We start from the raw sequence: 55,752 nt of genomic DNA on the forward strand, positions 1-55,752 counted from the left end.
GGCACTGGATGCCGGGCTGGTCAGCCGAGTGGTGTCGGCCGATGCACTGCTGCATGAAACCCGCTTGCTGGCAGAGCGCATCGCGGCGCGATCCGGTCCGGCGTTGCGCTTCACGAAGAAGCTGCTGCGCGAGTCGCCCAATCAAGGCCTGGAGACCTTGCTGGCGATGTCGGCGGCCTACCAGAGCATCTTGCACAAGACGCCCGAGCATCGCGCGGCGGTCGAGGCCTTCGAAGCGCGGCGCAAGGCCAGGAGCGCAGCGCGCCGAGGAAACGCCGATGAGTAACAAGCGTACCTCGAGCGCGATTGGAACTGGGACTCATGGCGAACCGAATCGCCGATTGGAGAAAAAACATGAAGATTGCAATCATCGGACTCGGTGAAGTGGGTCGCTGCTACGCCAAGGCGCTTCACGCTGGCGGCTACGAACTGAACTTGTGCGATGCCCGGCCAGCCCCTGCAGCCATTGCGCTGGGCACCGCATGGGACCTGCCGGTGCAGACATCCGTCGGCGACTGGCTGGCGGACTGCGATTGGGTGCTTTCTTGCGTGACGGGGGCACATGCACTGGGGGTCGTCGAGCAGTGCCTCGCCCACGGACGCCCTGGGACGACGATCTGCGACATGACCACGGCCAGCCCCGACGCGAAGCGTACGGCGGCCCGACAGGCGCAGGGCCGATCGTTCCGCTACCTCGACGTGGCGATCATGGGCGCCATCTCGCTGAGCCTGGAGAAGACGCCGCTTCTGGCGTCTGGGGAGGGAGCGACGGAGTTTGCCGAACTGCTGGCCAGGGCGAATGGCAAAGTCCGCGTGATCGACGGCGGTTCCGCCGGCGACGCCATCGCGTTGAAGATCCTGCGCAGCGTCTTCACCAAGGGCATGGAGGCGCTGAGTGTCGAGCTGCTGATGGCTGCCGAGGCTCAAGGCGTCCGCGAAAAGCTTTACGCGCAATTGCGCGACATCGACGAGACACCCTTGCGCACTTTCATCGACATGCTCGTGCGCACGCACGTCATCCATGCACGCCGCCGAGCGCACGAGGTCCAGGACGCAGCCGCCGAACTGGCCAGGCACGGACAGCCGTCGGTCGTACTCCCTGGCGTTCAGCAGCGATTCGCCCAAACGATCCAGGGGCTGGAGCACCAAGGTCCTGTACAAGCCGAGCCGACCATCGACGAGGCGCTCGAGTGGCTGCTGCGGCAGCCCGCACGCGCCTAGCTACCATACCAATGGCACGCGGGCAGGCACTCAGGCACAGGGACCTTGCCGTAGATCACTAGAAGGACAACGGCAAGATGCGGATCGAACCCCAAACATTGGATTGGCTGGCGCGAACCCCCGGGCTCGTGGAAGAGCTCTTCGACGGACTCCCCAATGTCCTCTTCTATATCAAGGATACCGAGGGACGCTATCTATGGGTCAACAAGACGTTGATTGAACGCAGCGGCCTTGGCGGGGTGTCGGACGTCATCGGCAAGACAGCGGATCAGCTATTCCCCGTGACCGGCTCCAGCACCCTGGCCCAGGACATCGATGTGATTCGTACGGGGCACCCGATCCGCGAGCTGCTGCGGCTCTACCGGACGTACAAAGGGGAGCGCTACTGGTGTCTGAGTTCGAAGTTTCCACTGCTCGACGGTGCGACGCGGGTGGCCGGTCTCGCGGGCCTGTCGCGCGATCTTCCCCGCCCCAACGAACGGCATCGCAGTTACCACCGCCTGGCCAAGTTCCTGGACTACATCGACCAGCGGCTCGACCAGCCGGTGAGGATCGCCGATGCCGCGGAACATGCCTCCGTGTCGATCGACACATTGGGCCGCCTGGTGTTCGAGGTCTTCCACATCACTCCAAAGCAACTGCTGATGAAAAAGCGCATCGACAAGGCGTGCCAGCTGCTCGATGAAACCAGTCTGTCGATCACCGATATCTCCGGTGCGTGCGGCTATTCGGACCACAGCGCTTTCACTCGGCAGTTCCGCGTGGCGACGCTGATGACGCCCGCCCAGTTCCGCCTCTCGCTCTCGCATCGGGTGAATTCCAAAGAATTGCGCGGGTAATCGCATCGAAGCGATCCATGCAGGATTCCGCAAGAACACACGATGAAGCCATCTATCCCTGCACGCCGCAACATCACAAAATTTGCTCGCATGCCTTCCGAAAGATCGAACCCATGAACATCCTGATCGTCTTTGCCCACCCCGAGGCGGCCTCCTTCAGCGGCGCCTTGAAAGACGTTGCGATCGAGACCCTGCAGCGGCAGGGCCACGAGGTGGCGGTGAGCGACCTGTACAGGATGGGCTGGAACCCCGCGCTGGGGCCGGACGACTTCATGGGCGAACGCAAGAACCCGGACTACCTGGATCTCTCTCGCGAGCAGGAGCACGCGTTTGCGACCGACAGCCAGCACGCGGAAGTAAAGGCCGAACAGGCGAAGGTTGCTGCGGCCGACCTCGTGCTCTTTCACTTTCCCGTCTGGTGGTTCTCGATGCCGGCCATGCTCAAGGGTTGGGTGGATCGCGTATTCAGCCGCGGTTTTGCCTACTCAGCGGGCCGCAAGTACGAGTCGGGGCATTTCAAGGGCAAGCGGGCCATGCTGTGCATCACCACTGGCACCGCATCGACGCTGTACGAGCCCAACGGCATCGACGGTGACCTGCACCATGTGCTCTGGCCCATCCACAACGGGACGCTGGCGTACACCGGCTTCACGGTCCTGCCGCCCTTCGCCGCATGGATGCCTGCCCGTGTATCGGATGAGGAACGCCAAGCCTACCTCGCCGCCTACCGTGAAAGGCTGAACGATCTGGAACGCACCGAACCCCTTTTCTTCCATCCCTGGAGCGACTACGACGAAACCCAGCGCCTCAAACCAGGCGTCCCTGCTCGCTCCGGCGTGCAGTGGAACCCGCGCGCCGACCAGACGTTCGAGCAGTCTGCCGAGGACTTCGCAAGGCGCACTGCAGCAGTCAACGCGCCCTTGCGCACTTGAGGAGTACACCGTGTCTGTCGCCAAAGAGAGCCCGTTCCGCGTCCTGCACCATGTTTGCGTCGTCGTGAAGGATCTCGACGCAGCCGTGGCCTGCCATGAATCGCTCGGAGTCGGCCCCTGGAGCGAATTCCCGTCGCTCGAGATCTTCCGGAACGAGCTCGACGTACCGGACGTGGACGCCTTCATGCAGCTGCGCTATAGGTTTTGCAATCTCGACAACGTCCAGATCCAGCTGTGCCAGCCCGGCGAAGGTGGCAGCCCACAGCGCATCTTCCTGGAGACGCACGGTGAAGGGGTGTTCCACCTGGGCTTCACCGTCCCGGACCTCGATGCCGCAGAAGCAAACGTGAAGAAGCTGGGCCTGGATCCGTGGATGCGGGGCCGCATGGAGGACCGCAGCGGATTCACCTACTTCGCTACCCGCGAGCAAGGAGCCGGTGTCACCCTGGAGATACGCGCCAACAAGCGCGTTTGATCGCCTCGGCAGTCGTGGGGGCCCTAGAGTCTCTCGTTCTCTTTGAGTACACCGGCATTGCGCAGTGCGGCGTCCAGCCATTTGGCCGCCGTGTTGCCTTTCTTGATGGCCTCGATGCGCGCGGCTTCGTCGGCGACCTTCTGCACTGCGGCCTGAAGAAGCACCTCCACTCTCTCCCGCTCGACGATCACTACGCCATCGGCGTCAGCGACAACGAGATCGCCGGGACGAACCGTCACACCGCCCGCCGAGACCGGATGCCCGATCCGCCCCGAGGCCAGCTTCGTCGGACCGTTGGGATTGGTGCCGACCGAAAAGACGGGAAAGTCCATCTCGTCGATCTCGGCGCTGTCGCGCACCGCGCCATCGATCACGACGCCGGCGATGCCGACCTGGCGGCAGGCATTCATCATGATCGTGCCCATCAGCGCGGCGCTCCTGTCCCCCTTGCCATCGATCACCAGCACGTCACCAGGCTTGGCCAGTGCAATGGCCGCGTGGATCATCAGGTTGTCGCCCGGCCGCACTTCGACCGTGAGCGCGCTGCCGGCCAGCTTCATCCGATGGCGCAGGGCCTGGATGCGGCCGTGCAACGCACCGCGGCGGCCCGCGACGTCGGCAAGGATGGCCGGCTGGAAGGCCGAGGCCTGCCGGACCAGATCGGGAGAGACGCGCTCGAAGTCGCGAATGATGTCGGGTAGCTGGTTCATCGTCTGTCTCTTTCCTATTCGGCCTTGACGTCGGCGTCTTTCACCACGCGGCCCCACTTGCGTTTGTCCGCAACCAGGAAGGCGCGGAACTGCTCGGGGGTGCTTCCCACGGGCTCCAGGCCGTCAGCGGCAAGCCGCTTGGCGATCTCGGGCAGCGCGAGCACCTTGGCAACTTCGCGCTGGATGCGCTCGACCACGGCCGGCGGCGTATTCTTCGCCGCGCAGATTCCCGCCCAGGTCACGGGCTCGAAGTCAGGCACGCCGGCCTCCGTCACGGTCGGAATGTCGGGGAAGGCGGCCAGCCGGCGTGGGCTGGCCACCGCCAGCGCACGCAGCTTGCCGGCGCGTGCGTACTGCATCGAGCTCACGGGCTGGTCGAAGATCATCGAGACCTGGCCCGCAATGAGGTCGGTCATGGCCTGGCCCGTGCCCTTGTAGGCCACGTGAACGATATCGATGCCCGCACGGCTCTTCAGCATCTCGCCCGCAAGATGCCCACCCGTGGCCGTGCCCGATGAGGCGAAGTTGATCTCGCCCGGCTTCTGTTTGGCGTAGGCGACCAGTTCCTTGACGCTTTTCACCGGAAGGGCCGCATTGACCATCAGCATGTAGGGTGCGTAGATGACCTGCGTGACCGGCACGATGTCCTTCTCGGAATCGAACGGCATGCTCTTCAGGACATGCGGCTGGATCGACAGGGTTCCGGTGGTGCACATCAGCAACGTGTGCCCGTCCGCAGGCGCGCCGAGCATGGCCGACGCAGCGATGTTGCCGCCGGCGCCGGGGCGGTTTTCGATCAGCACCTGCTGGCCGAGGCCTTCCGCCAGTTTCGGCGCGATCAGGCGTGCGACGACGTCGTTGGAGCCGCCGGGCGAGAAGCCGACGAGGATCTTCACGGGTTTCGATGGAAAGGCATCCGGACCCTGCGCCCGGGCAACGCCAAGGGAGACGGAGCCCACGGCAAGGGCCGGCAGCAGCTTCAGAAAGGATCGGAGTTTCATAGTTGTTCCTGGTTGATGGCTTGGCCCGTGAGTTCGTCGCGCGCCCGCGCAATGCGGCGGCAACCCTCCAGCAGTTCGTCGGTGCCGGCGGCAAACGAGAGGCGAAAATGCGTCGGCACACCGTAGGCGCTGCCCTGCAGCGCGGCCAGGTTCTGGGCGTCGAGCAGGTGCATCACCCAGTCGTCGGAGGTCTCGATCGCAACGCCCTGCTGCGTGCGAAGACCGAACAGCGCGCTGCACGAAGCGAACGCGTAGAACGCGCCATCAGGCACGGCGCAATGGATGCCTTCGATGGCGTTGAGCGCCGCAACCATCGTGTCGCGCCGTTGCGCGTACTCGCGCCGGTTCGTGGCAATGGAATCTTGCGGACCCGTGAGCGCCGCGACGGCCGCCGCCTGGGCGATGGAGTTCGGCCCCGAGGTGCTCTGCGACTGAAGCTTGACCATCGCCTTGATGAGCGCCGACGGCCCCGCGCCGTAGCCGATGCGCCAACCCGTCATGGCGTAGGCCTTGGAAACGCCGTTCACCGTCAGCGTGCGGTCCTTGAGGTCGGGAGCCACCTGCGCCATGGTGGCGAAACCGGCGTCGCCATAGATGAGGTGCTCGTAGATGTCATCGGTGAGTATCCAGACATGCGGATGGCGGCGCAGCACCTCGGCCAGCGCCTGCAACTCAGCCCGCGTATAGGTTGCACCGCTCGGGTTGTTCGGTGAATTCAGCATCAGCCAGCGCGTCCTGCCAGTGATGGCGCGTTCCAGGTCCTCGGGCTGGAGCTTGAAGCCCATGGCCGCCGGGCAGTCGACGCAGACCGGAACGCCGCCGGCGAGCAACGCGATGTCGGGGTAGGACACCCAGTACGGCGCGGGCACGATCACCTCGTCGCCCGCCGCGACCGTGCACATGAGCGCGTTGAAGATCACCTGCTTGGCCCCGGTGCCGACGATGATTTCGTTCGATGCATAGGCCAGCTGGTTCTCGCCCAGGAACTTGCCGGCGATGGCCGCCTTCAGCGCCGGCGTGCCGCCCACGTCCGTGTAGCGGGTCTGGCCCGCCGACATGGCGCGGATGGCCGCTTCCTTGACGTGTGCGGGCGTCTCGAAGTCGGGCTCGCCGGCGGTCAGGCTGAGGATGTCCCGGCCAGTCGCGCGCAGCTCGCGCGCCCTCTGGCCCGCCATGGAACTGGGGGACGGTTTGATTCGGTTCAGGCGTGGTGCAATGTGAAGCATGCACGCAGTATCGAAGTCTGCTTGCCGCGGGACAAACGAGAAATCGGCGGAGCACGCCATTCCTTTTTTTCCTGGGCGCCCATCGATGTACATTCCGCCGGATGAACTTCACCTTCAAGCAGCTGGAGGCCTTTCTCTTCAGCGCCAGGCTCCAGAGCTTCAGCGCCGCGGCGGTGAAGCTGCACACCACGCAATCGGCGATCTCCAAGCGCCTGGCGGAACTGGAAGAGTCGTTGGGCGGGCTCCTGCTGCATCGCACCTCGCACGGCCTCGAGCTGACCCAGGTCGGCCGCGAATTGCTGCCGCTTGCGGAAGAGGCCCAGCGCCTCTGGCAGCGCATCGCGCACGACATCAGCGTGGACAAGACGCTGCGCGGTACCTTCCGCGTCGGCGTGACGGAGCTCATCGCGATGACCTGGCTCACGCGCCTGATCCAGCTGCTGCAGAAGCTGCATCCCCAAGTGACGATCGAGCCCGTGGTGGACGCGGGCCTCACGCTCTTCGAGCGCCTCGAAGCCAACAAGATCGACCTGTCCGTCATGCCCGGAACCTTCTGGGGCCAAGCCTTCGAATCGATCAAGGTCACCCAGGTCGATCAGGTCTGGGTCGCGAGCCCGCGGCTGCCGATTCCCGCCCGCGCGCTGAAGCCGCACGAGTTTGCCGATTACCCGGTGATCGAGCAGCCCGCGGGCGCCTCGAAGAACAGGTTCTACGAAGCCTGGCGCGCGGAACACGGCTTTCGCTTCGGCAAGGTCATGCTGACGAACAGTACGACCGTCCTGCGCGAACTGACCATCAGCGGCTTCGGCCTGAGCCAGCAGGCGCTCGACTATGTGCGGCCAGACATCCGGAGCGGCCTGCTGCGCGTGGTCAAGAGCGATCCCATGCCCCCGCCGCTGGTCTACAGCGCGGTGTACCGGCGGGACAATGCCAGCCCCGCGCTGGCGCGCATCGTCGAGCTGGCGGTCAAGACCTGCGATTTCACCCTGCGGGCGAGCCAGCACGACGTAGCCCCGGCACGCGCCCCGCAGCGACGGCGAGCCGTGACAAAGTCCAGGAAATCCGCGGGGCAAACCCGCAGATAACTGCTGCTGGTTGTTTGACCTGGAGTGATCCCATCGACCGAGACGGCGCACAATCCGGAACGTGGAACTTCACCAACTGCGCTCTTTCCTGGCCGTTGCCCGCACCGGCCAGCTGGTCCGGGCGTCCGAGCAATTGCATCTGACTCAATCGGCCTTGTCCAAGCAGATCAAGAACTTCGAGGACGAGCTGGGGGTTCTGCTTTTCGATCGGACGCCCGCCGGCATGGTGCTTAACAGTGCCGGACGCCGCCTGCTGCCGCTGGCCGCGCAAACGGTCGAATCGGCGCAGGAGATGGCTGCGATTGCCGCTTCGATACGGGGCGCAGTGTCGGGCGCGTTGCGGCTCGGCACCATCATCGACCCTGAATCGATCCGGCTCGGTCCGCTGCTCGCGGCGCTGCTGGAGTTTTCGCCGCATGTGGACGTCTCGCTCTTCCACGGCATCTCGGGGGGCGTGCTTCAGTTGCTCAAAGAGAAGCAGGTCGACGCATGCTTCTATCTGGGCACGCTGAAAGACACGGAGGTCTCGGTCAAGCAGCTGGGGCTTGAGCACTACGTGGTGGTGGGGCCCGCGGCATGGAAGGCACGTCTGGAGAACGCCAACTGGGCCGAACTCGCGGCCATGCCCTGGATGGCCACGCCGCGCGGCAGTTCGCAGCACGGGCTGGTCGACCAGATGTTCGCCGAACGCGGCCTTGTCTACCGCACCGTGGTCGAGGTGGATCAGGAGGCATCGATGGTCGAGCTGATCCAGACCGGCGTGGCGCTCGGGCTGATGCGCGAGCGCATCGCCTTGCCTGCGCTGCAATCGGGCCAGGCCGTGGTCTGGCCCGGCGCACGCCTGCCCTGCCCCCTCTCATTGCTGCACCTGCGCGCCAATGAAGACACGGCAATGCTGCAAGCCTTGCTTGCCGCCGCCCAGGCCGTGTGGCCGGCGGACGCGGACGCGCCGCTGTGACGCTCTGACGCGTTGACGCCCGGGCCCAGGCCCGGTTTTCCCTGGGCAAAGGGCTGCTAGGGGTTTACACCAGGGCCGGCCTTCGTCCGGCTCGCAAGTGCCTGTCGCGCAAGGCTATTCCGTGCAGGCGCATCGCGCTTGCCGAGATGTCAATCGGCTTTTGCGCACCCTTTTCCTAGACTCCCGGCAGACCGAAAACAGGTCGATTCGCCAATCAGGCGAGCGGTGCATCCGACGGCCGCCAACAGCCAACCGGAGACCCGAATGCCCCACACGACGACGTCCGGCGAGACGCTCGAAAAGAGCGCAACGGCCGCGGCCACTGCCGCCGGCCGGGCCTGAACGACGCACCCGTGTCCCTTCACCAGCTGGAATAAGCACCATGAGCACTCCCACCCCGGCCGACACGCGGCTCCTGATGCGCCGCATGTTCGACGCTGCCATCGCCGCTGCGCAACCCGCGCTCTGCCTGGCGCAACATCTGCCGCCTCGCCCGCGCGGGCGCACCATCGTGATCGGCGCAGGCAAGGCTTCGGCGGCCATGGCACGCGCGCTGGAAGACCACTGGAGCGGCCCGCTCGAAGGGCTGGTCGTCACGCGCTACGGCCATGCCGTGCCGTGCCGGCGCATCGAGATCGTGGAGGCCGCGCACCCCGTGCCCGACGAAGCCGGCCTGCGGGCGACCGCGCGCATCCTCGAAATGGTGCAGGGCCTCACAGCCGACGACCTCGTGATCGCACTGATCTCCGGCGGCGGCTCCTCGCTGCTGGTGGCACCCGGCGCGGGGCTCACGCTGGCCGACAAGCAGGCCGTGAACACCGCCCTGCTGGCATGCGGCGCCAGCATTTCCGAGATGAACTGCGTGCGCCGCCACCTCTCGGCGGCCAAGGGCGGCCGGCTCGCCGCGGCCTGCCATCCGGCGCAGGTCGTCACGCTGATGATCGCGGACGTGCCGGGCAACTCGCCCATCAATATCGCCTCGGGCCCGACCGTGGCCGACCCGACGACCTGCGCCGATGCGCTGGCGATCATCGAGCGCTATCGCATCGACGTGCCGCCCGCCGTGCTCGCGCTGTTGCACAGCCCGGGCGGTGAGAGTGTCAAGCCGGGCGACCCGCGACTGGAGGGCCACACGATGCGCATCGTCACCGCGCCGCAGGTAGCGCTCGAGGCCGCGGCCGGCGTGGCGCGCGCCGCCGGCTACGTGCCGTACATCCTGGGCGACAGCATCGAGAGCGAAGCGCGCGAACTCGGCAAGACCTTCGCCGGCATCGCCCAGCAGGTCGCATCGCTCGGCCAGCCATTCCAGACGCCCTGCGTGCTGCTGTCCGGCGGCGAGACGACCGTGTCGATCAAGGGCCGGGGCCGGGGCGGACGCAACGTCGAATTCCTGCTGGCCCTGGGCGTCGCGCTCGACGGACTGTCCCACGTGCACGCCATCGCCGGCGACACCGATGGCGTCGACGGCATGGAAGAAATCGCCGGCGCCCTGCTGGGCCCCGACACCCTGGCTCGCGCGTGGGCGCAAGGCATCAACCCGCGCCAGCGGCTGGACGACAACGACGGCCACGGCTTCTTCCAGGCACTGGGCGACTCGGTCGTGACCGGCCCCACCCTCACCAACGTGAACGACTTCCGGGCCATCGTCATCGACCGGCCCACTGCACCTTCCCACGGAAACCGATAAATGAAACGCTCCTGCAACGCCAAGATCATCGCCACGCTCGGCCCGGCAAGCGCCGACCGCGCCACCATCGAGGCGCTGGTGCGCGCCGGCGCCGACGTGTTCCGGCTCAACTTCAGCCACGGCACGCATGCCGACCACAGGCACAGGCTCGAGCTGATCCGCTCGATCGAAACCGACCTGGGCCGCCCGCTGGGCGTGCTGCTCGACCTGCAGGGCCCGAAGCTGCGTGTGGGCACGTTCGCCGGCGGCCCGGTGAAGCTGGTCGAGGGCGCGCCCTTTCGCCTGGACCTCGATCGCGACAAGCCGGGCGATGCAACGCGCGCGCCCTTGCCCCATCCCGAGATCTTCGCAGCGCTCAAGCCAGGTGCCGAACTGCTGCTCGACGACGGGCGCCTTCGGCTCAAGGTCGAGAAATCGGGCCAGGACTTTGCAGAGACCACCGTGGTCAACGGCGGCATGCTGTCGGACCGCAAGGGCGTGAACGTGCCGGGCGTGGTGCTGCCGCTGTCGGCGATGACCGAGAAGGACCGCGCCGACCTGGACTTCGGCCTCTCGCTGGGCATCGACTGGATCGCGCTGTCGTTCGTGCAGCGCCCAGAGGACATCGTCGAGGCCAAGGCCATCGTGCAGGGCCGCGCGGGCATCGTCGCCAAGCTGGAAAAGCCGGCCGCCATCGAGGCGCTGGATGCCATCCTGGCCGAGACGGATGCAGTCATGGTCGCGCGCGGCGACCTGGGCGTGGAGATGCCGGCCGAGCAGGTGCCCGCGATCCAGAAGCGCATCGTGCGCGAATGCCGGCGGCGCGGCCTGCCGGTGATCGTCGCCACGCAGATGCTCGAGTCGATGGTGAGCGCGCCGGTGCCCACGCGCGCCGAAGCCTCGGACGTGGCCACCGCCATCTACGACGGCGCCGATGCGGTGATGCTGTCGGCCGAATCGGCCTCGGGCCGCTTCCCGGTCGAGGCGGTCGCGATGATGCACCGGATCATTGCCCAGACCGAGGCCGATCCGCACTACCGCAGCGCCATCGACGCCTCGCACACGCCACCCTCGGCGAACATCGCCGACGCGATCGGCTGGGCCGCGCGTTCGGTGGCCGGGCTGCTCGACGTCGCGGCGATGGTTGCGTACACCAGCTCGGGATCGTCGGCGCTGCGCATGGCGCGCGAACGGCCGCGCGCCAACATCATCGGCATGACGCCGCGCCGTGCCACGGCACGCCGGCTCGCGCTGGCCTGGGGCGTGAACCCGGTGCTGTGCCACGACGTGATGAACGTCACCGAGATGACCGAGCTGGCCGTGGCCACGGCATCGAAGCTGGGCTTCGCCAGGGCGGGCGAAACCATCGTGATCGCCGCCGGCATGCCCTTCGGCGCCCCCGGCACCACCAACCTGCTGCGCATCGCGCAGGTCGACTGAGCGCCTTCCCATTCATTCTGAACAAAGCAACATGACTGCCATCATCGATATCCGCGGACTCGAGATCATCGACTCGCGCGGCAGCCCGACAGTCGCGGCCACCGTCACGCTCGAAGGCGGTGCCAGCGGCTACGCGGCCGCGCCTCCGGCGCATCGCGTGCGCGGCTCGGATGCGTGCGGCCCAGTCCGAGGCTCGATGTCTGTTTGAGACTACAGGTCGAAGGCATCGCCGACCGTATGGTCCGACGGACTTCACTCCGTGCCTTGCGCTCCCATGATGATTTCTTCCCGTCGAATCTTGTTCCGCAACGCGGCCTGTCTTGCTGTCAGCGCCACCGGCGCCACGTCGTGGCTTGCCCATGCGGGAGCGAAAAGCGACCCGAAGAACCGGTCCGGCGCGTCGGGCCCCGCTGCGCTCGACAGGCTCAATGCAGCCGATGAAACGCCGGTGCTTGCCCAAGGCTCGCACGGGGCCGCGGTCATGCGGGCGCAGATCCTGCTCGATCGCGCCTGGTTCTCGCCCGGCGAGATCGACGGCGGTTTCGGCGCCAACATGCGCCGCGTGGTGAAGGCCTACCAGCAGTCGAATGGTCTTGCGCAGAGCGGCAAGGTCGATGCTGCGACGTGGACCTCGCTGAAGGCCGACACTGCGCCACTGTTCGCCCTCTATGCAATCACCGAGAAGGACGCAGCGGGTCCGTTTGCGGCAACGCCGAGGGCAATGGCCGATCGCGCCAAGATGAAGACGTCGGGCTACGAGAACCTGAAGGAAGCGCTCTCGGAGAAGCACCACATGTCTCCCAAGGCCTTGCTCGCCCTGAATGCCGGTGCCAGATTCGAGGCGCGTGAGGAAATCGTGGTCGTCAACATCACGAGCACGGCAGATGCCAGTGTCGTCAAGGCCGCTGCGTCGATCGAGATCGACAAGAGCGATCACATGCTGTTCGTGCTCGACGGGTCGGGCAAGCCGCTGGCCGGCTTTCCCATCAGCATCGGCGGGCCTCTGGACCCGCTGCCCTTGGGCCGGATGAAAATCATCAACGAAGTGAAGGACCCCACCTTCACCTACGATCCGGCGATCCTGAAGAAAGCGCCGGCCGGCGCGGCGAAGGTCGATGTCGCAGCAGGTCCGAACAACCCGATCGGCAACGTCTGGATGGGGCTGTCGAAGCCGCACTGGGGCATCCACGGCACCCCGGCGCCTGAACGCGTGGGGACTGCGACGACCAACGGCTGCATCCACCTGACCAACTGGGACGCGGCACGCCTGTCGCAGCTGGCAAAAGCGGGCTTCGCGGTCGAGGTGAAAGCCTGAAGGAAGAGACGTGCCGATGCACGTGTCGCGAAGGCGAATGGCGATGGCTGTGGCTTGCCTCGCCGTGCCGGGCTGGGCGATGGCAGAGGCTTGCGGCGACAGTGCCTGGCCAGCGGCACTCGCCGCCCGCGCGCTGCAGTTTCCAGTCGACGGCATCCGGCCCGAAACCGTCCGCGACACGTTCCTGGACGGCCGCCTCGGCCGCCGCCATGAGGCGCTCGACATCATGGCCCCGCGCGGGACGCCCGTGCGCGCCGTGGAGGACGGCAAGCTGGTCAAGCTGTTCGAAAGCAAGCCTGGCGGACTCACCGTCTATCAATTCGACCCGGCAGGCCAACTGGCCTACTACTACGCGCACCTGGACCGCTATGCGGAAGGCCTGCATGAAGGCATGCAGCTGCGGGGTGGCGACGTGATCGGCTATGTCGGCACGACCGGCAACGCCCCGCCCGACGCGCCACACTTGCATTTCGCGGTCTTCGTGCTCGGTCCGGAAAGGCAATGGTGGAAGGGCGAAGCGCTGAACCCGTACTGCGCCTGGCGCCCTGCCCGATGACAAGGCAGGCATTGCATCAAGATGAAGCTCAAGCTCATTGTGTGGACGTTCGTCCTGACGTGCGCGGCAGCGGTGACCGCGCTGAACTTCACTGGCGGCGAGAAGAAGCTCGAGGAACAGGTTCGCCGCGAATACGGGCTCCATGAGGCCCAGTACCAGCGTGCACTCGGCGTGCTCCTCGGCCCGCCGATCACCGAGGGCAACCGCCTCGAAGCGTTCCAGAACGGCGACCGGATCTTTCCGCCGATGCTCGCAGCCATTCGCGGCGCGCAGCACACCATCACTTTCGAGACCTACATCTATTGGTCCGGCGACATCGGCAAGGCCTTCGCCGACGCGCTGGCCGAGCGTGCGCGCGCCGGCGTCAAGGTCCATGTGCTGCTCGACTGGGTCGGGAGCGCGAAGGTCGACGAAGCCTTCGTGAACGAGATGGAGGCCGCGGGCGTCCAGGTCCGCAAGTTCCACAAGCCGCGGTGGTATGACCTCGCAAAGCTGAACAACAGGACGCACCGCAAGCTGTTGGTGGTCGATGGGCGCATCGGCTTCACCGGCGGGGTGGGTATCGCTCCGGCGTGGACGGGTGACGCGCAGGACGCGGAACACTGGCGCGACTCCCACTACCGGGCCGAGGGCCCCGTCGTGGCGCAGATGCAGGGCGTGTTCATGGACAACTGGATCAAGGCGACCGGCGACGTGCTGCATGGCGAGCGCTACTTCCCGGCGCTGCCTGCGGTGGGGCGGCAGCGTGCCCAGGTGTTCAGCAGTTCGCCATCCGGCGGCAGCGAGAGCATGCACCTCATGTACCTGCTTTCCATCGCCGCGGCCACGCGGTCGATCGACCTGTCGAGCGCCTACTTCGTGCCCGACGAGCTCACGGTGCGCGCGCTCGTCGCCGCCATGCGGCGCGGTGTGCGGCTGCGGATCATCACGCCCGGACCGATCATCGACTCGCAGACCGTGCGCAGCGCCTCCCGCGCGGGCTGGGACCCGCTGCTCGAGGCCGGCGCCGAGATCAGCGAATACCAGCCCACCATGTTCCATTGCAAGGTATTCACGGTAGACGGCTTGCTGGTGTCGGTGGGCTCCACCAACTTCGACAACCGCTCGTTCCGGCTGAACGACGAGGCGAACCTCAACGTCTACGACGCGGAGTTCGCGGCCGCGCAGACGGTGCAGTTCGAAGCGGACCTGAAACGGGCCAGGCGCGTAACACTGGAAGCCTGGCGCGATCGGCCGTGGACGGAGAAAGCGCAGGAACACCTGGCCGCATTGCTGTCTTCGCAGCTCTAGGCTGCCGGCGGCCGGAGCGTCTTCGGCTACGCGGCCCGCTGCGCGGCAACGGCGCGGGGAAATTCCAGTTCGAAGCTCGTTTTGGCCGCCGAGCTCACGCACCGCACCTGGCCGCCATGGGCAACGACGATCTGTTGCACGATGAAGAGCCCAAGCCCGAGATTCGTGTGGCTGCCGGAGGTGTCGGCCATGGAACCTCGCTGAAGGGCCTTGAACAGCTTGGGAATCTCGGCGGAGGGAATCTCGGGGCCCGTATTCGCCACTTTCAACGAGACGGCGGCAACGCCACCCGTCAGTGTCACCGAGACAGGCCCCGCGTCGCCGTAGGTGGCCGCGTTGTTGACCAGGTTGCCGAGCGCTTCGCGCACCGCCGAGGCATCGAACAGGCCCTCCGTATCGCTCTCGGCCGAAAAATCGATGCGGGCGTCGGGCAGTGCTGCGCGCAACAGCTCGACCTCCGCGGCACATTGCTCGCCCAGGTTGGTGAGCTCCCGATGGATCTTCATGCCGCCACCGAGCGCGGACCGGTTGTACTGCAGCAGGGTGTCCAGGAGCGACGCCATGCGGCGGCCACTGCGTATCAGCACGCCCACCTCGGACAATGGCGATTCCTTGGTCTTTCTCGAGATGAGCTCCGCGGTGAGCAGGATGGCGTTCAACGGCCCGCGCAGGTCATGTCCCAGCACGCCCAGGAATACGTTCCTGAGCTGGTCGGTTTCCTCGGAGAAGAACTCCACGGACTCCGCCACGGCCTGGTCGATGGCTTCGTTGAACCGGATGAGATCGACCACGGGAATCGCGAGGGGCTCGTTCTCTGCCCACAGCCTCAGCACACCCGCCCGAAGGGCCCGGTACTCGGCGACGAGCTGGGTCATCTGGAGCCCGCTTCTCGCGCGTTGACGCCCATGCGTCTGGGCCGCCGAATCCACCGTGCTTGAAAGGATCACCCCCTGGCCCAGCGACTTGGCGTGCGCTTCGTTGGAAGACTGGCTGTGCGCCAGGTCGAGCACAATCGCTTCGAGGATCTTCGGAATGTGGTCCTGGAGGGTCAGCTCCGATTCATGCGCAAGGGGCGCGAGTGTCCGCGCGTAGCGCGCTGCCTCGGCGACGATCGTCTCGCTATGGATGTTGATGAACTCAGCCAGACGCATAGGTGCCTTTGAAGCAGTGACAAAGTAGACGACCGAATTCAGTTCGCCCCGGAGTATGCGCTGATCAGGGGTATTTGTTCACATGGGCGCGCGACAGTTCGGCGGCCGGCGGCTGGAGCGCAGCCATCGTTCATGGCAGGTGTTAGGATGCCGGCTCCGGGAAAACAGCCTCCCGGCATGCAAATCAAGACGGTGTCCCGTCCAAGCGCTGGTGACCCTCAACGGAGCATTCCGTGGACACCGCCTTGCCTGACGCACCTTGCGCACCTCCCGCGCCTCTTCCCCAGCCGGTTTCCTTCGGCGATGCCTTTCGCTTCTGGCTCAAGCTCGGCTTCATCAGCTTTGGCGGGCCCGCCGGCCAGATCGCGATCATGCATGCCGAGCTGGTCGAGCGCCGGCGCTGGATCAGCGAGAAGCGGTTCCTGCATGCGCTGAACTTCTGCATGCTGCTGCCCGGACCCGAGGCGCAGCAGCTCGCCACCTACATCGGCTGGCTCATGCACCGCACGCGCGGCGGCATCGTGGCCGGTGCGCTGTTCGTCCTGCCCTCCCTGTTCATCCTGGTCGCGCTGTCCTGGATCTACCTGCGCTTCGGCAACCTGCCGGTGGTGGCGGGCATCTTCTACGGCATCAAGCCGGCGGTCACCGCGCTGGTGGTGCACGCAGCCCATCGCATCGGCAGCCGCGCACTGAAGAACCGGTGGATGTGGGGCATTGCCGCGGCCGCCTTCGTCGCCATCTTCGCGTTCGGCGCGCCGTTCCCGGCGATCGTGCTGGCGGCCGGACTGATCGGCCATTTCGGCGCGCGATGGGCGCCGGGCGTGTTCGCACTCGGTGGCGGCCACGGCAAGGCCGGGCAAAGCCATGGCCCTGCGCTCATCGACGACGACACCCCCACTCCGGCGCACGCGCGTTTCTCGCGATGGCACCTGGCCAAGGTTCTGGCGGTCGGCCTGGGCCTGTGGTTGCTGGCGATGGCCTTTCTCATCGCCACGCAGGGGCTGCACGGCACGCTCACGCAGATGGGTTGGTTCTTCACCAAGGCAGCACTGCTGACCTTCGGCGGTGCCTACGCGGTGCTGCCCTATGTGTACCAGGGCGCAGTCGAGCAATACCAATGGCTCTCCGGCGCGCAGATGATCGATGGGCTCGCGCTCGGCGAGACCACGCCGGGACCGCTGATCATGGTGGTGGCTTTCGTCGGCTTTGTCGGAGGATGGCTGAAGCAGGTGCTGGGACCCGACTCGCTGTTCCTCGCGGGGGCCCTGGCCGCCGCGGTCGTCACCTTCTTCACCTTCCTGCCGTCGTTCATCTTCATCCTGGCCGGCGGGCCCGCCATCGAGGCGACCCACGGGAAGCTCGGCTTCACGGCGCCGCTGTCGGCCATCACCGCGGCCGTGGTGGGCGTGATCCTCAACCTCGCGCTGTTCTTCGCCTACCACGTGCTCTGGCCGCAGGGCTTCGGCGGCCGCTTCGATGCGGTCTCGGCGGTGATCGCGCTGGCCGCGGCGGTCGCGTTGTTCCGCTTCAAGGCGGGCGTGATGCCGGTGCTCGGTGCCTGCGCGGCCATCGGGTTGGCAGTCAGCGTGTCGTTTCCCAAATTTCAATGAAGGAGTCACCATGGACGTTCGAATTCAGCCCTTGCCCTTCGATCCCGCCGCGCTGCCCGGCCTGTCGGAAAGGCTGCTTGTCAGCCACTACCAGAACAACTACGGCGGCGCGGTGAAACGCCTCAACGCCATCCGGGCACAGCTCGCGGCAACGCCCCCTGCATCCACGCCGGGGTTCCAGCTCAACGGCCTCAAGCGCGAGGAACTGATCGCAAACAATTCGATGCTGCTGCACGAGCTGTACTTCGCCTCGCTCGGCGGCCACGGCGAACCGATGGATCCGCCCATGGCCCTCGCGCTCGCGGCCAGCTTCGGCAGTGTCGACCGGTGGCGCGAAGAGTTCACGGCCATGGGCAAGGCGCTGGGCGGAGGGTCGGGCTGGGTGCTCTTGAGCTTCCAGCCGCGCGAAGGCACGCTCGTCAATCAATGGGCGGCAGACCACACCCATGCGCTGGCGGGCGCAACGCCCCTCCTGGCGCTGGACATGTACGAGCACGCCTACCACCTGGACCACGGCGCTGCAGCCGGTGCCTATGTCGATGCCTTCATGGACAACATCCGCTGGAAGCAGGTGTACGCGCGCTACCAGCAGGCGGTCCATGCGGCCAGCGAGCCCTTCGGCGCCACGCAGGACGAGATCGCCGGTTCGCTGCTGCTCGACGTGCGCCGCGCCGGCGTGTTCGAGCAGGCGACCGCCCTGCTCCCGGGCGCGCGCTGGTTCGATCCGGCCGGAGTCGGCAGCTGGGCCGCCGAGCTCCCTCCGGACCGCGACGTGGTGGTCTATTGCGTCTATGGGCACGAGGTCGGCCGCACCACCGCCATGCGGCTGCGCGCGGCCGGGCTGAATGCCCGCTATCTGCTCGGCGGCATCGACGCCTGGCAAGCCGCGGGCCGGCCGCTCGAGGCCAAGCCCGCGGGGGAAAAAGCCTCCGCCTGAACGAAGCCGCCAGGAGCGCAGCCGCCGGGCACCGCCACAATGGGTGTGCCGGTGGTGGGCATCGGGCACGTGGGGTGCCCGTGGACGGCCTGAATGCCCATACACGGCGCAGGCCTCCGGCGAGGATCGCTTTTCGCATATCGAAGCACGTTTTCGTTATTTAACGGCGGGCGCATCGCTGACTAGCATTCGACCTCTTCCAACCGGTCATGACAGGTCAGCCGCAATGTCCACCGCCAGGGCTCTCGAGCCGATCGCTTTTTCTCCCGTCCCGCTCTACACCCAGGTGCGCGAAGCGCTGCGCGAGCGGATCCTCGACGGCAGCTACGCTCCGCATGCGCAACTGCCTTCGGAAAGCGAAATGGTCGCGCTGTTCAAGGTCAGCCGCATCACGGTGCGGCAAGCGCTCAGCGACCTGCAGCGCGAGAACCTGATCTTCAAGATCCCGGGCAAGGGCACGTTCGTTGCAAAGCCCAAGGCGTTCCAGCACCTGGGGCAGCTCGAAGGCTTTGCCGAAGCGATGGTGCGCATGGGCTACGAGATCCGCAACCAGGTCACGAGCCACAAGACCGTGCCCGCCTCGCCGCGCGTGGCGCAGCAGCTGGGGCTCGCGGAGGGCGTGCCGGTGGCGCAGATCAAGCGCGTGCGGCACCTCAACCGCGCGCCGGTGTCGTACGAAGTGACCTACCTGCCCCACGCCATCGGCGAGCGGCTTCGCCAGGCGGACCTGGCCGGGCGCGACATCTTCCTGATCCTGGAGAACGACCACGGCATCGCCCTCGGCCACGCCGACCTGCAGATCGACGCGATGCTCGCGGACGAGGTCCTTTCACGCGCACTCGAGGTGCCCGAAGGCACCGCCGTGCTGCGCGTGGAACGCCTCACGCACACCGCCGATGGCGCGCCGCTGGATTTCGAGGACCTCTATTTCCGCGGCGATGCGTTCCAGCACCGGCTTCGCATCGCCCGCGCCAACCCGACGCCGAAGGCTCATCCATGAACATCATCACCCGCACCGTCGACGTGCTGGTCATCGGCGGCGGCACGGCCGGCCCGATGGCCGCAGTGAAGGCGAAGGAAGCGAATCCGAAGCTCGAAGTCCTGCTGCTGGAGAAGGCCAACGTCAAGCGCAGCGGCGCCATCTCGATGGGGATGGACGGCCTGAACAACGCGGTGGTGCCCGGCTTCGCCACGCCCGAGCAGTACGTCAAGGAGATCACCACCGCCAACGACGGCATCGTCAACCAGAAGACGGTGATGGCCTATGCGCGCAACAGCTATTCGATGATCGAGGAGCTGGACCGGTGGGGTGTCAAGTTCGAGAAGGACGAGACCGGCGAGTACGCGATGCGCAAGGTGCACCACATGGGCACCTACGTGCTGCCGATGCCCGAGGGCCACAACATCAAGAACGTGCTGTACCGGCGCCTGAAGCGCACCCGCGTGGAGATGTCGCAGCGCCTGGTGGTGACGCGCCTCATCACCGCGGCCGACGGCAGCATCGCGGGCGCCATGGCCTTCGACTGCCGCACGGCCGAGTTCCATGTGATCCGCGCCAAGGCCGTGGTGCTGGCCACCGGCGCGGCCGGACGACTGGGCCTGCCGGCTTCCGGCTACCTCTTCGGCACCTACGAGAACCCCACCAACGCCGGTGACGGCTACAGCATGGCCTACCACGCGGGCGCGGAGCTCTCGGGCATCGAGTGCTTCCAGGTCAACCCGCTGATCAAGGACTACAACGGGCCCGCCTGCGCCTATGTCACAGGTCCCTTCGGCGGCCACACCACCAACAACAAGGGCGAGCGCTTCATCGAGTGCGACTACTGGAGCGGCCAGATGATGATGGAGTTCTACAACGAGCTCCAGGGCGGCAATGGCCCGGTCTTCCTCAAGCTGAACCACCTGGCCGAGGAGACCATCGCCACCATCGAGCAGATCCTGCACACCAACGAACGCCCGAGCCGCGGCCGCTTCCACGCCGGGCGCGGCACCGACTACCGCGACCAGATGGTGGAGATGCACATCTCCGAGATCGGGCTGTGCAGCGGCCATTCGGCCTCGGGCGTGTGGGTCGACGAGCACGCGCGCACGACGGTGCCGGGCCTGCATGCCGCGGGCGACCTGGCCTGCGTGCCGCACAACTACATGCTCGGGGCTTTCGTCTATGGCCGCCTCGCGGGCGAAAGTGCGGCCCGGCATTGCGCCGAAACCGCGCTGCCCGCGCTCGACGAGGAACAGGTGGCGCGCGAGCTCGCCCGCGTCAGCGCACCACTGCTGCGCACCGGCGGCCTGCCGCCCGCGCAGGTCGAATACAAGCTGCGCCGCATGGTCAACGACTACCTGCAGCCGCCCAAGGTCACGCGCAAGATGGAGATCGGCCTCTCGCGCTTCGAGCAGATCCATGAAGACCTCGAGCAGCTTGCCGCGCCGGGCCCGCACGAACTGATGCGCGCGATGGAAGTGCACGCCATTCGCGACTGTGCCGAGATGGCCGCACGCGCCTCGCTCTACCGCACCGAAAGCCGCTGGGGCCTCTACCACCACCGCGTGGACTTTCCCGAGCGCAACGACCGCGACTGGTTCTGCCACACGCAGCTGCAGAAGCAAGGCGATGCGATGGTGAGCTTCAAGCGCCCCGTCGATCTGTACATCGTGCCGCTCGATGCGCACGAGATGTCGGCCTACCAGCACCTGCGCGTACCCGCCGAGGCGCGCGAGCCGGTCGCGGCATGACGCCTTCCCTCCGCAAAACAAAGAGAACCCCCATGCCCCTCGCCTTCAACCCCACCAGCGTGCCCGTGCGCGTGGACGAGGACAAGTGCATCGCCCACAAGGGCTGCACCGTCTGCGTGGATGTCTGCCCGCTCGACGTGCTCGCCATCGACCTCAGCAAGGGCAAGGCCTACATGAAGTTCGACGAATGCTGGTATTGCATGCCTTGCGAGAAGGACTGCCCCACCGGCGCGGTCACCGTGGACATCCCCTACCTGCTGCGCTGAGCCGCGGCCGTTTCATTTCAATCCGGAGCATCACGATGAAGAACCAGAGAATCCCGAGCCGCACCCTGCCGTTGTGGGGCGCTGCCTTCGGCTTGTTGTTGGCATGGCCCGCTGCACAGGCCGAGACCATCCGCGTCGCCATCGGCACGCAGGACACCACCATCAACTGCGCCACCGGCGGTCTCTTGATCCGCGAGTTGAAGCTGCTTGAAAAGTACCTGCCGCGCACGGGCAAGTACAAGGACGCGCAGTACCAGATCGAGTGGAAGAACTTCACCTCTGGCGCACCGCTCACCAACGAGATGGTCGCGGGCAAGCTCGACCTCGGCTCGATGGCCGATTTCCCGGGCAGCTTCAACGGCGCGGCATTCCAGAAGGCGGGCCGCAAGAGCATCTTCATCACCGTGCTCTCGGGCAGCACCACCGGCAGCGGCAACGGCATCGTCGTGCCGAAGGATTCGAAGGTGCAGTCGCTTGCCGAGCTCAAGGGCAAGACCATCTCGGTGCCCTTCGCGTCCACTTCGCACGGCATGCTGCTGCGTGCCGTGCAGGCGCAGGGCTGGGACCCGCTGAAGGATGTGAACATCACGACGCAGGCACCCGAGGTGGCCGGCCCTGCGCTGCAGGCCGGCAAGGTCGAGGCGCATGCGGACTTCGTGCCCTTTGCAGAGCTGTTTCCGTACCGCGGTTTCGCGCGCAAGATCTACGATGGCTCGCAGGCGAATGCGCCCACCTTCCACGGCAGCCTGGTCGACGAAGACTATGCGAAGAAGTACCCCGAGGTCGTTGCGGCCTACCTGCGCGCAGCGCTGGAGGCCGACCGCCTCGTGGCCGCGGAGCCTGAAAAGTACAGCGAGCTGATCGCCAAGGTCACGGGCATCGAGGCGGAGGTCAACTACCTGTTCCACGGTCCGCTCGGCCTGCAGACGCGCGACCTGAGCTGGAAGCCCGAGTACCGGCAGGCGGTGAAGACATCGCTCGACACGCTGCGCCTCTTGAAGCGAACCGACAACGACATCGACGCCAATGCCTTCGTGCAGGACGGCTACATCCGCACCGCCTTCAAGGAGGCCGGCGTGGACTACGACAGGCAGCTGAAGAACTATGCCCGCGCCCCGCTGGTGGCCAAGGACGCCGCCACCGGCAAGCCGATCACCGACGTGAGCCGGGTGGCCCAGGTCTGGGTGGCCGGCGAACCGCTGGTGCGGCACTATGCCTCGCCCGAGAACGCCTTCGGCGACCTGCAGAAGCTGGAAAGGTCCGGCAGGAAAGCGCGCGTGGTCTATGCGCAGGACCGCAACAGCGGCAACAAGCTGCTGGCCGCCGACGCGTGGTTCGTGCTCGGTGCCAAGGGCGAAGTCGATGCCTTCCTGCTCAAGGACCAGGCCGAAGGCTGGGCCCAGAAGCATGGCGGCAAGGTGGCGGACTTCGCGGGCGTGCGCGCCGCGCTGGCCGGTTGAGGCCTTTGCTGTTCGCGAGATTCACGATGCCCGGCTTCTTCGACGGCAACCTGCGGCGCGCGGCCTGGCGCATCGCCGCGCTGCTGGTGTGCGTGCTGGCGTGGCACCTTGCCACGCGCGGGCGCGTGAACCTCGGCCTCGTCACTTTCCAGAACGTGCCGGCGCCGCGCGAAGTGGCCGAGTCGGCCTGGGCCCTGCTGCAATCGCCGCTGGTGCTGCAGCACCTGGGCGCGAGCCTGCGCCGCGTGTTCATCGGCTTCGGGTTGGCGGCCATCGCCGGCGTAGTGCTCGGCCTTGCGATCGGCCGCGCCCGCTGGGCCGAGGACACGCTGCTGCCGCCGCTCGAAGTGCTGCGCCCGATTCCGGCCGTGGCGTGGATACCGCTGGCCATCCTGATGTTTCCGTCCTCGGAGGCGTCGATGGTGTTCATCACCTTCGTCGGTGCGCTGTTTCCGGTGCTGCTGAACACCGTGCACGGCGTCGAGGCTGTCGATGCACGCCTCGTCGCGTCGGCGCGCAGCCTCGGCGCCGGCCGCATCGCGGTTTTCCGCGAGGTGATCCTTCCCGGCGCGCTGCCGAGCGTGGTCACGGGGCTGGCCATCGGCATGGGCACCGCATGGTTCTGCCTGGTCACGGCCGAGATGATCTCGGGCCAGTTCGGCATCGGCTACTACACGTGGATGTCGTACACGATCCAGAACTACGCCGACATCGTGGTCGGCATGCTTTTCATCGGGGTGCTCGGCATGGGCAGCAGCGCACTCGTGCGGCGGATCGGACAGGCGCTGATGCCCTGGCGTGCCGTGCAGGAGAAAAGAAAATGAAGGCCGACGTGCAAACCGGGCGCATCGCCATCGACGGCGTGCGCGTGCGCCTTGGCCATGGCGCCCAGGCCTTCGATGCGGTGCAGGCCATCACGCTGCATGTGGAGCCCGGCGAGTTCGTCTGCCTGCTCGGCCCATCGGGCTGCGGCAAGTCGACGCTGCTGGGCGCGCTTGCCGGTCACCTGGCGCCGGCAGCCGGCACCATCCGCGTGGACGGCGAGCCGGTGCGCGGCCCGCATCCGGACCGGGGCCTGGTGTTCCAGCACCACACGCTCTTTCCGTGGAAGAAGGTGCTCGACAACGTCGCCTTCGGCCTGAAGATGCAAGGCGTGGGCCGCCGCGAGCGCCACGCCCGCGCGCACGACATGCTGCGCCTCGTCGGCCTCGATGACTTTGCGGGCTTCTATCCGTCGCAGCTCTCGGGCGGCATGCAGCAGCGCGCGGAGATTGCACGGGTGCTCATCAACCATCCGCGCGTGATGCTGATGGACGAGCCCTTCGGCGCGCTCGATGCGCAGACCCGCCTCATGATGCAGCGCCAGCTGCTCGACGCATGGGCGCGCGTGCGCACCACCATCGTCTTCATCACGCACGACATCGACGAGGCGCTGTTCCTGGGCGACCGCGTGCTCGTGATGGGGCCGCGGCCGGGCCGGATCGTGGCCGAGTTCGAGCTTGAGTTCGAGCGGCCACGCGATCCTTCGCTGGTCACGTCGTCCGAGTTCACAGCGCTCAAGCGGCGCTGCCTGCAGCTGTTGCATCCGCATGCGGGCGCCGGCGCACCGCTGGAACGCCTCACGCCGCTCGGCGCGCCCGCCGCGGCGCAGCTGCGCTTCGCCATCTGAAAGAAAAATGAACCCCGCTCTCCTCGACGATCCCGAACTGCAGGCCATTGCCACGCGACTGGAGTCGCCCGACGCCGAAGTGCGCCGCATGGCGGTAATGGACCTTGGCGACCTGGCCGACGAAGCGCACACGCCGCTGCTGGTCGCCGCTTTGCGCGACCACGCGCCGGCGGTGCGCGCTGCCGCGGCATTGGCGCTCGAAACCATGGAGAACCAGGTGGCCGTCGAAGGCTTGGCCCAGGTTCTCGACGACGCCGATGCGCAGGTGCGCGAGGCCGCCGCCCACAGCCTGGCCGAGCTGAAGGAACCGGCCTCGGCCGCCTGGCTGCTGCCGTTTGCAGGCACCGGAGCCGTCCGGGTTCGCGCCGCCGTGCTGCGCGCCTTGCGTGAGTTGCGGGTGCCTGCCAGTGCCGCCCCTGCATTGGTGGTGCTGCAGGAGCCCCTGTCCGCGCAGGACGGCGCCGAGGCCGTCGCGTTGCGCCGCGAAGCCATCGGCGTGCTCGGCTATCTGAAGCACGCGCCCGCGCTTCCTGCGCTCGCCCGCCTCGCTGCTTCCGATCCGGTGGACGAGCTGCGCCGGGCGGCTGTCGGCGCGCTGGCGTTTGCCATCGGCAACGCCGATGCGAGAGCCGCATTGGAGACCGCGCTGTGCGACGCGAGCTGGCAGGTGCGGGAAGAAGCCGCGACCGCACTCGGCAAGCTGCAGCAGCCCGCCGCGTCGGCCGCACTGCTCGCGGCGTTGGACGATCCGTACTGGCAGGTGCGCCTGCGCGCGGCACGCAGCCTGGGCCGGCTGCGCAGTGCCGCAAGCGTCACGGCGCTGATCGCGGTGCTGGGCCACGGCATCAACAACCTGCGCAAGGAGGCGGCACTCGCATTGGGCGAAATCGGCGATGCCGCGGCGCTGCCGGCGCTCGAAGTCACCGCCGCGGATCCCGACCCGGAAGTGCGCAAATCGGCCCGGCTCGCCATGGCGCAGATCGGCGCGGCAGCACATGGCGCCTGAGTCCATCGTCGATCACTCCGCGCGCGCTGCGCTGGAGTTCTGCTGGCCGGACGGCGTGCGGCATCTCGCGGCGTACGGATTGCTGCGATCGAGTTGCCCTTGCGCCGACTGCAAGGCCGGGCGCGCGAGCATCGCAGGCAGCCCCGCTGCCGAAGCAGCAAAGCTCGCATCCGTCGGCCTCACGGACATCCAGCCCGTCGGCGCCTACGGCGTGCAGTTCGTGTTCAGCGATGGCCACGACCGCGGAATCTTTCCCTGGCGGTTCCTGAGGGAGCTGCTGGACAGGAAGGCCCGGCGGCTCGCAAGCGCCGCGCTCAATCCGCCTTGAAGCCCGTCGCGGCGACCACCTTGCCCCAGCTCGCCGTGTCCGCGGCAATCACGCGGGCGAACTCCTGCGACGTGGTGCCCGTGACGCTGAAGCCCGCGTCCTCCAGTTTCGCCTTGCCTTCGGCCGACTGCACGGCCTTGCGGATGTCGCTCTCGAGCCGTGCGACGATGTCGGGCGGTGTGCGGGCCGGCGCGACGACGCCGAACCACGAATTGAAGGCCAGCCGGGGGAAGCCTTGCTCTCGGAAGGTCGGCACGTCGGGCAGGCTGGCGCTGCGCGCGTCGCCGCTGGAGGCCAGCGCCAGAAGCTTGCCCGCCTTCACGTTGGCCGCCGAGAGGCCGACGCTCGCGAAGGCGCCCGACACGTCGCCGCTGAACAGGCCGCCCAACGCATCGCCGGTGGTCTTGTAGTGCACCGGCTCGGGCTTGATGCCGATGGCATCCCCGAAGAGAAAAGCGCCGAAGTGCCCCGGCGTGCCGGCACCAAAGGTGCCCATGAACAAGCCCTTTTGCCCTCGGCTCCAGGCCACGAACTGGGCCACGTCGCGCGCCGGTACCTTGGCGGGGTTGACCACCAGCATGAAGCTGGAGGTGACCACCTGGCTCACGGGCACGAAGTCCTTCTTCGGATCGTAGGGCAGCTTGCTGTAGCTGCTGGGCGCGATGGCCAGCTGGCCGGTCTCGCCGAGCATGAGCGTGTAGCCGTCGGGCTGCGCGCGGGCCACTTCGGAGGCGGCGATCAACCCGCCGGCGCCCGGCTTGTTGTCGACGATGACACCCATGTTCCCCCACCCTTCGGAGAGCTTCTGGGCCAGCAGGCGCGCCACGATGTCCGGGCCGCTGCCGGCCGGAAACCCGACGACGAGGCGCACCGGCCGCTGGGGGTAGGCGGAGCCCGCCTGGGCGAGCGCCTGGGAGGCCCAGGTCATGCCCCCGAGTCCGATCAGCGTGGTGGCGGCGATGAGCGCGCGGCGGCGCGCACCCGTGGCAAGGTCGGTGGGCATTCAGGTCTCCTGTCGGTGTTTGAAACGGGGTGCGGGCCGCGGCCCTGGCTCACTGCAGCGCGAAGAAGCGCATGACGACTTGCGACGGGTGGCGCACGCCCACGCCGACGAACAGGCGCTCGGTGATCCAGCGCAGCGGCTGGCTGTGCGTCTCGAACGCGGGCGCGCAGCGGAAATAGACCTGCGCCGGGTCCGCGGGCTCGCCGCGCAGCAGCTGGGCCATCACCTCGGCAGGCGCGGTGCGCATCGCGCGGTTGCGCACGTAGATGCGGTCGCCGGTGTCGGTCTCCAGGCCGTAGCGGGCGTCGAGTTCCGAGACCGTGTCGCTCGCGATGCGCTGGAAGTCGGCGCCGCCCGGCAGCACGCGCCCCGTCCAGCCTTCGCCCCTGGCATGGCCGCCCAGGATGGGCACCACGCGGCGCAGTCCCTGGGCGCCGTCGCCCAGCACCAGCGGCTCGCCGACGTCGACCGAGACATCGGCAAACCAGGTCAGCCGCGGTGCGGCCAGCGGATCGTCTTGCGGGAGGGTGGAAGCCATGCCCTAGCGTAAGTCCGGTGGCGGCGCGATGCTGTCATCCTGGAAGATGACGGGATTCCCCCATTGACCCATGCGCACCTGGATTCCCGATCTGCCTGCCCAGCCTGTCGGCGTGCCGTTGTTGCAGTGCCTGCCAATGGTGGTGCCCGCAATGGGCGAGCCGGCGTTCGGCGCGTGCCTCCTGGAAGCCATGGCATCCGCGCTGCCGGTGGGATCGTTCTCGGTCTACCGCACGGGTTCGCGGCCGGCCATCTTCCTGAGCGGCAGCCGGGGCATGCCCGACACCACACGCGACTGCTGGCGCGCCTACCTCTCGGGCCCGATCCGCAGCGACCGCACCTTGCGCGAAGCGAGCGCGCCCCGATTGCCCCAATTGCGCGTGTGCCACATCACCGCGCCCGAGGTGCCTCCGGAGCATCGTGCCAAGGTGTACGAAGCCCATGGCGTGGTGGAGCGCGTGTCGGTGGTCGAGGAAGAAGCTGCTGCCGGCGACGACGACGGCGACGCGCTCTTTGCAGTCAATTTCTATCGGCACACCCATCAGCGTCCCCTCAGCGATGCGCAGCTGGCCGACTTTGGCGTGGCCGGGCGCCTGCTCATGGCGCTGATGCGCAAGCACATCGCCCTCGCCCGCGCGGATGCAGCCGACGAACCCGCAGCGCGGCTGCTCGCCCGTTGCCCGGCGCTGACGGCGCAGGAGCTCAACGTGTGCCTGCGCCTGCTGCGCGGCATGACGCAGGAGGGCATTGCCGCGGACATGGGCCTTGCTCTGCCCACCGTCAAGACCTACCGCAACCGGGCTTTCGGCAGGCTGGGGATTCACTTTCGCAGCGAACTGTTCGCGCTCATGCTGGCGCAGCGCGGCGTCGGCAGCGCGACGCCGGCCCTCAAGGACGGTCGGGCCTGATGTCAGGTGCGGGGGTCGGGGAGACACCCTGTGCCTGGGCGGCGCTCGATTGCGCCGCCATCGCGGCCTGGAAGCCCGGCCGCGCCTGCAGGCGATTCCAGTACGCAGTCACCGAGGGCGTGAAGCGCTCCGCCAGGCCCAGGTGCTGGGCCAGCAGCAACGCATAGCCGACCGACACGTCCGCCGCGGTGAAGCGTCCCGCACACAGGTACTCGCGCCCGGCGAGCAGCGGCTCCAGCGTCCGCAGGCGCGCGAGGAACCACTTGGCATAGTCGTCGGCGACCTGTGGCTGCTTGCGCTCGCCCGACTCGAAGTGCGCGTACCGCAGCACGAGCGTCTGCGGAAAGGTCAGGGTCGCCTCGCCGAAATGGAGGTAGTTGAGGTACGGCCCGAAGTCCGGCTCGTCGCGGCCAACATCGAGCCGGCCTGCCGAGAATCGCGCGGCCAGGTACTGGCAGATCGCGGCCGATTCGGTCATCCGCATCGCGCCGTCCGTCAGCATCGGCACCGTGCCGAGCGGGTTCAGCTCGAGGTACGTTCGCGACAGCACGCGCGGCGGAAACGGCAGCATCGCGAGCTCGTAGGAAAGCCCGATCTCCTCGAGCAGCCAGAGAGGCCGGAACGAGCGTGCGCTGACGCAGTGGTGCAAGGTGATCATGTTTCAGAGACTCCGGCGTCGCGGCGAGCAAGCGCTCATCCTGGCGCGACGAGCGACGATTCTCTCCCGCGCCGCCGTTCAGGATGCGCCGAACCCGAGACTCTTTCGAAGGCTTGCATCGACCGGCCCGGCGGGCATGATGGGCATCAGTGCGCAGGCGGGGCCGCGTTGCCGGGCCCGATGCGGAACCAGATCGCGTACATCGCCGGCAGGAACACCAGCGTCAGGATCGTCCCGGCGAAGGTGCCGCCGATCAGCGTGTATGCCAGTGCGCCCCAGAACACCGAATGCGTGAGCGGTATGAACGCGAGGACCGCCGCGAGTGCCGTGAGGATCACGGGGCGGGCACGCTGCACGGTCGCCTCGACGACCGCATGGAACGGGTAGAGCCCCTCCTGCTGGTTGTGGTGGATCTGCCCGAGCAGGATCAGCGTGTTGCGCATCAGGATGCCCGACAGCGCAATGAGTCCCACGAGGGCATTGATGCCGAAGGGCTGCTGGAACAGCAGCAGGGTCGGCACGACGCCGATCAGCCCCAGCGGGCTCGTGAGAAACACCATGATCATCGCGGACATCGAGCGCACCTGGAAGATGATGATGAGCAGCGTGATTGCCAGCATGATCGGGAAGAGCGGCAGCATGGCCGCGGTCGCCTTCTCCGATTCCTCGATGGAGCCGGCCTCGACGATCCGGTAGCCGGCCGGAAGGGCCTGCATCAGCGGCTGCAGTTGCGCGGTGATCGCGGTCGAAACATCGGGCGGCTGCAGCCCCTCGGCGATGTCGCCCTGCACGGTGATGGTGGGCATGCGGTCGCGACGCCGGATGACCGGTTCTTCCATGCGCACCTCGACCTTGCCGACCTGCGACAGCGGAATGCGCTGGCCGCCGGCGCCGGCAAGCGTGAAGTCCGCGAGCTTCGCCGGATCGAGCCGCGTGCCGCCGGCCGACCGCGCCACCACCTGCACGGTGCGGATGTCCTCGCGCACGGCGGCCACCGGCACGCCGCTCAAGAGAAACTGCAGTTGCTGCGCCACCGCGCTGGAGCTCAGCCCCACGGCCTGCAGGCGGTCCTGTTCCAGCGTGAAGTGCAGCGTGGGCGTGCGGGTGCCCCAGTCGGTGTTGACGGTGCGCATCATCGAGCTGGCATCCATCACGCGCCGCACCTGGTCGGCGATCCTGCGCAGCTCGGACGGGTCGGGTCCGGCGACACGGTAGGCCACGGGGAACGGCGAGTACGGCCCGAACACGAGCTGCGTGACACGCACCCGCGCCTCGGATGCGAGCCCATCGGCAATGGCCTGGCGCAGCCGGTGCTTCAGGGCCTCGCGCTCCTCCTGGCTGGCCGTGCGCACCACGATCTTGGCGAACGACGGGTCCGGCAGTTCAGGCCCCATCGCGAAGTAGAAGCGGGGTGCGCCCTGCCCGATGTAGGCGGTGACGATCTGGGCCTCCGGCTGCTTCGACAACCAGGCCTCGAGCCTCGCCGTGGCGTCGCTGGTCTGTGCGATCGAGGTTCCGTAGGGCATCTGCACTTCGACCAGCACCTCGGGCCGGTCGGAGATCGGGAAGAACTGCTTCTTGACCACGCCCATGCCGAGGATCGACACCGCAAAGAGGCCGACCACCGCGCCCGCCACCAGCCACTTGCGCGCGATGACGCTCGCCAGCACGCGGCGCAGCCGGTTGTAACGCGGCGTGCCGTAGATCGCCGTGTGGCCGCCTTCGATCTTCCTGAAGTTGGGCAGCAGCTTGACGCCGAGGTAGGGTGTGAACACCACGGCAACGATCCAGGATGCGATCAGCGCGATGCCGACGATCCAGAACATGTTGCTGGTGTACTCGCCCGCGGTCGACGGTGCGAAGCCGTTGGGCATGAAACCCACCGCGGTGACCAGCGTGCCCGAGAGCATCGGCGCGGCGGTGTGGCTCCAGGCGTAGGCCGATGCGGCCACGTGGCTGTAGCCCTCCTCGATCTTCACCACCATCATCTCGATGGCGATGATCGCGTCGTCCACCAGCAAGCCAAGCGCGAGGATCAGCGAGCCGAGCGTGATGCGGTCGAAGTTCTTGCCCGTTGCCGCCATCACCACGAAGACCACGGCCAGCGTCAGCGGCACGGCCGCGGCCACCACCAGGCCCGCGCGCCACCCCATGCTGAGGAAGCTCACCAGCATGACGACCAGCAAGGCCGCGAAGAACTTGACCATGAACTCGTCGACCGACGCGCTGATGTTGACCGACTGGTCCGTGACCTTGGTGAAGCTGAGGCCGAGCGGCAGCTCGGCGTTGATCGCGCGGGCTTCCACGTCCAGGGCCTTGCCCAGGTCGAGCCCGTTCCAGCCTTCCCGCATGACGACGCCCACCAGCAGCGCCGGCTCGCCGCCGCTGCGGATGATGAAGGTGGCCGGATCCTCGTAGCCGCGCCTGACGGTGGCCACGTCCGACAGCTTCAGGGTGCGGCCCTGCGCCGCCACGGGCGTGTCGCGGATCTTCTGCAGGGTGTCGAATGCGCCGTCCAGCCGGATGAACACCTGCGGGCCGCTGGTTTCCACCGACCCGGCGGGACTCAGGGCGTTCTGGCTGTTGAGTGCGGCGAACACGTCCTGCGGGCCGATGCCCAGGGTCGCGAGCCGGTCGTGCGAGAACTCGACGTAGATGCGCTCCGGCTGCTCGCCGGCGATGTTGACCTTCTTCACGCCCGGCACGTGCAGCAGCCGCTGGCGCAGCTTCTCGGCGTCGCGCACCAGCGCGCGCTGCTGTTCTCCCTTGGCCTTGAGCGCGAACAGCGCGAAGGTGACGTCCGCGTACTCGTCGTTGATCATCGGCCCGATCACGCCGGCCGGCAGGTTGCCGGCTTCGTCGCCGAGCTTCTTGCGCGCCTGGTAGAACTCGTCCTGCACCCGCGCGGGCGGCGTGCTGTCGAGCAATGTCAGGGTGGTGAATGCGAGGCCGGGCCGCGCATAGGTTTCGGCGCGGTCGTAGTAGCGCAGCTCCTGCAGGCGCTTCTCGAGCTTCTCGGCCACCTGGTCCTGCATCTCCTGTGCCGTGGCACCGGGCCAGGCGGTGACGATCGTCATCACCTTCACCGTGAACGCGGGATCTTCCGCGCGGCCGAGCTGGAAGAACGCGACCAGCCCCGCCAGCGAAATCAGGCCGATGAGGAACAGCGTGATCGATCGCTCGCGGACCGCCAGCGCCGACAGGTTGAAGCGGCCTTCGCTCACGGGCGGGCTCCGCCCGCTGCCGCCGTCGCGGCCGGGCTCGCGACGCGCACCTTCTCGCCTTCGCGCAGCAGGTGCGCGCCGAGCGCAACCACCTGGTCGCCGTGCTTGAGCCGGCCGGCCACCAGCGCACGCTCGCCGTCCAGGCGCTCGACAGCCACGGGCTGCCAGCGCACCGTCGCCGGATCGCCGCCGATGACCCAGACGCCGGTCGCCGTGCCCGTGTCGAACAGCGCGCCGATCGGCACCTGGACGCCGCCTGCCGGCATGGCCTGGCCATCGGCGACAGAGACCGTCACCGTGGCGCCCAGGGGTGCGTTGGCGAGTTCACCGTCCAGCACGTAGCGCGCCTCGAAGGTGCGCGTGAGCTTGTCGGCCGCATCGGAGAGTTGCCTGAGCTTGACGGCGACGCGCATGCCTTCCTTGCCGAACAGCGTGGCCTCGGCGGCGGAGCCGACCGCCGGGCGCAGCGTTTCGGGCAGCTGGACCACGGCCTCCCTGCGTCCGGCCCGCGCCAGGCGGACCACGGGCTGGCCGGCGCTGACCACCTGCCCGGGCTCGGCCAGCGTCTCGACCACGGTGCCGTCCGCATCGGCCGTGAGTTCCGCATAGCGATTCGAATTGCGCGCGAGCTCCGATTGCGCTTCGGCGGCAGCGAGCTGCGCCTGCGCGGCATCCGAGGCCGCCTTGGCCTGGTCATACGCCGAGGCCGAAATGGCGCCGGTACCGCGCAGGTCGCGATAGCGTGCTTCTTCGTCGCTGGCCTGTTTTGCGCGTGCCCGCGCAGCGCTCACCGCCTCCTGCTGCGCGCGCGCCGCCAGCTGGAGGTCCACGGGATCGAGGCGCACGAGCAATTGCCCGCGCTTGACCGCCTGCCCTGCATCGACGAATCGCTCCAGCACCTTTCCGGCGACACGGAAACCCAGGTCGCTCTGGACCCGCGCGGCCACGGTGCCGGAGAACGAGCGCGACCCGGGCAGGGCGGCCTGCACCGTGGCCGCACGCACCAGCGGCGCCTGCGTGCGGGGATCGGCGGGCGCCTTGTCGCCGCAGCCGGTCAATGCGAACGGCAAGGCGCAGAAGGCTGCGGATGTGAGGAGGTGGCGCGGTTGCATGAGGGTCCCATGGGCGAATCGATCAGGACCCAGATTCTGATAATAGTGACCAGATTAGTCAATAGTCACATTGAACTGACGCGGACTAGGGCGACAGGCTGCGCAGCACCAGGCTCGAAAGCTGGGTCGGTGCCTGCGCCGTGTGATCGGCGCTGAGCTGCAGGATCAGCGGGTTGACGTAGGGGTAGAGGACCAGGTAGATGGCGGCGGCCGTCTCGTCGATCGGGGTCTTGCGCTCGAAGTCGCCGGACTCCCGCCCTTGCTTCAGCAGGTCGACCAGCATCTGCCGGATGCATGCTTCGTGGGCGATGGCCGATTGCCAGCGCTCGCTGGCCGCCGAGATGGCGATCTCGTAGAGCTTGCGGTCCTGGAAGAACAGCCGCAGGCCCGAATCGACGATGGCCTTGAACATCCGGCGCAGCTTTTCCGGTGGGCTGTCGGTGCCGTCGATCGCGGCGCGGATGTCCGCCTCCATCTCGCGCAGGCAGTTCGAGCAGATCATTTCTCCGATCGCCTGCTTGGACTCGAAGAACTTGTAGATGTAGGCCTTGGAGAAGCCAATGGCCTTGGCAAGGTCCGAAACAGTGGTCTTCTCGTAGCCGTACTGGCTGAAGTGCTCGGTGGCCGCGACGACGATCTGCGCGCGCACGTCGTGCTCGGCCGGGCCCCTTGCGACCGGCGAAGAAGAAGTTGCGTTGTTCATGGGTGGAGCTTACCGCCCCGAGAAACGAACGACAACAAGTGACCAATATGAATTATAGTCACTGCCTTCTTGCCTGAGTTCTCAGCCCCTTCGACCTGGAACAAGCCCATGTCCTCCAAGCTCCGACCCACCCTTGCCCTCCCCCTGCTGTTCAGTCTCCTCCTGGGCGGTTGCGCGGTCGGCCCGGACTATGTCCGGCCGGTCCCGAAACTGCCGGACCGGTTCATCGGCGAGGCGGCACTCGCCGGGCGATCCGCCATCGCCGATGCCGAGCTGGTGGCGTGGTGGACCGGATTCGGCGATGCGCAACTGGGCCGCCATGTCGAACAGGCGCTGAACCAGAATCTCGATCTTGCGCAGGCCTCGGCCCGCGTGGCACAGGCCCGGGCCGGGCTCGGTGCAGCGAACGCCGCCTTGCTGCCCTCGGGCAATCTCGGCGCGCAAGCCGCGAGGGCCTACCAATCGGTGGAGACGCCGCTGGGCCAGGTGCTGAACGCGCAGCCGGGTTTCGAGCGCTACGGCAACGCCTACGAAGCGAACCTCGGCGCCAGCTGGGAGCTGGACATCTTCGGCGGCCTGCGCCGTGGACGCGAAGCCGCACTGGCCGATTACCAGGCCTCGGAGGCAGGGGCCGCCGCCACGCGCCTGGCCGTGGCCGCGCAGACCGCCGACATCTACATCGCGCTGCGCGGATTGCAAACCCGTCTCGGCATTGCGCGCCGGCAAGCCGCCACGCAGCAGGAGCTGGTGGCCAGGATCGATCTGCGCCACGGCAAGGGGCTGGCCTCGGAACTCCAGTTGCGCCAGGCCGAGGGCGCGCTGTCGCAGGTGCGTGCGTCCGTGCCGCCGCTTGAGGCGGGCGAGGCCGCGGCGATGAACGCGCTCGATGTGATGCTGGGTGCGGCGCCGGGCACGCACCGCGCCGAACTGGCGGCGGCTGCGGCCATCCCCGTCGCGCCGCGCATCGGCGCCGCCGGATCACCCGCCGAATTGCTGCGGCGCCGTCCCGACCTGATTGCCGCCGAGCGGCGCCTTGCCGCGGCCAATGCCCGCATCGGCGTTGCCGTGTCCGAGTACTACCCGAAGCTGTCGCTGGGAGGAACGATCGGCAGCGCGACGTCGGTGGCCAGCGGCAACCTGTTCACCGGAGGCGCGAGCCAGGCCGCGGCCCTGCTCGGCCTGCGCTGGCGGCTGTTCGACTTCGGGCGCATCGATGCACAGATCGAACTTGCCAAGGGCCAGGACGCGGAGCTGCTCGCGGCCTACCGGCTTGCCGCGCTGCGTGCGACCGAAGATGTGGAGAACGCCTTTTCTGCCCTGGTCAGGCGCGAAGAGCAAGCCGCGCTGCTCGCACAGGGAGAGGCATCGCTCGGGCGTGCAAGGGAGGCGTCTTTCGCGGCGTACCAGCGAGGCGTGGTGAGCCTGGTCGAAGTGCTGCAGGCCGATGAAAGCATGCTGCGCGTCGCCGATGCAAGAGCGCAGGCGCAAACGGAATCGGCGCGATCGGCTGTGGCTGCATTCAAGGCGCTGGGCGGCGGCTGGGAGGCCGAGCCCATCCGGGCGGCGGCGTTCCAGCCGCGTTGAGATTGGCGGCCGCGGCCGTCAGGAGCCCTTGGACGGCTTTGCCGGGGCTTCGTCCAGCGCATGCGTCTGGTCGATGAAGCGGCGGCTGGAGGCGAGGATCTCCTTGCGGGTGCGCTCTGATTCGACGGCGCGGGACAGCACCAGCGCGCCGACACACTGGGCCAGCAGCGCCCAGGCCGCATCCGGATCGCCGATGCGCGAGCTCCAGCTCTTCTGCAGGCGCTTCAGCCCCTCCTCGACGGCCGCGCGCACTTCGGGTCCCGCGCGGGCGATCTCGGGGCCGAGGGCCGGCAGGACGCAGCCGGTTTCGGGATGCAGCGCATGGTACGAACTGAGATAGCTGCGCAGGCGCTTGGCGACGTGGTCGGGCGGCGAATCGCGATCCCCGGCCAGCATGTCGGTGCTGTTCGAGATCTCGTGCTCGAGGAGCTCGGCGAACAGCGCCTCCTTGGACGGGAAATGCCCATAGAAGGCGCCGCCGGTCAGGCCGATGCTGGCCATCAGTTCATCGACGCCGGTGGTTCCGAAACCACCCTTCTTGGCAATGGCACGGGCATTCGCCAGCAGCTTCTTGCGGGTTTCCTCTTTGTGCGTGGTCGGATAGCGCATGAATGGGCCTCTGCAGATCGTGGGAGCGTCCATCATAGCATGCCGCTCGTTTGGTAAACGAACGTACTTTCATCGCGGTTCCCGCCCCCCGGACCGAGGGTTTGTCCCTGCGCCAAAGCGGCTGCGGCGTGTTGACGCTGCCCTCGATGCAAACCTATAGTTCACTACCGTTTACCAAACGATCGTTATTTAAAGCAAAGCCGATGACCCAACTGACCCAGCTGATCGTTCAAGGCATCTCCAGCGGTGCCATCTACGGTCTCGTCGCACTCGGCCTCGTGCTCAGCTACAAGGCGACCGAGGTCCTCAACTTTGCGCAGGGCGACGTGGTGATGCTCTCCGCGTTCCTCGGCTGGGGCCTGGTCGTCGCGGCGGGGCTTCCGTTCTGGCTCGCCTTCGTCGCGGTGCTGTGCATCTCGGCGGCGCTGTGCTTCCTGCTGGAAGCCAGGATCATGCGCAGGATCGTCGGCCGCCCGCAGTTCTCGGGCGTCATGCTCACCATCGGGATCGGCTTCATGATCCGCGGCGGCGTCAGCATGTTCTTCGGGCCCGAGTCGCGCAGCTATCCCACGCCGTGGACGGGCCAATCGATGCAGCTCGGCGGCAGCGTGGTGGCCGAGCTCAACCTGGTGATCGTCGGCGCCGCCATGGGCGTGACGGCGCTCCTGTATTACTTCCTGCGCCGCACCACGCTCGGCATCGCCATCCACGCGACATCGCAGAACCAGCTGGCGGCCTATCTGTGCGGCGTGCGCGTGAAGCGGCTCAACTCGCTGGTGTGGGGCATCTCCGGTGCCATCGCCGCACTGTGCGGGCTGCTGCTCGCGCCGATCACGCTGGTCGACCTGGGCCTGTGGTTCGTCATGCTCAAGGCGCTGGCGGCACTGGTTCTCGGGGGCTTCGGGAGCGCGCCGGGCGCGGTCATCGGCGGGCTCCTCATCGGCCTCATCGAACAGTTCGCGGGCGTCTACCTGCCCGACGGCGTGAAGGACGTGGCGCCCTACCTGGTGCTCATCGCGGTTCTCGTCTTGTATCCGCGCGGGATCCTGGGCGAAAGCCACGGCCGGAGGGTCTGACACCATGGCACGCTACGAAACGGGATTCGAAGACGGCCGGCGCCTGCTGCGCGGCAAGCAAGAGCGGCTCGCGTACGGCCTGCTCGCCGTGGCCCTGGTTGCCGCGCCATGGGTGCTGCCGGCCTATCACATCGGCGAGGCGACCTTCATCCTCATCATGTGCGTCGCGAGCCTCGGGCTCATGATGCTGACCGGCTTCACCGGCCAGGTGTCGCTCGGCCAGTCGGCGTTCGTCGGCATCGGCGCGTACATCCACACCATCCTGCTGACCCAGGGCGTGCCGCTGCCGGTGTCGCTGCTCCTGACCACCGCGGGCGCGGCGCTCGGCGGGCTGCTCGTGGGCATGCCGGCCATCCGCGTATCGGGCCTGCACCTGGCGATGGTCACCATGGCGTTCGCCATCGTGTGCGAGCATGTGATCGGCCGGTGGAAGAGCGTCACCGCGGGGCACAGCGGCATGGCCGTTCCGGATCCGACGCTGTTCGGGCTCAGCCTCGGCGGTCCGCGTGCGTTCTACTTCCTTTGCCTGGTGGTGCTGGCGGTGGTGTTGATCCTGCTGGTCAACCTGATGCGTTCCGCCACCGGCCGCGCCTTCATCGGCATCCGCGACTCCGAGGCGGCGGCGCAGGGCCTGGGCATCGACGTCGCGCGCACCAAGGTTCTGGCCTTCAGCCTTTCGGCCGCGTGCTCCGGGCTTGCCGGTGCATTGCTCGCCCACCAGATGCAGCACATCACGCCGGAAGCCTTCGGCCTCGCGCTCTCGTTGCAGCTCGTGCTGATGGTGTTCATCGGCGGCCTCGGCAGCCTGCGCGGCGCCATCCTCGGCGCGATCCTGATCGGCCTGCTGCCGTCGTTCATCTCATCGCTGAAGGAGGCGCTGCCCGCGAAGCTCGGTGCGCAGTTCGGCCTGGAGCTCTTCGTCTACGGCGCCGTGCTGACCTTCTTCGTGCTGCTCGAGCCGGGCGGCCTGAACGCACGCTGGGTGCGCATCCGCAAGGTGCTGGCCGAGTTCCCCTGGGTGCGCAAGAGCAGCGTCCACAAGACCAAGGTCTACATGAAATCGGAGCGTTACCGATGAGCGCTGGATTCTTCGAAGTCGAGCGGCTGAGCCTTTCGTTCGGCGGCGTCAAGGCCGTGCGCGACGTGAGCTTCTCGATCCGCGCGGGAGAGATCCTCGCGGTCATCGGACCGAACGGCGCGGGCAAGACATCGCTCCTGAACCTCGTCACGCGCGTGTTCGATGCCACCAGCGGCAGCATCCGCTTCAACGGCCAGGACATCCTGCGCCTGGCGCGGCACGACGTGGTCCGCCAGGGCATTGCGCGCACGTTCCAGAACATCGAACTGTTCGAAGGCGCCACGGTGCTGGAGAACCTGCTGCTCGGCCGCCATCGCGCGAACCACGGCAACTTCTTCTCGCAGATGTTCAACCTGCCCTCGGTGCAGCGCGCGGAAGCCCACACGCGTGAGCGTGTCGAGGACGTCGTGCGGCTGCTGGACCTCGCGCCCTTCCGCCACCGGCCGGTGGCGGAACTGCCTTACGGCGTGCGCAAGGTCGTCGAGCTCGGCCGCGCGCTGGCCGCGGAGCCTCGGTTGCTGCTGCTGGACGAGCCCGCCTCGGGGCTGAACCCCGAGGAGACGCGCAGGCTCGCGTACTGGCTCGAAGACATCCAGGCCGAACTGGGCATCACCGTGGTCATGGTGGAACACGACATGTCGCTGGTCGCCGCCGTGGCCAACCGGGTGGTGGTGATGGACCAGGGCCAGGTGCTGACCGATGGCACGCCGGCAGAGGTGCAGGCCGACCCCCGCGTGATTGCGGCTTACCTGGGGACCTGATCTCATGACTTCTCTGCTCTCCGTTCGCAATCTCGAGACCTGGTACGGCCCCGTGCGTGCACTGCACGGCGTGAGCCTCGAAGTGCAGGCCGCGCAGATCGTCACGGTGCTGGGCGCCAATGGCGCCGGCAAGACGACCTTGCTCAACACCATTGCGGGCGTGCTCGCGCCCTCCAACGGAACCGTCGAGTTCGAGGGACGCCCGATCGGCGGCAAGGACGCCGACGAGGTCGCTCGAGGCGGCGTGGTGCTGGTGCCCGAAGGCCGCCAGATCTTTCCGTTCCTCACCATCGCGGAGAACCTGCGCATGGGCGCGTTCGCCCGCAAGGACGCGGAGATCGCACGCGACATCGAGCAGATGTACGACTGGTTCCCGCGCCTGCGCGAACGCCAGCGCCAGCAGGCCGGCCTGCTTTCGGGCGGCGAGCAGCAGATGCTGGCGATCAGCCGCGCGCTGATGGGGCGACCGCGCCTGCTGCTGCTGGACGAGCCGTCGCTGGGCCTGTCGCCGCTGTTCACAAAGGACATCTTCGCCATCATCCGGCGCATCCGCGAGCAGACCCGGACCGCCGTGCTGGTGGTCGAGCAGAACGCAGCCATCGCGCTGGCCACCGCTGACCACGGCTATGTCGTCGAACTGGGGCGCGTGGCCGCCGCCGGAAGCTGCGAGGCCCTCTCGCAGCGCGAAGACATCAAGGAGTTTTACCTGGGTGGCGCTTCGCACCACCTGCCGCAAGGTGTCGCTGGCGGGATCCGGCCCGCACGGCGACGCCCTTCCTGGAACTGAGAAAAGGACCCTGCCATGATCATCGACCGCCGAACCCTTCTGAAGACAAGCCTCGCCGCCGTGGCGCCGGGCGCCCTGTGGACCGCGACATCCGCGCGGGCCGCGGGCGTGGGCGACAAGGAACTCGTCCTTGGCACGCACCTGGACCTTTCCGGACCGGTGGCGATCGGCATGCCCGTGATCCGCAACGGCATCCAGATGCGCATCGACGAGGCCAACGAGGCCGGCGGCATCAACGGCCGCAAGCTCCGGCTGGTCATCGAGGACAACGCGAGCCAGCCGTCCCAGGCGGTGCGCGCCGTGGACAAGCTGATCCGCAAGGACGAGGTCTTCGCGCTGCTCTGTCCGTTCGGCTCGGGACCGAACGTGGCCACGGTCAAGAAGGCGGTCGATGCGGGCGTGGTCTGCTTCGCGCCGTATGCGGCCTCGGGCCTGGTGCGCCAGGCGGCCGGCCAGACGCCGCTGCTTTTCACCACCAACCTGAACTACGACAGCACGACCTCGTCCGCCGTCAAGTGGGCCACCGGCACGCTGGGCAGCAAGAAGGTCGGCTTCATCTACCAGGAAGGTCCCTTCGGCGACCTGGTCGGCAAGGGCGTGAAGGCGGCGCTCGCAGCCAAGGGCATGCCGCTCGTGGCCGAAGCCAGCTACAAGGTCGGCGATCTCGATTTCTCCTCGCACGTCGCACGCATGCAGGCCGCGGGCGTGGACCTCATCGTCTGCGCGACCACCACGCGAGAGACCATCGCGGTGGCGGCCGAGGTGAAAAAGCTCGGCCTTGCGGGCGTCAACGTGCTGACCGCCAGCCCGGGCCGTGCGGGCCTCACCGTCGCCCTCGGCAAGGATGCGATGGAAGGCGTGTACGGCGTCGGCACCTGGCGCATCGCGACGCCCGACCAGTCCACCGCCGCGGAAAAGACATGGGCCGAGGCCTACCGCAAGCGCTTCAAGGCGGAGCCCGACGACGTGGCCGCCGCCTTCTACGACTACACCAGCTGGTTCCTGCAGGAGGTGCGCAACGCGGGCCGCGACCTGACGACCGACAAGCTGGTGAAGGCGCTGCAGGCATCCACTTTCAAGGGCGTGGCGTCGTACGACACGCAGCGTTTCGCCAACAACCACATCGACCCCGAATGGACCCGGGTCGAACAGGTCGTGCAGGGCCGCTGGACCGCGCGGTCCAGCGTGGTCGATCCGGCCAAGAGCGCCCTGTGATCCACGTGTCGGCTTCGCTGGCCGCGGACGAGGCGCGCCTCGCGACGCTGCCCCAGCTGTGGCGGCGCCGCTGCGCCGAATGGGGCGACAGGCCTGCGCTGCGCCACAAGGAGCGCGGCATCTGGCAGGGGCTGTCCTGGAGCGGCTACTTCAGCGAAGCGCGGGCCATCGGACTGGCCCTGGCCGATGCCGGCCTTCAGGCCGGCGAGGTGGTCTCTGTGCTCTCCGACAACCGGCCCCGGTGGCTGGTCGTCGACATGGCCGCGCAGGCCATGGGCTACGTCTCGCATGGCATGTACCCGTGCAGCACGGCCGCGCAGGTAGGGCATGCGCTTGCCGAGGCCGGCTCGCGCGTGGTCTTCGTGGAGAACGCCGACCAGCTGGTGAAGGTGCTCGCGGTGCGCGACGCGTGCCCCGAACTGCGCCACATCGTGGTGCTCGAGACGCGCGGCCTGCTGCGCTTCACCGACCCGCAGGTCAGCGCCTACGACGAATGGCACGCGCGCGGAACGCAAGCCGCGGCCGGGGAACCGGCGCTGTTCGACCACCGCATCGACGCAGGCACCGGCGAGCAGGTCGCGTTCCTCGCGAGCACGGCCGGAGCACCGGCCCGGCGCGGCTGGTGGCCCGGCGCCAGCACGACGTGCTGCGCGAAGTGCGCACCATGAGCCATTGGCTCCAGCTGCGCCCGGGGGACCGCGCGCTGTCGATCATGTCGCTGGCGCAGTACGGCGAACGCATGCTGGCCCAGAAGGCCATGCTCATGCATGAAACCTTGCTCCACCTGCCGGAGAACGGGGCCACGGTGTTCAACGACATGCTGGAGGTCGAGCCGCACTTCCTGTTCGCGGCGCCGCGCTTCTTCGAAAAGCTGCAAGGCATGACGGAGCTGTTCATGCAGGAAGCCGTGCCTTCGGCCCGCAGCGCGTACGCCGCCAGCCTTTCGCCGGGCCGGCCGGGCTGGCTGCAGCGCAGGACGCGCGGGCGCATACGTTCGGCCCTGGGCCTTGGCAACGTGCGCGTCGCGCTCGTGGGCGGGGCTTCCAGTCCCGCACAGGTCGCCGACTGGTTCGACGCCATCGGCGTTCCGATGCTCGACTGCTACGGCATGGCCGAGGCCGGCTTCTGCAGGATCGTTCCTGCCAGCAGCGCGCAGGAAGCCGCGTCCGCGCCCATCGAAACAGGCACGCAGCTCAAGCTCGCGCCCGACGGCGAAGTGCTGGTGCGCGGCCCGGTCTCGCGCCCGGTCTACTGGGTGCGCGGAAAGCCCGGCGCCGCCGCATCCCTTGCGGACGGCTGGCTGCGCACCGGCGACCTGGGGCGTGTCGACGAACACGGCCGCTTGCAGCTGCTGGGCCGCGTGCGCGCGCAGGCCATCGGCGCCGGAGGCGAACACATCAGCCCGGAGATTGCGGAGGATGCGTTCCGGCTCAGTGCCTACATTGCCGATGCGATCGTCGTTCCGGCGGAAGACGGGCATTCGGCCGCGCTGCTCGCGCTCGACGAAGAGCGCATCAGGAAGCATGCGCAGCAGCACCGGCTGCCCTTCACCGACTACGCGAGCCTGCTCGGCCTGCCCGAGATCACCGCGCTCATCACGGCGCAGGTGGACATCGCGAACGGCCGATTGCCCGAGCGCCATCGCGTGCGCACGGTCCGGGTCATCCCGCGCTCGCTGCACCAGGGCGACGAAGAACTCACGCCTGCGCTGCGCCTGAACCGCAGCGTCGTGGCGAGCCGCTACGCCAACCTTTTCACCGAACCCCTTGGAGTCTGATTCATGAGAGAAGCCGTCATTGTTTCCACCGCGCGCACCGGCATCGGCCGCGCATTCCGCGGCGCACTGAACAACATCAAGTCGCCCACGTTGATGGGCCATGCGATCCAGCACGCGGTGCAGCGCGCGGGCATCAACCCCGGCGAGGTGGAGGACGTGGTCATCGGCAGCGCCATGGCCGCCGGCACCGCGGGCATGAACATCGGACGCCTCGCGGCGCTCGCGGCGGGACTGCCCCAGTCGGTGCCTGGACAGACGATGGACCGGCAATGCGCCTCCGGGCTGATGGCCATCGCCACAGCGGCCAAGCAGATCATCGTCGACGGCATGGACGTGACCGTGGGCGGTGGCCAGGAGAACATCTCCGCCGTGCAGAACCCGTTCGTCAAGTGGGTGGGCGAAGAGGCCGACCCGCTGCTCATCGCGCGCGTGCAGCATGCCTACATCCCGATGCTGCACACGGCCGAGATCGTGGCGAAGAAGTACGGCATCTCGCGCGAGGCGCAAGACGCGTATTCCGCGGAAGCGCAACGCCGCACCGCGCTGGCGCAGGAGCGCCACCTGTTCGACGACGAGATCGTGCCGATCACCGCACGCATGGCCGTGGCCGACAAGCAGACGGGCGAGGTCAGCTATCGCGACGTTACGCTCGGCCGCGACGAGGGCAACCGCCCCGACACCACGCTCGAAGGCCTTGCCAGTCTCAAGCCGGTCATCGAAGGCGGCGTGATCACCGCGGGCAATTCGAGCCAGCTGTCGGATGGCGCCTCGGCCTGCGTGCTGGTGGAGCGCACGGTCGCCGAGCGCCGCGGGCTCAAGCCGCTGGGCATCTACCGCGGCATCGCCGTCGCCGGCCTCGCACCCGAGGAGATGGGCATCGGCCCGGTCCTGGCGGTGCCCAAGCTGCTGAAGACCCACGGGCTCAAGGTCAGCGACATCGGTCTCTGGGAACTGAACGAGGCCTTTGCCTGCCAGGTGCTGTATTCGCGCGACCGGCTGGGCATCGATCCGGAGAAGCTGAACGTCAACGGCGGTGGCATCACCATCGGACACCCCTACGGCATGACCGGCTCGCGGCTGGTGGGCCATGCGCTCATCGAAGGCAAGCGGCGCGGCGCGCGCTTCGTCGTGGTGACGATGTGCGTCGGCGGCGGCATGGGTGCCGCGGGCCTGTTCGAAGTGGCCTGACGCAGGGAGCAACACCATGACCTACCAGATCCCGCTGCGCGACATTCAATTCGTCCTGCACGAGCTGCTCCAGGTGCCGGCCATGCTGGAAGCCTGCGGCCAGCCGGAGCTCGATGGCGAGACCATCGACCAGGTGCTCACCGCGGCCGGCCAGTTCGCGTCCGAGGTGATCGCGCCGCTCAATGGGCCGGGCGATGCGCACGGCTGCAGCATGCCTTCGCCCGGCGTGGTGCTGACGCCGCCGGGCTTCAAGAAGGCCTACGACGAATTCACGAAGAACGGCTGGCCAGGACTGGCTTGCAGCCCCGAGTTCGGCGGCCAGGGCTTTCCTTCGGTCGTGGCCAACGCGGTCTACGAAGTCTTTGGCGGCGCGAACATGGCCTGGGCCTCCTACCCCGGCATGTCGCACGCCACTTATGTGAACGTGTCGGCCAACGGATCGGACGAACAGAAGGCGCTCTACCTGCCCAAGATTGCCTCGGGCGAGTGGGCCGGCACCATGTGCCTGACCGAGCCCAATGCGGGCACCGACCTGGGCCTGATGCGCACCCGCGCCGTGGTGCAGCCCGACGGCAGCTACAGCATCACCGGCAGCAAGATCTTCATCTCGGGCGGCGAGCAGGACCTGACCGGCAACATCATGCACCTGGTGCTCGCACGCCTCGCCGACGCGCCGCCGGGCGTCAAGGGCATCTCGCTTTTCATCGTGCCCAAGTTCATTCCCGATGCGAACGGCGCGGCCGGCGCACGCAACGGGGTGGTCTGCGGCTCCATCGAGCACAAGCTGGGCATCCACGGAAACTCGACCTGCACCATCAACTTCGACGGCGCGACCGGCTGGCTGCTGGGTGCGCCCAACAAGGGGCTGGCGGGCATGTTCGTGCAGATGAACCACATGCGCGTGCTCGTCGGCATGATCGCCATCGGCCTGATGGAAGCGGCCTACCAGAAGGCCCTGGCCTACGCGAAGGATCGGCTGCAGGGCCGCACCAGCGGCGCCAGATCGTCCGGCGAAGCGGCCGATCCGATCATCGAGCATGCCGACGTGCGCCGCATGCTGCTCACGCAGAAGGCGAACATCGAGGGTGCGCGCGCACTGGCGCTGTGGACCGCGCAGCTGAGCGATCTCCAGCGCCTTCATCCCGACGCCGCGAGGCGCAACGAGACGGCCGAACTGCTCGGCCTGCTGACGCCGCTCGTGAAGGCGCTGTCGAGCGACCTCGCGGTGGAAGGCACGCTGCTCGCCATGCAGGTGTTCGGTGGACATGGCTACATCCGCGAGAACGGTGTCGAGCAGCACCTGCGCGACGTTCGCATCGTGGGGCTGTACGAGGGCACCAACGGCGTGCAGGCCATGGACCTGCTCGGACGCAAGGTGCTGGCCGACCAGGGCCGGCAGATGGGCGTCTTCCTGGACATGGCCGGCGCGTTCGCCGAGACCTGCGGCCCGCGCGAGGCGATGCGCGAGTTTTCGGAGCCGCTCGCCGCCCTGGCCGCCGACATCCGCCAGCTCACCGGCGAGCTCGTGGCCACGTCGGCGCACGACCCGCATGCCGCGGGCGCGGCCGCTGCGCCCTACCTGCGGCTGGTCGGGCACCTGGCCCTCGCCTGGACCTGGGCGCGCATGGCCGAGGTGGCGTTGAGGAATGCGGACTCGACCGACCCGATCTATGCATCGAAGATTGCCACGGCGCGCTTCTACTTCCAGCGGCTGCTGCCGCAGACGGCGGCGCTGTGCGGGGAGATCCGGGCCGGGTCGTCGGCATTGATGGAGCCGGCCGTTGACCTCTTTTGACCGTGTGGTGTGCAGGTTGACGTGACTTCCTGCGCATGTAGTGCAACTTCTGCAGCTTCCATCGCGGCAAGGTCGACAGTAAAGCAGCGAACACGGGTCAATTTCCTTTACGCTCGTGCTCTTCGCCAGGACCTCACAAGGCACGTGCCATCGTTGCTCTCGTGTCCATCTACGAAGCCTTCGTTTGGAAAACTCAGTTGCTCGAGTAGACAAGACGGCTAAACGTCGCAGCGATCGGAGGAGATTGCTTTACACAGGCGATTGAAATATTTTCTAAAGGTCCGTTGCCACCGAAAGCCTCAAGGCTTCGGCAGCGGGAAGTTCTCAGGGAGTTGAGTCGATGAGTCAGAAGTCGAGTGGCGCGGGTCACGAAATACGAGCGCGCCTGCTTTCCATTTCGGCGCAGTACAGCCGGGCACAACCGGCTAGGAGCGCAGTTCAGTTAACCCTCACCTTTAGCCTATGGCTGGCAACCTACGTGGCGGGACTGGCATTCGGAGGAGGGTCGCTGCTCGGAGCGGTAGCCTCAGCAGCCGTTGCTGCCGTGTTCGTTGTCCGGCTTTTCATGATCCAGCATGACTGCGGCCATCGCTCGTTCTTTTCTTCCGACCGCGCGAATGACATGCTTGGCTTTTGCCTGGGCGTGGTGACGATGACGCCGTACCGATGCTGGCGCCGATTTCATGCTCAGCACCACAGCACTTCCGGCAACCTTGACCAAAGGGGATTTGGCGACATCCATACGCTGACTACGCGGGAATACGAAGCCCTTACTCCTGCGCAGCAGCGGCGATATCGCATCTATCGACATCCACTGGTTCTGTTGCTGATTGGGCCCCCGTATCTTTTCATTCTGCGCCAGCGGACCACTTACAAGGTGCCTCTCAACTGGAGAGCCGAGCGCCGCAGCATTCATCTCACCAATCTCGGTTGCTTATCCCTGCTGGTGCTGCCATGCGTTTTCTGCGATCCGATTCGCGTGATCGTCTTTCACCTCACCATGATGTCGTTTGCGGCGATCGCAGGCGTGTGGCTCTTCTACATCCAGCACCAATTCCCCAATGCGTACTGGCGCCACGAGGGCGAGTGGGAGTCCTGGCAAGCCAGCATGGAGGGGGCAACATACTATGACTTGCCTGCATGGCTTCGATGGGTCACCGCGAGCATCGGGCTCCACCACATCCATCACTTGGACGCGCGAATCCCGAACTACCGGCTCTACGAATGCTTCAAGAAGCATTCGGAGTTTGGAAACCCCCCACGCATCACGTTTCTCCAGAGCATTGCCTGCCTGAAACTCCGGCTGTGGGATCCGCTTTCCGGCAGGATGGTGCCACTGCCTCGTGCGGACAGCAAAGCCTGAGCAGGGAGGAAATCCAGTGAGCCTCTCCGTCTTGGGAAATTTGACATGCGGATTCGCAGGCGGTTATCTCGTCGCGAGTCTCATCGAGTCCGCCATGCATCAACATGTGTCGGACGCACCGAAGAAAACGGTCAAACGTTGGGAGCGTTTTCCACGCCTCTTTCGCTACCTGATCCGAACGCGGTATTCGCACCACATTGTCCACCATCGCAGAACATTCAAGCAGGACCACATCACACAGTTTCGGTCCATGTCGGAACAAGAAGCGCTGGATCAGGAACTGGCTGATCGCGGACGCCACGGTCGCATCATCCAGCGTTCATCTTACGCAGTTCGCTTGCATGGAAGCGGCGCACTGGTCTTCGTTGCCCCGCTGTTGCCGGCCGTTCCCCTTACGGCTTTCACCTTGGGTGTGTGGGGGACGCTGGGTTGCTGTGCCGCCTTGGCACTCCCACCGCTATTCAGTCATTTCATTCACCCATTTCTGCACATGCCGCACTCGAAAGCGATGCGCGAAGCGCCTCGTTTGACGGCGTGGCTATTAAGGCGTTGGTACTTTCGTTCGATGGCTCGCAACCACTACATGCACCATCGCTACTTGGCCTCGAATTTCAACCTTGTTCTTGGCGGCGATGTGTTACGCCGGCGATACCGCTCTCCTACCGAGAGTGACCTTGGAGAGATGCAGCGCCTGGGCCTGCGGATCGACTGACCCTTTCACGAATTCCGCAATGAACCTGCTTCTTCGAATGCTCTGGGTATGGCTCCTTTCACTGCGCCGCGATCGATTGCCGGTTGGCGTGGCGGAGAGCCGCCTGCGCCTCATCACGCTGCCCAACGATCTCGACCTCAATCTGCACATGAACAACGGTCGTTATCTGACGATAGCCGACCTGTCTCGGGTCGATCTGTTTCTACGGACCGGCCTTGTGTCGGTCATGCGAAAGGAGAAGTGGGCGCCGATCATCGCGGAACACGCGATGATTTATAGGCATTCGCTGAGGCTCTTCCAGCGGTTTGAGGCGGTGATGCGACTGACTCACTGGGATGATCGCTACTTCTATATGAGCCACTGGTTTCTGGTAGGGGAGCGAGTAATGGCAGAGGGTACATCTGCCGGCGTCATTCGCGGACGTGACGGCGTTGTTGCACCGGAACGAGTTCTTGAACGACTTCGGTTCGAGCGGAGATTGACATGACCACGGCGCGGGCTGCGGACCGCACCGTTTTAGCTCCGACACGAGCGTGGTCCGCAATGGAAGTCGCCGCGTTCACTACTCGACTGCGAACTGAACTCCGCGAGGCAGGAGTGTTCAGAAATGACGACGCGGGCTACTGGGTGCGCGGCCTGTGGGTGCTCATCGTCACCGCTTGCGTCTGGATTGCATTCCTCTCTGCCGATGCGTGGGCCGCACGAGCGGCTGTTGCCATCCTGGCCGGATACATCGGCGTGCAGTCCTCGGCCATTGCGCATGAGGCGGGGCACGGAGCTGTCACGCGCGACAGAAAATGGAGTTGGTTTGTTGGCCGGCTCTTTATGAGCACGATCATCGGCGCGTCCTACAGCGCTTGGATTGGTCGCCATGGCCCACACCACGTCCATCCCAATTCGCGCAAAGACCCGGACGTTCGTCCGTCGCTCTTCAGCTTCAATGAGACCGACGCCATTGCTGCCAAGGGGTTGGCCGCGTGGTGCACCCGAAAGCAACACGTTCTGTTGATTCCCCTCTCAACACTGATGGGCTTCTCGCTGAAGATCGCGGGCTGGAAGCACGTCGTGCGGAGGCCGGCAGCAGAATGGGTCGATCTCACACTTCTGATCCTTCACGCCGCCATATGGATCGTCTTGCCGGCGTTCTGGATCGGAATCGCAAACTCCTTGCTCAACTATGTGCTTCTCACCTGGGTCGAGGGCGCGTACCTGGCGTTCGTCTTCCTTGCAAATCATCTCGGAGGGCCAACCAGCGAGGAAGCCTGCGCCTGGCCACCTTCCTTGCGGCAGATCGTCACCGCGCGGAATCTGCCTTCCAACAGATTGCTGACCCATCTATGCATCGGGCTCAATACGCACATCGAGCATCACCTGTTCGGCAATCTCCCTGCGACGCGGCTGTCGGAGGCTCGCAATATTACCCGCCGCATCTGCCAAAGCCATGGCGTACCTTACCGGGAGTGCACGTTGGGTCAAGCCTTCGCGGAGGTGCATCGGTACAACCGGCGCATGGCAGACGCTGCCCGTCAAGCTCAGCGATCGCGTAGATCTCTGGCGTGCGAAGCCGGCGGCTGAGGAGCGCTGCATGGGTCTTCTCTCTGTCGCTGATGGATGTCTTGGAAAACTCGACCAGTGCTACTTCGCGTACCACTGTTTTCGCCACCGCAGGTCGCCCGCGATGTTCCATCTAGGTTGGGGTAGTCACGAGGCCATCGCGGCCGTGAACGCCGATTGGCAGTCTCCCCGAGAACCGTCTGTACCCCATATCGAATGGGACACCGACTGGACAGCGACGGCCGGCGACATGTGGTTTCGCAATGGCAGTTTCACAACCCCTGCGCACCACGCGCATCTGCCGGATGAATCGCGAGTTGCTTACCTTCGTTTCGTGCGTCCCACCCGCGCCGTGGGTGGCCCAGTCGTGGTGCTGACGCCGACGTCGAGCGAGGTGGGTGTCGACGGGCGCCTCCCCATTGCGCGTGCGCTTGCGAAGCTGGGGGTCTCGACAGTGCTGCTGGAAAGTCCTTTTATGGGGCGCCGGAAGCCGCAGGCCCAGCACGGAGCGACCCTGTCGCATTTTTCAGACTTCTTGGTTTTGAGCGCGGCGTGCATCGAGGAAGCACGCGGCGTACTTGCATGGCTTGGTGATCAATCTTTCGACAACATCTGCATCGGAGGTATCAGCAAGGGCGGCTACCTCGCAGCAGTGGCCGGCCTGCGTTCGCCGGTGCCCGTGCAAGTTGTGTCGCTCTTGGCACCGCATAGCGGAGTACCAGTGCTGCTCGATGGCCTTCTTGGACGTTTATGCGATTGGAGTTTGTTGCAAAGAACCAGTGGTTCCCAAGTGCCGGTTCGACAACAAATGGAAGATGTCTTCGAGCAAACTAGCCTCGAGCGATTGCCATTCCCCGATTCGGTCCGACGATTGACGCTGATCGGCGCGCGGCGGGACCACTATGTACCTGCCCAATCTTACGAGCGCATGCAACAACATTGGGCTGGAAATGCGACTGTGCGATGGTTGTGTGGTGGGCATGTAAGCAGTATCGCGGAACGCGGGCACCTGATCCGCGCTCTCACAGAATCGCTGGATCGATCTCGTCCCCTCACTTCCTTATCAGCTACCTCATGAACAAGCGCGCACAGCGGCTGCCGCCTGCACTGCCTTCCCATTTCATCGAGCCGGCTCGTGCATGGGCTATGACGCTCTTCGTAATCTACGCCATGGGACTCGCGTTCGGACCGGGTTTACTCAGCTATTGGATGATCGCTTACGCGGGCTGGTCCATTCCTGCGTTGCTGATCCCAGTGACGGCGCTCACAGTGGCGGCCGGATTCGGCTTCTACGTGGTGGGGACCATCGCCCATGAGGGATTCCACTTTACGCTCGCTCGGCACAAGCTCGCGAGTGCGCTGATCGGAACTTGGTTCAGCGCGGCTGTGTTCGCGTTCTTCGGCGTGGGTTTCTACCTGATCCACAGTCGTCACCATCGGCATACAAACGCAGTCGATGATCCAGACTTTCAACTTTTCTCCAAGTTCAACAGCACTTGGCAACGGTTGCTCGTACTGCGTCTCGTCAACAACCGAGGCTATCTGAAGCTGGTTGCAAGGCTGCTGATCAAGAACGAACTGCCAGCAGGCATCCACACCATCTTCAGCCTTGCGGAGTTGAAGTTCCTGGCGATCGTCAATGTGGCTGCCCAGTTGTTCTGGATCGGAGTCTATGTGACGCTCTTCACAACGAATCCGACCTTGGGATTGTGCGTGGTGCTGCTTCCGCATGCAGCGACCGCCGCCATCAGTGCCACCATCGTGTTCGTGCAGCACGCCGACACTGGTGACCAACTGTTCGACAATTCGCGCAGTCATTCATCTCCATGGGCCACCTTACTGATGGGCGGGACTAATTACCATCTGGAGCACCATCTCTATCCTAGGGTACCCTGTTGGAGGCTGCCAAGGGTACACCGATGGCTGCAGAAGACGGAGTGGGCACTCAAGAATCCCCTGCTTGCCGAACACCGTTTTTTCGCAGGGCTTGCGCTGGTTGCCGGACATCATCGCTACGGAAGCGCGGCGGCAAGCCAGTCAACGGCTCGCCGCAACTGATTTCGAGTGCGTCGGGTATGCATCGCTCGTCGTAAATTGCTGAACAAGTCTTCGACCCGTTCGCAATAGGACCGGCTCACCGGGCGCAGCGAGCCGGCCAGTGGTCCGCCGCTCAGACCAGCGCAGGCTCCAGGAACCCCGCGAGCCGCTGCACGATCAGCTGCTCGGCTTCGTCCATGATGCGGTCGATCAGCTCCTGCACCGTCGGAATGTCGTTGATCAGGCCGACCACCATGCCGCAGCTCCAGGCGCCTGCATCCATCTCGCCCGCCAGCATCACCCGCGGGTAGACGCCGGCCACCTGGTCCATGATGTCTTCGAACTTGAGGTCGGCGCCCTTTTCCTTCTCGATCCTGATCAGCTGCTCCACGGACGAATTGGTCAGCACGCGCTCGGTGTTGCGCAGCCCTCGCATCACGAGCCGCGTGTCCAGCTCGGTGGCGGCCACGATGGCGTCCTTCACGTTCTGGTGGATCGGCGCTTCCTGGGTCGCGACGAAGCGCGTGCCCATGTTCATGCCCTCGGCGCCCAGCGCCAGCGCCGCCACCAGGCTGCGCGCGTCGGCCATGCCGCCGGAGGCCACGAACGGGATCTTCAGCTCCTCGGCGGCGCGGGGCAGCAGGATCATGTTCGGCATGTCGTCCTCGCCCGGATGCCCGCCGCATTCGAAGCCGTCCACGCTCACGGCGTCGCAACCGATCGCCTCGGCCTTGAGCGCGTGCCGCACGGAGGTGCACTTGTGGATCACCCTGATGCCGGCCTTCTTGAGCGCGGGCATGTAGGCCTCGGGACTGCGCCCCGCCGTCTCGACGACGCGCACGCCCCCTTCGGCGATGGCCGCGATGTACTCGGGATAGGGCGGCGAAGACAGGGTCGGCAGGAACGTGAGGTTCACGCCGAAGGGCTGGTCGGTCATTTCGCGGCAGCGGGCGATTTCCTTGGCCAGCAGCTCGGGTGTGCGCTGCGTCAGCCCCGTGATGAGCCCGAGGCCGCCGGCATTGGAGACGGCCGCGGCCAGCTCCGCGAAGCCCACGTAGTGCATGCCGCCCTGGATGATCGGGTGACGGATGCCGAAGAGTTCAGTGATGCGTGTTTTCATGTGTCTTTCACCAGGTTTCCATGTAGGGGCGCAGGTCCAGCTCGAAGGTCCAGGCATCCCGGGGCTGGGTGTGCAGGTACCAGTAGTTCTCCGCAATGTGCTCGGGGTTCAGGATGCCGTCCTGTTCCTTCAGTGCATATCGTTCCGGAAAGTTGCTGCGGATGAACTCCGTGTCGATCGCGCCGTCGACCACGATGTGCGCCACATGGATGCCGCGCGGGCCGAGTTCGCGTGCCATGCTCTGGGCCAGTGCGCGCAGCGCGTGCTTGGCGCCCGCAAAGGCCGCGAAATTGGCCGAGCCGCGGATGCCGGCCGTCGCACCGGTGAAGAGAATCGTGCCGCGCCCTCTCGCAACCATCCGGCGGGCGACCTCGCGCGCATTCAGGAACGCGCTGAAGGTGGCCATCTCCCAGATCTTCATGTACTTGCGCCCGGTCTCCTCCAGGATGCTGCTGGGCACGTTGGCGCCGATGTTGAACACCATCACCTCGATGGGTCCGCGTTCCTTCTCCACCTGGTCGATGAGGGCGACGACATCTTCCTCCTTGCGCGCATCGCTGCCGTAGCCGAACGCCTGGCCGCCGGCGGCACGGATGCGCTCGATGGCCGGTTCGAGCTTGTCCGCCGAGCGCCGCGTCAGGCACGCGGCGTAGCCCTCGCGGGCAAAGCGCGCGCCAATGGCGCTGCCTGTGGCGTCACCGGCGCCGACGACGAGAGCCACACCGCGGTGGTTGGCTGGTTTGTCCATGCGTTCTCCTTTAAGAAACGGTCGTTAAGTCATCGCACGTTAATCACTGAACGTACGTTTGTCAATCAAGAAAGAGGTCCAGTGAAACCCCGTTGACGCGCCTGCATTAATCACATAGCTTCCGTTCATCAAACGTTCGTTTATTAAAGGAGCCCTGAATGCGCAAGTCGCTTGATTTTTTCTTCGATGTCGGCAGTCCCTCTTCCTACCTCGCGTGGACGCAGCTGCCCGCCCTGTGCGCCGCGCACGGCGCCGACCTCGTGTACCGGCCGATGCTGCTGGGCGGCGTCTACCAGGCCACCGGCAACGCCTCGCCGGCCACCATCCCCGTCAAGGGACGCTATACGCAGATGGACTACGAGCGCCACGCGCGCCGCTATGGCGTTCCGTTCCAGGGCAACCCGCACTTTCCGGTGATCACGCTGTTCCTCATGCGCGCGGTCACCGGCATCCAGCTGCGCCGCCCCGAGCAGCTGCAGCAGCTGCTGGGCTGCGTGTTCAAGGCGCTGTGGATCGATGCGCTGAACCTGAACGATCCGCAGCTGACGGCCCGCATCCTGGCCGAGGGCGGATTCGATCCCGCCGACATCGAGCGCCTGTCGCAGGAAGCCGAAACCAAGGCCGCACTGAAGGCCACGACGCAGGAAGCGGTCGAACGCGGGGTGTTCGGTGCACCCACGCTCTTCGTCGGCGACCAGATGTTCTTCGGACAGGACCGCATGGACTTCGTGCGCGAAGCCCTGTCCTGAGCCGCCGCCCACCGCACGAAGGAAAGACTCATGGAAAACCGCCCCTGGCATGCCTCCTACCCCGCGGGGCTTCCCCGCGAGATCGTCCTGGACGACAGTGAAACCCTCGTCACCCTGCTCGAACGCGCGTTCGCGCAGTACAGTGCCAGAACGGCCGTCACCTGCGCCGGAGAATCGCTGACCTTCGCGCAGGTCGAGCACGCGTCGGCGCTGCTCGCCCGATCGCTGCAGGCCGCCGGCCTCGAGCGCGGCGACAGGGTGGCCCTGCTGCTGCACAACAACCTGGCCTACCCGGTGGCGCTCGCAGCCATCCTGCGTGCGGGCATGGTGGGCGTGACGATGAATCCGCTCTACACGGCGCGCGAACTGCAGTACCAGCTGGCCGATTCGGGCGCGTCCGCGCTGGTCGCTGCCGAGCCGTTCATGGGGCTGGTCGACGAAGTGCTGGGCCAGACTAAGCTTCGGTATGTCATGACGGTCCCGATGAAGGACGTGAAGCAGGCGCTGTTCGCAACGGGCGGCCCGCCGGACGCCAAGGCGGCGGACGGCGTCCCGCGGATCGCGAGCTTGCGCGACGCCACCTCCGCGCTGCGGGACGCCGACTTTGCGAGCGAAAAGGTCCTTCCCTCGGACCTGGCCTTCCTGCAGTACACCGGCGGCACCACGGGGGTTTCGAAGGGCGCGTGCCTGACGCACCGCAGCGTGCTGGCCAGCACGCTGCAGATGCGTTCGTGGCTGTCATTGGTACTGGACATCGACAACTTCGAGATCGTGACGCCGCTGCCGCTGTATCACATCTTTCCGCTCGGCACGACATTGACCGCGCTTGCCAGCGGCGCCCACAACCGCCTGGTGGTGAACCCGCGCGACGTGCAGGCGCTTTGCGCCGAACTCCACAGGGCTCCGTTCGACATGCTGATCGGCGTCAACACGATGTTCAACGGCATGGTGACCCTGCCCGAGATCTCGACCATCGACTTCTCCCGCTGCAACGTGGTCATCGGTGCCGGCGCGTCGATCCAGGCGGCGGTCGCCACCAAGTGGCTGGCAGCGGGCGGCCCGCCCATTACCGAGGCCTACGGGCTCACCGAAACATCGCCCAGCGCCACCTTCAATGCGCCAGGGCGCAACGGGACGATCGGCGCACCCGTGCCCTCCACCGACGTGCTGATCGTCGACGACGAGGGCGCGCCGGTACCCCTCGGCACGCCGGGCGAACTGCTGATCAAGGGCCCGCAGGTCTTCGCGGGCTACTGGAACCGCGAGGAAGAAACGCGCAGGTCCTTCACGCCCGACGGCTGGTTCAAGACCGGCGACATCGTCACGATGGATGCGCAAGGCCTGATGTACATCGTCGACCGCAAGAAGGACATGATCCTGGTCTCGGGATTCAACGTCTATCCGAACGAGATCGAGGGCGTGGCGGCCATGCATCCGGACGTGCTCGAATGCGCGTGCATCGGCGTGCCTGACGAGCGATCGGCCGAAGCGCCCCACCTCTTCGTCGTGCGCCGCGCACCGGGGCTCCAGGCGCAAGCGCTCGAAGCGCATTGCCGCAAGCACCTTGCGGCCTACAAGGT

At 66.6% G+C, this 55,752-nt stretch carries 55 protein-coding genes (2 of these 55 cut by a window edge); 42 read left to right on the forward strand and 13 right to left on the reverse strand.

Annotated elements, in window-relative coordinates; translation table 11 throughout:
- From ABID97_RS27620 to ABID97_RS27640, 5 genes are all read left to right on the forward strand, one after another.
- Positions 1-286, forward strand: partial view of a crotonase/enoyl-CoA hydratase family protein gene (locus ABID97_RS27620; protein ID WP_354402528.1) — the 3' end only. The gene continues 527 nt to the left of window position 1, outside the view; only the last 286 of its 813 coding nucleotides appear in the window; its start codon lies off the left edge, out of view; the stop codon is at positions 284-286.
- 35 nt (positions 287-321) lie between these two features.
- On the forward strand, positions 322-1,221 hold the full coding sequence (locus tag ABID97_RS27625; RefSeq protein WP_354402529.1) for an NAD(P)-binding domain-containing protein: 900 nt from the start codon (positions 322-324) through the stop codon (positions 1,219-1,221).
- 77 nt (positions 1,222-1,298) lie between these two features.
- The gene (locus ABID97_RS27630) at positions 1,299-2,060 is read left to right on the forward strand and encodes an AraC family transcriptional regulator (protein WP_354402530.1); all 762 of its coding nucleotides are present in this window, start codon (positions 1,299-1,301) and stop codon (positions 2,058-2,060) included.
- 113 nt (positions 2,061-2,173) lie between these two features.
- The gene (locus ABID97_RS27635; protein ID WP_354402531.1) at positions 2,174-2,992 is read left to right on the forward strand and encodes an NAD(P)H-dependent oxidoreductase; all 819 of its coding nucleotides are present in this window, start codon (positions 2,174-2,176) and stop codon (positions 2,990-2,992) included.
- A gap of 10 nt (positions 2,993-3,002) precedes the next feature.
- Positions 3,003-3,467 carry a VOC family protein gene (locus ABID97_RS27640; protein WP_354402532.1) on the forward strand — a complete coding sequence of 155 codons (465 nt, stop codon included), beginning with the start codon at positions 3,003-3,005 and terminating at the stop codon, positions 3,465-3,467.
- 23 nt (positions 3,468-3,490) lie between these two features.
- On the opposite strand, the gene ABID97_RS27645 is transcribed toward ABID97_RS27640, so the two are convergent.
- From ABID97_RS27645 to ABID97_RS27655, 3 genes are read right to left on the reverse strand one after another with little or no spacing between them, the layout of a single operon-like run.
- Complete coding sequence (locus tag ABID97_RS27645) at positions 3,491-4,177, reverse strand: RraA family protein (protein ID WP_354402533.1); 687 nt, start codon at positions 4,175-4,177, stop codon at positions 3,491-3,493.
- A 14-nt stretch (positions 4,178-4,191) separates the two neighbouring features.
- Positions 4,192-5,178 carry a Bug family tripartite tricarboxylate transporter substrate binding protein gene (locus ABID97_RS27650; protein WP_354402534.1) on the reverse strand — a complete coding sequence of 329 codons (987 nt, stop codon included), beginning with the start codon at positions 5,176-5,178 and terminating at the stop codon, positions 4,192-4,194.
- Positions 5,175-6,404: a pyridoxal phosphate-dependent aminotransferase gene (locus tag ABID97_RS27655; RefSeq protein ID WP_354402535.1), complete on the reverse strand. Its 1,230-nt coding sequence runs from the start codon at positions 6,402-6,404 to the stop codon at positions 5,175-5,177. The genes ABID97_RS27650 and ABID97_RS27655 overlap by 4 nt, the downstream gene beginning before the upstream one ends.
- Positions 6,405-6,505: 101 nt before the next feature.
- On the opposite strand from ABID97_RS27655, the gene ABID97_RS27660 reads away from it, so the two are divergent.
- From ABID97_RS27660 to ABID97_RS27695, 8 genes are all read left to right on the forward strand, one after another.
- Positions 6,506-7,489, forward strand: coding sequence for a LysR family transcriptional regulator (locus ABID97_RS27660; RefSeq protein ID WP_354402536.1), 984 nt, complete (start codon positions 6,506-6,508; stop codon positions 7,487-7,489).
- Between the two features lie 61 nt (positions 7,490-7,550).
- The gene (locus tag ABID97_RS27665; protein WP_354402537.1) at positions 7,551-8,447 is read left to right on the forward strand and encodes a LysR family transcriptional regulator; all 897 of its coding nucleotides are present in this window, start codon (positions 7,551-7,553) and stop codon (positions 8,445-8,447) included.
- A 382-nt stretch (positions 8,448-8,829) separates the two neighbouring features.
- The gene (locus ABID97_RS27670; protein ID WP_354402538.1) at positions 8,830-10,134 is read left to right on the forward strand and encodes a glycerate kinase type-2 family protein; all 1,305 of its coding nucleotides are present in this window, start codon (positions 8,830-8,832) and stop codon (positions 10,132-10,134) included.
- Entirely contained in the window at positions 10,135-11,553 is a 1,419-nt protein-coding gene (gene pyk / locus ABID97_RS27675; protein ID WP_354402540.1) for a pyruvate kinase, read from the forward strand.
- A 31-nt stretch (positions 11,554-11,584) separates the two neighbouring features.
- Entirely contained in the window at positions 11,585-11,761 is a 177-nt protein-coding gene (locus ABID97_RS27680) for a hypothetical protein (RefSeq protein WP_354403097.1), read from the forward strand.
- Between the two features lie 90 nt (positions 11,762-11,851).
- On the forward strand, positions 11,852-12,868 hold the full coding sequence (locus ABID97_RS27685) for a L,D-transpeptidase family protein (protein ID WP_354402541.1): 1,017 nt from the start codon (positions 11,852-11,854) through the stop codon (positions 12,866-12,868).
- Positions 12,869-12,884: 16 nt separating this feature from the next.
- Positions 12,885-13,424 carry a M23 family metallopeptidase gene (locus ABID97_RS27690; RefSeq protein WP_354403076.1) on the forward strand — a complete coding sequence of 180 codons (540 nt, stop codon included), beginning with the start codon at positions 12,885-12,887 and terminating at the stop codon, positions 13,422-13,424.
- A gap of 21 nt (positions 13,425-13,445) precedes the next feature.
- A complete protein-coding gene (locus ABID97_RS27695; protein ID WP_354402542.1) occupies positions 13,446-14,714 on the forward strand; it encodes a phospholipase D-like domain-containing protein in 1,269 nt (422 codons plus the stop codon).
- 26 nt (positions 14,715-14,740) lie between these two features.
- On the opposite strand, the gene ABID97_RS27700 is transcribed toward ABID97_RS27695, so the two are convergent.
- On the reverse strand, positions 14,741-15,865 hold the full coding sequence (locus tag ABID97_RS27700; protein WP_354402543.1) for a sensor histidine kinase: 1,125 nt from the start codon (positions 15,863-15,865) through the stop codon (positions 14,741-14,743).
- Positions 15,866-16,098: 233 nt separating this feature from the next.
- Here ABID97_RS27700 and chrA point away from each other — a divergent pair, with 233 nt between their 5' ends.
- The 10 genes from chrA (at position 16,099) to ABID97_RS27750 (ending at position 25,874) form a co-directional block, all read left to right on the forward strand.
- Positions 16,099-17,475, forward strand: a complete 1,377-nt coding sequence (gene chrA / locus ABID97_RS27705) for a chromate efflux transporter (protein ID WP_354402544.1) — start codon at positions 16,099-16,101, stop codon at positions 17,473-17,475.
- A gap of 10 nt (positions 17,476-17,485) precedes the next feature.
- Positions 17,486-18,412: a Fe-Mn family superoxide dismutase gene (locus tag ABID97_RS27710; protein WP_354402546.1), complete on the forward strand. Its 927-nt coding sequence runs from the start codon at positions 17,486-17,488 to the stop codon at positions 18,410-18,412.
- A gap of 226 nt (positions 18,413-18,638) precedes the next feature.
- The gene (locus ABID97_RS27715) at positions 18,639-19,412 is read left to right on the forward strand and encodes a GntR family transcriptional regulator (protein WP_354402548.1); all 774 of its coding nucleotides are present in this window, start codon (positions 18,639-18,641) and stop codon (positions 19,410-19,412) included.
- Entirely contained in the window at positions 19,409-21,145 is a 1,737-nt protein-coding gene (locus ABID97_RS27720; RefSeq protein ID WP_354402549.1) for a fumarate reductase/succinate dehydrogenase flavoprotein subunit, read from the forward strand. The genes ABID97_RS27715 and ABID97_RS27720 overlap by 4 nt, the downstream gene beginning before the upstream one ends.
- A gap of 32 nt (positions 21,146-21,177) precedes the next feature.
- Entirely contained in the window at positions 21,178-21,411 is a 234-nt protein-coding gene (locus ABID97_RS27725; protein ID WP_018904228.1) for a 4Fe-4S dicluster domain-containing protein, read from the forward strand.
- Positions 21,412-21,446: 35 nt separating this feature from the next.
- Entirely contained in the window at positions 21,447-22,871 is a 1,425-nt protein-coding gene (locus ABID97_RS27730; protein ID WP_354402552.1) for an ABC transporter substrate-binding protein, read from the forward strand.
- A 26-nt stretch (positions 22,872-22,897) separates the two neighbouring features.
- Positions 22,898-23,695 (forward strand): ABC transporter permease, encoded by a 798-nt coding sequence (locus ABID97_RS27735; RefSeq protein ID WP_354402554.1) that lies wholly within the window; start codon positions 22,898-22,900, stop codon positions 23,693-23,695.
- On the forward strand, positions 23,692-24,540 hold the full coding sequence (locus ABID97_RS27740; protein WP_354402556.1) for an ABC transporter ATP-binding protein: 849 nt from the start codon (positions 23,692-23,694) through the stop codon (positions 24,538-24,540). The genes ABID97_RS27735 and ABID97_RS27740 overlap by 4 nt, the downstream gene beginning before the upstream one ends.
- 7 nt (positions 24,541-24,547) lie before the next feature.
- A complete protein-coding gene (locus ABID97_RS27745) occupies positions 24,548-25,546 on the forward strand; it encodes a HEAT repeat domain-containing protein (protein ID WP_354402558.1) in 999 nt (332 codons plus the stop codon).
- The gene (locus tag ABID97_RS27750; protein ID WP_354402559.1) at positions 25,536-25,874 is read left to right on the forward strand and encodes a gamma-butyrobetaine hydroxylase-like domain-containing protein; all 339 of its coding nucleotides are present in this window, start codon (positions 25,536-25,538) and stop codon (positions 25,872-25,874) included. Before ABID97_RS27745 ends, ABID97_RS27750 begins: the two co-directional genes overlap by 11 nt.
- On the opposite strand, the gene ABID97_RS27755 is transcribed toward ABID97_RS27750, so the two are convergent.
- Positions 25,861-26,877, reverse strand: a complete 1,017-nt coding sequence (locus ABID97_RS27755) for a Bug family tripartite tricarboxylate transporter substrate binding protein (RefSeq protein WP_354402561.1) — start codon at positions 26,875-26,877, stop codon at positions 25,861-25,863. The genes ABID97_RS27750 and ABID97_RS27755 overlap by 14 nt on opposite strands.
- 49 nt (positions 26,878-26,926) lie before the next feature.
- Positions 26,927-27,415 (reverse strand): DUF3237 domain-containing protein, encoded by a 489-nt coding sequence (locus tag ABID97_RS27760; RefSeq protein WP_354402563.1) that lies wholly within the window; start codon positions 27,413-27,415, stop codon positions 26,927-26,929.
- Between the two features lie 70 nt (positions 27,416-27,485).
- Here ABID97_RS27760 and ABID97_RS27765 point away from each other — a divergent pair, with 70 nt between their 5' ends.
- On the forward strand, positions 27,486-28,322 hold the full coding sequence (locus ABID97_RS27765; protein ID WP_503012831.1) for a helix-turn-helix domain-containing protein: 837 nt from the start codon (positions 27,486-27,488) through the stop codon (positions 28,320-28,322).
- Here ABID97_RS27765 and ABID97_RS27770 read toward each other — a convergent pair.
- The 4 genes from ABID97_RS27770 to ABID97_RS27785 all read right to left on the reverse strand — a co-directional run bounded on the left by ABID97_RS27770 (position 28,303) and on the right by ABID97_RS27785 (position 34,019).
- Positions 28,303-28,980, reverse strand: coding sequence for a glutathione S-transferase family protein (locus ABID97_RS27770; protein ID WP_354402565.1), 678 nt, complete (start codon positions 28,978-28,980; stop codon positions 28,303-28,305). The genes ABID97_RS27765 and ABID97_RS27770 overlap by 20 nt on opposite strands.
- Before the next feature lie 146 nt (positions 28,981-29,126).
- On the reverse strand, positions 29,127-32,204 hold the full coding sequence (locus ABID97_RS27775) for an efflux RND transporter permease subunit (protein WP_354402567.1): 3,078 nt from the start codon (positions 32,202-32,204) through the stop codon (positions 29,127-29,129).
- Entirely contained in the window at positions 32,201-33,316 is a 1,116-nt protein-coding gene (locus ABID97_RS27780; RefSeq protein WP_354402569.1) for an efflux RND transporter periplasmic adaptor subunit, read from the reverse strand. Before ABID97_RS27780 ends, ABID97_RS27775 begins: the two co-directional genes overlap by 4 nt.
- 85 nt (positions 33,317-33,401) lie before the next feature.
- Entirely contained in the window at positions 33,402-34,019 is a 618-nt protein-coding gene (locus ABID97_RS27785; RefSeq protein ID WP_354402571.1) for a TetR/AcrR family transcriptional regulator, read from the reverse strand.
- A 108-nt stretch (positions 34,020-34,127) separates the two neighbouring features.
- Between ABID97_RS27785 and ABID97_RS27790 the strand changes: the two genes are divergently transcribed.
- Positions 34,128-35,603, forward strand: coding sequence for an efflux transporter outer membrane subunit (locus ABID97_RS27790; RefSeq protein ID WP_354402573.1), 1,476 nt, complete (start codon positions 34,128-34,130; stop codon positions 35,601-35,603).
- Positions 35,604-35,621: 18 nt separating this feature from the next.
- Here the strand turns inward: ABID97_RS27790 and ABID97_RS27795 are convergent, their stop codons facing one another.
- Positions 35,622-36,212, reverse strand: a complete 591-nt coding sequence (locus ABID97_RS27795; protein ID WP_354402575.1) for a TetR/AcrR family transcriptional regulator — start codon at positions 36,210-36,212, stop codon at positions 35,622-35,624.
- Between the two features lie 203 nt (positions 36,213-36,415).
- Between ABID97_RS27795 and ABID97_RS27800 the strand changes: the two genes are divergently transcribed.
- The 15 genes from ABID97_RS27800 to ABID97_RS27870 all read left to right on the forward strand — a co-directional run bounded on the left by ABID97_RS27800 (position 36,416) and on the right by ABID97_RS27870 (position 51,576).
- Complete coding sequence (locus ABID97_RS27800; RefSeq protein WP_354402577.1) at positions 36,416-37,288, forward strand: branched-chain amino acid ABC transporter permease; 873 nt, start codon at positions 36,416-36,418, stop codon at positions 37,286-37,288.
- Positions 37,289-37,292: 4 nt separating this feature from the next.
- Positions 37,293-38,366 carry a branched-chain amino acid ABC transporter permease gene (locus ABID97_RS27805; RefSeq protein ID WP_354402579.1) on the forward strand — a complete coding sequence of 358 codons (1,074 nt, stop codon included), beginning with the start codon at positions 37,293-37,295 and terminating at the stop codon, positions 38,364-38,366.
- A complete protein-coding gene (locus tag ABID97_RS27810) occupies positions 38,363-39,127 on the forward strand; it encodes an ABC transporter ATP-binding protein (RefSeq protein ID WP_354402581.1) in 765 nt (254 codons plus the stop codon). Before ABID97_RS27805 ends, ABID97_RS27810 begins: the two co-directional genes overlap by 4 nt.
- Positions 39,128-39,131: 4 nt before the next feature.
- Positions 39,132-39,914 carry an ABC transporter ATP-binding protein gene (locus ABID97_RS27815; protein WP_354402583.1) on the forward strand — a complete coding sequence of 261 codons (783 nt, stop codon included), beginning with the start codon at positions 39,132-39,134 and terminating at the stop codon, positions 39,912-39,914.
- A 15-nt stretch (positions 39,915-39,929) separates the two neighbouring features.
- The gene (locus tag ABID97_RS27820; RefSeq protein WP_354402585.1) at positions 39,930-41,129 is read left to right on the forward strand and encodes an ABC transporter substrate-binding protein; all 1,200 of its coding nucleotides are present in this window, start codon (positions 39,930-39,932) and stop codon (positions 41,127-41,129) included.
- On the forward strand, positions 41,126-41,797 hold the full coding sequence (locus tag ABID97_RS27825) for an AMP-binding protein (RefSeq protein WP_354402587.1): 672 nt from the start codon (positions 41,126-41,128) through the stop codon (positions 41,795-41,797). The genes ABID97_RS27820 and ABID97_RS27825 overlap by 4 nt, the downstream gene beginning before the upstream one ends.
- Positions 41,752-42,906 (forward strand): AMP-binding protein, encoded by a 1,155-nt coding sequence (locus ABID97_RS27830; protein ID WP_354402589.1) that lies wholly within the window; start codon positions 41,752-41,754, stop codon positions 42,904-42,906. Before ABID97_RS27825 ends, ABID97_RS27830 begins: the two co-directional genes overlap by 46 nt.
- Before the next feature lie 3 nt (positions 42,907-42,909).
- The gene (locus tag ABID97_RS27835; RefSeq protein ID WP_354402591.1) at positions 42,910-44,094 is read left to right on the forward strand and encodes an acetyl-CoA C-acyltransferase; all 1,185 of its coding nucleotides are present in this window, start codon (positions 42,910-42,912) and stop codon (positions 44,092-44,094) included.
- A 16-nt stretch (positions 44,095-44,110) separates the two neighbouring features.
- Complete coding sequence (locus ABID97_RS27840; RefSeq protein ID WP_354402593.1) at positions 44,111-45,889, forward strand: acyl-CoA dehydrogenase C-terminal domain-containing protein; 1,779 nt, start codon at positions 44,111-44,113, stop codon at positions 45,887-45,889.
- Between the two features lie 340 nt (positions 45,890-46,229).
- Entirely contained in the window at positions 46,230-47,252 is a 1,023-nt protein-coding gene (locus tag ABID97_RS27845; protein ID WP_354402595.1) for a fatty acid desaturase, read from the forward strand.
- A 16-nt stretch (positions 47,253-47,268) separates the two neighbouring features.
- Positions 47,269-47,964: a hypothetical protein gene (locus ABID97_RS27850; protein ID WP_354402597.1), complete on the forward strand. Its 696-nt coding sequence runs from the start codon at positions 47,269-47,271 to the stop codon at positions 47,962-47,964.
- Between the two features lie 19 nt (positions 47,965-47,983).
- On the forward strand, positions 47,984-48,451 hold the full coding sequence (locus ABID97_RS27855; RefSeq protein WP_354402599.1) for a thioesterase family protein: 468 nt from the start codon (positions 47,984-47,986) through the stop codon (positions 48,449-48,451).
- Positions 48,452-48,507: 56 nt separating this feature from the next.
- Positions 48,508-49,539 (forward strand): fatty acid desaturase family protein, encoded by a 1,032-nt coding sequence (locus ABID97_RS27860; RefSeq protein ID WP_354402601.1) that lies wholly within the window; start codon positions 48,508-48,510, stop codon positions 49,537-49,539.
- A 10-nt stretch (positions 49,540-49,549) separates the two neighbouring features.
- Positions 49,550-50,596, forward strand: coding sequence for an alpha/beta hydrolase family protein (locus tag ABID97_RS27865; RefSeq protein WP_354402603.1), 1,047 nt, complete (start codon positions 49,550-49,552; stop codon positions 50,594-50,596).
- The gene (locus ABID97_RS27870) at positions 50,593-51,576 is read left to right on the forward strand and encodes a fatty acid desaturase family protein (protein ID WP_354402605.1); all 984 of its coding nucleotides are present in this window, start codon (positions 50,593-50,595) and stop codon (positions 51,574-51,576) included. Before ABID97_RS27865 ends, ABID97_RS27870 begins: the two co-directional genes overlap by 4 nt.
- Before the next feature lie 112 nt (positions 51,577-51,688).
- On the opposite strand, the gene ABID97_RS27875 is transcribed toward ABID97_RS27870, so the two are convergent.
- Both ABID97_RS27875 and ABID97_RS27880 read right to left on the reverse strand, forming a co-directional pair.
- Positions 51,689-52,675 carry an NAD(P)H-dependent flavin oxidoreductase gene (locus ABID97_RS27875; RefSeq protein ID WP_354402607.1) on the reverse strand — a complete coding sequence of 329 codons (987 nt, stop codon included), beginning with the start codon at positions 52,673-52,675 and terminating at the stop codon, positions 51,689-51,691.
- Between the two features lie 7 nt (positions 52,676-52,682).
- Positions 52,683-53,423: an SDR family oxidoreductase gene (locus ABID97_RS27880; protein ID WP_354402609.1), complete on the reverse strand. Its 741-nt coding sequence runs from the start codon at positions 53,421-53,423 to the stop codon at positions 52,683-52,685.
- Positions 53,424-53,581: 158 nt separating this feature from the next.
- Between ABID97_RS27880 and ABID97_RS27885 the strand changes: the two genes are divergently transcribed.
- On the forward strand, positions 53,582-54,172 hold the full coding sequence (locus ABID97_RS27885; protein WP_354402611.1) for a 2-hydroxychromene-2-carboxylate isomerase: 591 nt from the start codon (positions 53,582-53,584) through the stop codon (positions 54,170-54,172).
- Positions 54,173-54,202: 30 nt separating this feature from the next.
- A protein-coding gene (locus tag ABID97_RS27890) for an AMP-binding protein (protein WP_354402613.1) crosses the window boundary here: on the forward strand, positions 54,203-55,752 show its 5' portion. Its footprint extends 115 nt past the window's final position; 1,550 of the gene's 1,665 nt are visible here — the first part of the coding sequence; the start codon lies at positions 54,203-54,205; its stop codon lies off the right edge, out of view.

It is taken from the genome of Variovorax sp. OAS795 (assembly GCF_040546685.1).
Classification (GTDB): domain Bacteria; phylum Pseudomonadota; class Gammaproteobacteria; order Burkholderiales; family Burkholderiaceae_C; genus Variovorax.

What these genes read in the sequence shown, in the direction of transcription:
- ABID97_RS27625 (WP_354402529.1), top strand. Translation starts at nt 322, where the DNA reads ATGGCGAACCGAATCGCCGATTGGAGAAAAAACATGAAGATTGCAATC.
- ABID97_RS27630 (WP_354402530.1), top strand. Translation starts at nt 1,299, where the DNA reads ATGCGGATCGAACCCCAAACATTGGATTGGCTGGCGCGAACCCCCGGG.
- ABID97_RS27635 (WP_354402531.1), top strand. Translation starts at nt 2,174, where the DNA reads ATGAACATCCTGATCGTCTTTGCCCACCCCGAGGCGGCCTCCTTCAGC.
- ABID97_RS27645 (WP_354402533.1), bottom strand. Translation starts at nt 4,177, where the DNA reads ATGAACCAGCTACCCGACATCATTCGCGACTTCGAGCGCGTCTCTCCC.
- ABID97_RS27650 (WP_354402534.1), bottom strand. Translation starts at nt 5,178, where the DNA reads ATGAAACTCCGATCCTTTCTGAAGCTGCTGCCGGCCCTTGCCGTGGGC.
- ABID97_RS27655 (WP_354402535.1), bottom strand. Translation starts at nt 6,404, where the DNA reads ATGCTTCACATTGCACCACGCCTGAACCGAATCAAACCGTCCCCCAGT.
- ABID97_RS27660 (WP_354402536.1), top strand. Translation starts at nt 6,506, where the DNA reads ATGAACTTCACCTTCAAGCAGCTGGAGGCCTTTCTCTTCAGCGCCAGG.
- ABID97_RS27670 (WP_354402538.1), top strand. Translation starts at nt 8,830, where the DNA reads ATGAGCACTCCCACCCCGGCCGACACGCGGCTCCTGATGCGCCGCATG.
- pyk (WP_354402540.1), top strand. Translation starts at nt 10,135, where the DNA reads ATGAAACGCTCCTGCAACGCCAAGATCATCGCCACGCTCGGCCCGGCA.
- ABID97_RS27680 (WP_354403097.1), top strand. Translation starts at nt 11,585, where the DNA reads ATGACTGCCATCATCGATATCCGCGGACTCGAGATCATCGACTCGCGC.
- ABID97_RS27690 (WP_354403076.1), top strand. Translation starts at nt 12,885, where the DNA reads ATGCACGTGTCGCGAAGGCGAATGGCGATGGCTGTGGCTTGCCTCGCC.
- ABID97_RS27695 (WP_354402542.1), top strand. Translation starts at nt 13,446, where the DNA reads ATGAAGCTCAAGCTCATTGTGTGGACGTTCGTCCTGACGTGCGCGGCA.
- ABID97_RS27700 (WP_354402543.1), bottom strand. Translation starts at nt 15,865, where the DNA reads ATGCGTCTGGCTGAGTTCATCAACATCCATAGCGAGACGATCGTCGCC.
- ABID97_RS27710 (WP_354402546.1), top strand. Translation starts at nt 17,486, where the DNA reads ATGGACGTTCGAATTCAGCCCTTGCCCTTCGATCCCGCCGCGCTGCCC.
- ABID97_RS27715 (WP_354402548.1), top strand. Translation starts at nt 18,639, where the DNA reads ATGTCCACCGCCAGGGCTCTCGAGCCGATCGCTTTTTCTCCCGTCCCG.
- ABID97_RS27720 (WP_354402549.1), top strand. Translation starts at nt 19,409, where the DNA reads ATGAACATCATCACCCGCACCGTCGACGTGCTGGTCATCGGCGGCGGC.
- ABID97_RS27725 (WP_018904228.1), top strand. Translation starts at nt 21,178, where the DNA reads ATGCCCCTCGCCTTCAACCCCACCAGCGTGCCCGTGCGCGTGGACGAG.
- ABID97_RS27730 (WP_354402552.1), top strand. Translation starts at nt 21,447, where the DNA reads ATGAAGAACCAGAGAATCCCGAGCCGCACCCTGCCGTTGTGGGGCGCT.
- ABID97_RS27735 (WP_354402554.1), top strand. Translation starts at nt 22,898, where the DNA reads ATGCCCGGCTTCTTCGACGGCAACCTGCGGCGCGCGGCCTGGCGCATC.
- ABID97_RS27740 (WP_354402556.1), top strand. Translation starts at nt 23,692, where the DNA reads ATGAAGGCCGACGTGCAAACCGGGCGCATCGCCATCGACGGCGTGCGC.
- ABID97_RS27745 (WP_354402558.1), top strand. Translation starts at nt 24,548, where the DNA reads ATGAACCCCGCTCTCCTCGACGATCCCGAACTGCAGGCCATTGCCACG.
- ABID97_RS27750 (WP_354402559.1), top strand. Translation starts at nt 25,536, where the DNA reads ATGGCGCCTGAGTCCATCGTCGATCACTCCGCGCGCGCTGCGCTGGAG.
- ABID97_RS27755 (WP_354402561.1), bottom strand. Translation starts at nt 26,877, where the DNA reads ATGCCCACCGACCTTGCCACGGGTGCGCGCCGCCGCGCGCTCATCGCC.
- ABID97_RS27760 (WP_354402563.1), bottom strand. Translation starts at nt 27,415, where the DNA reads ATGGCTTCCACCCTCCCGCAAGACGATCCGCTGGCCGCACCGCGGCTG.
- ABID97_RS27765 (WP_503012831.1), top strand. Translation starts at nt 27,486, where the DNA reads ATGCGCACCTGGATTCCCGATCTGCCTGCCCAGCCTGTCGGCGTGCCG.
- ABID97_RS27770 (WP_354402565.1), bottom strand. Translation starts at nt 28,980, where the DNA reads ATGATCACCTTGCACCACTGCGTCAGCGCACGCTCGTTCCGGCCTCTC.
- ABID97_RS27780 (WP_354402569.1), bottom strand. Translation starts at nt 33,316, where the DNA reads ATGCAACCGCGCCACCTCCTCACATCCGCAGCCTTCTGCGCCTTGCCG.
- ABID97_RS27785 (WP_354402571.1), bottom strand. Translation starts at nt 34,019, where the DNA reads ATGAACAACGCAACTTCTTCTTCGCCGGTCGCAAGGGGCCCGGCCGAG.
- ABID97_RS27790 (WP_354402573.1), top strand. Translation starts at nt 34,128, where the DNA reads ATGTCCTCCAAGCTCCGACCCACCCTTGCCCTCCCCCTGCTGTTCAGT.
- ABID97_RS27795 (WP_354402575.1), bottom strand. Translation starts at nt 36,212, where the DNA reads ATGCGCTATCCGACCACGCACAAAGAGGAAACCCGCAAGAAGCTGCTG.
- ABID97_RS27800 (WP_354402577.1), top strand. Translation starts at nt 36,416, where the DNA reads ATGACCCAACTGACCCAGCTGATCGTTCAAGGCATCTCCAGCGGTGCC.
- ABID97_RS27805 (WP_354402579.1), top strand. Translation starts at nt 37,293, where the DNA reads ATGGCACGCTACGAAACGGGATTCGAAGACGGCCGGCGCCTGCTGCGC.
- ABID97_RS27810 (WP_354402581.1), top strand. Translation starts at nt 38,363, where the DNA reads ATGAGCGCTGGATTCTTCGAAGTCGAGCGGCTGAGCCTTTCGTTCGGC.
- ABID97_RS27815 (WP_354402583.1), top strand. Translation starts at nt 39,132, where the DNA reads ATGACTTCTCTGCTCTCCGTTCGCAATCTCGAGACCTGGTACGGCCCC.
- ABID97_RS27820 (WP_354402585.1), top strand. Translation starts at nt 39,930, where the DNA reads ATGATCATCGACCGCCGAACCCTTCTGAAGACAAGCCTCGCCGCCGTG.
- ABID97_RS27835 (WP_354402591.1), top strand. Translation starts at nt 42,910, where the DNA reads ATGAGAGAAGCCGTCATTGTTTCCACCGCGCGCACCGGCATCGGCCGC.
- ABID97_RS27840 (WP_354402593.1), top strand. Translation starts at nt 44,111, where the DNA reads ATGACCTACCAGATCCCGCTGCGCGACATTCAATTCGTCCTGCACGAG.
- ABID97_RS27845 (WP_354402595.1), top strand. Translation starts at nt 46,230, where the DNA reads ATGAGTCAGAAGTCGAGTGGCGCGGGTCACGAAATACGAGCGCGCCTG.
- ABID97_RS27855 (WP_354402599.1), top strand. Translation starts at nt 47,984, where the DNA reads ATGAACCTGCTTCTTCGAATGCTCTGGGTATGGCTCCTTTCACTGCGC.
- ABID97_RS27860 (WP_354402601.1), top strand. Translation starts at nt 48,508, where the DNA reads ATGGAAGTCGCCGCGTTCACTACTCGACTGCGAACTGAACTCCGCGAG.
- ABID97_RS27865 (WP_354402603.1), top strand. Translation starts at nt 49,550, where the DNA reads ATGGGTCTTCTCTCTGTCGCTGATGGATGTCTTGGAAAACTCGACCAG.
- ABID97_RS27870 (WP_354402605.1), top strand. Translation starts at nt 50,593, where the DNA reads ATGAACAAGCGCGCACAGCGGCTGCCGCCTGCACTGCCTTCCCATTTC.
- ABID97_RS27875 (WP_354402607.1), bottom strand. Translation starts at nt 52,675, where the DNA reads ATGAAAACACGCATCACTGAACTCTTCGGCATCCGTCACCCGATCATC.
- ABID97_RS27880 (WP_354402609.1), bottom strand. Translation starts at nt 53,423, where the DNA reads ATGGACAAACCAGCCAACCACCGCGGTGTGGCTCTCGTCGTCGGCGCC.
- ABID97_RS27885 (WP_354402611.1), top strand. Translation starts at nt 53,582, where the DNA reads ATGCGCAAGTCGCTTGATTTTTTCTTCGATGTCGGCAGTCCCTCTTCC.